This window comes from Weissella viridescens (assembly GCF_001437355.1).
Classification (GTDB): Bacteria; Bacillota; Bacilli; order Lactobacillales; family Lactobacillaceae; genus Weissella; species Weissella viridescens.
On sequence record NZ_JQBM01000001.1, the window covers coordinates 1 to 57,671 of the forward strand.

58 protein-coding genes and 1 other annotated feature (1 of these 59 running past the window's edge) are annotated in these 57,671 nt (G+C 41.1%); of the genes, 53 read left to right on the forward strand and 5 right to left on the reverse strand.

The genetic code is table 11. The features are described 5' to 3' along the window. Nucleotides 1-302 precede the first annotated feature (302 nt). The 30 genes from murI to IV50_RS00150 all read left to right on the forward strand — a co-directional run bounded on the left by murI (nt 303) and on the right by IV50_RS00150 (nt 30,410). Nucleotides 303-1,145 (forward strand): glutamate racemase, encoded by an 843-nt coding sequence (murI, locus tag IV50_RS00005; RefSeq protein WP_057743259.1) that lies wholly within the window; start codon nt 303-305, stop codon nt 1,143-1,145. Nucleotides 1,146-1,149: 4 nt separating this feature from the next. Beyond that, entirely contained in the window at nt 1,150-1,749 is a 600-nt protein-coding gene (locus IV50_RS00010) for an XTP/dITP diphosphatase (RefSeq protein WP_057743262.1), read from the forward strand. Beyond that, nucleotides 1,749-2,267 carry a metallophosphoesterase family protein gene (locus tag IV50_RS00015; RefSeq protein WP_057743264.1) on the forward strand — a complete coding sequence of 173 codons (519 nt, stop codon included), beginning with the start codon at nt 1,749-1,751 and terminating at the stop codon, nt 2,265-2,267. The genes IV50_RS00010 and IV50_RS00015 overlap by 1 nt, the downstream gene beginning before the upstream one ends. A gap of 136 nt (nt 2,268-2,403) precedes the next feature. Then, entirely contained in the window at nt 2,404-3,009 is a 606-nt protein-coding gene (locus IV50_RS00020; protein ID WP_057743269.1) for a GTP pyrophosphokinase, read from the forward strand. Nucleotides 3,010-3,021: 12 nt separating this feature from the next. Further along, entirely contained in the window at nt 3,022-3,837 is an 816-nt protein-coding gene (locus IV50_RS00025) for an NAD kinase (protein ID WP_057743272.1), read from the forward strand. Next, complete coding sequence (locus IV50_RS00030; protein WP_057743275.1) at nt 3,837-4,739, forward strand: RluA family pseudouridine synthase; 903 nt, start codon at nt 3,837-3,839, stop codon at nt 4,737-4,739. The genes IV50_RS00025 and IV50_RS00030 overlap by 1 nt, the downstream gene beginning before the upstream one ends. A 20-nt stretch (nt 4,740-4,759) precedes the next feature. Next, entirely contained in the window at nt 4,760-6,157 is a 1,398-nt protein-coding gene (gene mgtE / locus IV50_RS00035; protein WP_057743278.1) for a magnesium transporter, read from the forward strand. Nucleotides 6,158-6,207: 50 nt separating this feature from the next. Further along, complete coding sequence (locus tag IV50_RS00040) at nt 6,208-7,389, forward strand: multidrug effflux MFS transporter (RefSeq protein WP_057743279.1); 1,182 nt, start codon at nt 6,208-6,210, stop codon at nt 7,387-7,389. 150 nt (nt 7,390-7,539) lie between these two features. Then, the gene (locus tag IV50_RS00045; RefSeq protein WP_057743281.1) at nt 7,540-8,229 is read left to right on the forward strand and encodes a hypothetical protein; all 690 of its coding nucleotides are present in this window, start codon (nt 7,540-7,542) and stop codon (nt 8,227-8,229) included. Nucleotides 8,230-8,247: 18 nt separating this feature from the next. Further along, nucleotides 8,248-9,357, forward strand: a complete 1,110-nt coding sequence (gene nusA / locus IV50_RS00050; RefSeq protein ID WP_057743284.1) for a transcription termination factor NusA — start codon at nt 8,248-8,250, stop codon at nt 9,355-9,357. A 26-nt stretch (nt 9,358-9,383) separates the two neighbouring features. Then, the gene (gene rnpM, locus IV50_RS00055; protein WP_057743286.1) at nt 9,384-9,680 is read left to right on the forward strand and encodes an RNase P modulator RnpM; all 297 of its coding nucleotides are present in this window, start codon (nt 9,384-9,386) and stop codon (nt 9,678-9,680) included. After that, nucleotides 9,673-9,978 carry a YlxQ-related RNA-binding protein gene (locus IV50_RS00060; protein WP_057743290.1) on the forward strand — a complete coding sequence of 102 codons (306 nt, stop codon included), beginning with the start codon at nt 9,673-9,675 and terminating at the stop codon, nt 9,976-9,978. The genes rnpM and IV50_RS00060 overlap by 8 nt, the downstream gene beginning before the upstream one ends. A gap of 11 nt (nt 9,979-9,989) precedes the next feature. Continuing rightward, the gene (infB, locus tag IV50_RS00065) at nt 9,990-12,332 is read left to right on the forward strand and encodes a translation initiation factor IF-2 (RefSeq protein WP_057743293.1); all 2,343 of its coding nucleotides are present in this window, start codon (nt 9,990-9,992) and stop codon (nt 12,330-12,332) included. A 33-nt stretch (nt 12,333-12,365) separates the two neighbouring features. Continuing rightward, nucleotides 12,366-12,722 carry a 30S ribosome-binding factor RbfA gene (gene rbfA / locus IV50_RS00070; protein WP_057743296.1) on the forward strand — a complete coding sequence of 119 codons (357 nt, stop codon included), beginning with the start codon at nt 12,366-12,368 and terminating at the stop codon, nt 12,720-12,722. A 100-nt stretch (nt 12,723-12,822) separates the two neighbouring features. Continuing rightward, the gene (locus tag IV50_RS00075) at nt 12,823-13,344 is read left to right on the forward strand and encodes a GNAT family N-acetyltransferase (RefSeq protein ID WP_057743299.1); all 522 of its coding nucleotides are present in this window, start codon (nt 12,823-12,825) and stop codon (nt 13,342-13,344) included. Nucleotides 13,345-13,358: 14 nt separating this feature from the next. Next, complete coding sequence (truB, locus tag IV50_RS00080; protein WP_057743301.1) at nt 13,359-14,270, forward strand: tRNA pseudouridine(55) synthase TruB; 912 nt, start codon at nt 13,359-13,361, stop codon at nt 14,268-14,270. Nucleotides 14,271-14,296: 26 nt separating this feature from the next. Beyond that, nucleotides 14,297-15,268 (forward strand): riboflavin biosynthesis protein RibF, encoded by a 972-nt coding sequence (gene ribF / locus IV50_RS00085; RefSeq protein WP_057744605.1) that lies wholly within the window; start codon nt 14,297-14,299, stop codon nt 15,266-15,268. Beyond that, on the forward strand, nt 15,258-16,958 hold the full coding sequence (locus tag IV50_RS00090; protein ID WP_057743304.1) for an NFACT RNA binding domain-containing protein: 1,701 nt from the start codon (nt 15,258-15,260) through the stop codon (nt 16,956-16,958). Before ribF ends, IV50_RS00090 begins: the two co-directional genes overlap by 11 nt. A gap of 144 nt (nt 16,959-17,102) precedes the next feature. Continuing rightward, complete coding sequence (locus IV50_RS00095) at nt 17,103-17,525, forward strand: MarR family winged helix-turn-helix transcriptional regulator (protein ID WP_057743307.1); 423 nt, start codon at nt 17,103-17,105, stop codon at nt 17,523-17,525. Between the two features lie 138 nt (nt 17,526-17,663). Then, complete coding sequence (locus IV50_RS00100; RefSeq protein ID WP_057743310.1) at nt 17,664-18,530, forward strand: DegV family protein; 867 nt, start codon at nt 17,664-17,666, stop codon at nt 18,528-18,530. A gap of 66 nt (nt 18,531-18,596) precedes the next feature. After that, entirely contained in the window at nt 18,597-19,442 is an 846-nt protein-coding gene (locus IV50_RS00105) for a DegV family protein (protein ID WP_057743313.1), read from the forward strand. A gap of 96 nt (nt 19,443-19,538) precedes the next feature. Continuing rightward, nucleotides 19,539-20,384, forward strand: a complete 846-nt coding sequence (locus IV50_RS00110) for a DegV family protein (RefSeq protein ID WP_057743315.1) — start codon at nt 19,539-19,541, stop codon at nt 20,382-20,384. 83 nt (nt 20,385-20,467) lie between these two features. Next, nucleotides 20,468-20,689: a YozE family protein gene (locus IV50_RS00115; RefSeq protein ID WP_057743318.1), complete on the forward strand. Its 222-nt coding sequence runs from the start codon at nt 20,468-20,470 to the stop codon at nt 20,687-20,689. 16 nt (nt 20,690-20,705) lie between these two features. Beyond that, entirely contained in the window at nt 20,706-21,578 is an 873-nt protein-coding gene (gene ylqF / locus IV50_RS00120; protein WP_057743321.1) for a ribosome biogenesis GTPase YlqF, read from the forward strand. Then, nucleotides 21,571-22,335: a ribonuclease HII gene (locus IV50_RS00125; protein ID WP_057743324.1), complete on the forward strand. Its 765-nt coding sequence runs from the start codon at nt 21,571-21,573 to the stop codon at nt 22,333-22,335. The genes ylqF and IV50_RS00125 overlap by 8 nt, the downstream gene beginning before the upstream one ends. Before the next feature lie 236 nt (nt 22,336-22,571). Next, nucleotides 22,572-25,253 carry a cation-translocating P-type ATPase gene (locus IV50_RS00130; RefSeq protein ID WP_057743327.1) on the forward strand — a complete coding sequence of 894 codons (2,682 nt, stop codon included), beginning with the start codon at nt 22,572-22,574 and terminating at the stop codon, nt 25,251-25,253. A 292-nt stretch (nt 25,254-25,545) separates the two neighbouring features. Beyond that, nucleotides 25,546-26,259 carry a DNA-processing protein DprA gene (gene dprA, locus IV50_RS00135; RefSeq protein WP_162259493.1) on the forward strand — a complete coding sequence of 238 codons (714 nt, stop codon included), beginning with the start codon at nt 25,546-25,548 and terminating at the stop codon, nt 26,257-26,259. A 151-nt stretch (nt 26,260-26,410) separates the two neighbouring features. Beyond that, the gene (topA, locus tag IV50_RS00140; protein WP_057743332.1) at nt 26,411-28,534 is read left to right on the forward strand and encodes a type I DNA topoisomerase; all 2,124 of its coding nucleotides are present in this window, start codon (nt 26,411-26,413) and stop codon (nt 28,532-28,534) included. 2 nt (nt 28,535-28,536) lie between these two features. Continuing rightward, nucleotides 28,537-29,448 (forward strand): tyrosine recombinase XerC, encoded by a 912-nt coding sequence (xerC, locus tag IV50_RS00145; RefSeq protein WP_057743335.1) that lies wholly within the window; start codon nt 28,537-28,539, stop codon nt 29,446-29,448. An 89-nt stretch (nt 29,449-29,537) separates the two neighbouring features. Then, complete coding sequence (locus tag IV50_RS00150) at nt 29,538-30,410, forward strand: aldose 1-epimerase family protein (protein ID WP_057743338.1); 873 nt, start codon at nt 29,538-29,540, stop codon at nt 30,408-30,410. Nucleotides 30,411-30,507: 97 nt separating this feature from the next. On the opposite strand, the gene plsY is transcribed toward IV50_RS00150, so the two are convergent. Further along, nucleotides 30,508-31,125, reverse strand: a complete 618-nt coding sequence (plsY, locus tag IV50_RS00155) for a glycerol-3-phosphate 1-O-acyltransferase PlsY (protein WP_057743341.1) — start codon at nt 31,123-31,125, stop codon at nt 30,508-30,510. A 218-nt stretch (nt 31,126-31,343) separates the two neighbouring features. Between plsY and parE the strand changes: the two genes are divergently transcribed. The 4 genes from parE to IV50_RS00175 all read left to right on the forward strand — a co-directional run bounded on the left by parE (nt 31,344) and on the right by IV50_RS00175 (nt 37,869). Beyond that, a complete protein-coding gene (gene parE / locus IV50_RS00160) occupies nt 31,344-33,392 on the forward strand; it encodes a DNA topoisomerase IV subunit B (RefSeq protein WP_057743344.1) in 2,049 nt (682 codons plus the stop codon). Next, the gene (gene parC / locus IV50_RS00165; RefSeq protein ID WP_057743347.1) at nt 33,385-35,853 is read left to right on the forward strand and encodes a DNA topoisomerase IV subunit A; all 2,469 of its coding nucleotides are present in this window, start codon (nt 33,385-33,387) and stop codon (nt 35,851-35,853) included. Before parE ends, parC begins: the two co-directional genes overlap by 8 nt. 119 nt (nt 35,854-35,972) lie before the next feature. Continuing rightward, nucleotides 35,973-36,845, forward strand: coding sequence for an ROK family protein (locus tag IV50_RS00170; RefSeq protein ID WP_057743351.1), 873 nt, complete (start codon nt 35,973-35,975; stop codon nt 36,843-36,845). Nucleotides 36,846-36,948: 103 nt separating this feature from the next. Then, nucleotides 36,949-37,869 carry a manganese-dependent inorganic pyrophosphatase gene (locus IV50_RS00175; RefSeq protein ID WP_057743354.1) on the forward strand — a complete coding sequence of 307 codons (921 nt, stop codon included), beginning with the start codon at nt 36,949-36,951 and terminating at the stop codon, nt 37,867-37,869. Nucleotides 37,870-37,905: 36 nt separating this feature from the next. Here IV50_RS00175 and IV50_RS00180 read toward each other — a convergent pair whose 3' ends face one another. Next, the gene (locus IV50_RS00180) at nt 37,906-38,529 is read right to left on the reverse strand and encodes a GntR family transcriptional regulator (RefSeq protein WP_057743356.1); all 624 of its coding nucleotides are present in this window, start codon (nt 38,527-38,529) and stop codon (nt 37,906-37,908) included. Between the two features lie 180 nt (nt 38,530-38,709). On the opposite strand from IV50_RS00180, the gene IV50_RS00185 reads away from it, so the two are divergent. The 4 genes from IV50_RS00185 to msrA all read left to right on the forward strand — a co-directional run bounded on the left by IV50_RS00185 (nt 38,710) and on the right by msrA (nt 43,406). Next, on the forward strand, nt 38,710-39,900 hold the full coding sequence (locus IV50_RS00185; RefSeq protein ID WP_057743359.1) for a quaternary amine ABC transporter ATP-binding protein: 1,191 nt from the start codon (nt 38,710-38,712) through the stop codon (nt 39,898-39,900). Nucleotide 39,901: 1 nt separating this feature from the next. Continuing rightward, nucleotides 39,902-41,632: an ABC transporter permease/substrate binding protein gene (locus tag IV50_RS00190; RefSeq protein WP_057743363.1), complete on the forward strand. Its 1,731-nt coding sequence runs from the start codon at nt 39,902-39,904 to the stop codon at nt 41,630-41,632. A 77-nt stretch (nt 41,633-41,709) separates the two neighbouring features. Beyond that, nucleotides 41,710-41,977, forward strand: a binding site (T-box leader). A 49-nt stretch (nt 41,978-42,026) separates the two neighbouring features. After that, nucleotides 42,027-42,860 carry a MetQ/NlpA family ABC transporter substrate-binding protein gene (locus tag IV50_RS00195; protein ID WP_057743366.1) on the forward strand — a complete coding sequence of 278 codons (834 nt, stop codon included), beginning with the start codon at nt 42,027-42,029 and terminating at the stop codon, nt 42,858-42,860. Between the two features lie 18 nt (nt 42,861-42,878). Then, complete coding sequence (msrA, locus tag IV50_RS00200) at nt 42,879-43,406, forward strand: peptide-methionine (S)-S-oxide reductase MsrA (RefSeq protein WP_057743368.1); 528 nt, start codon at nt 42,879-42,881, stop codon at nt 43,404-43,406. Between the two features lie 87 nt (nt 43,407-43,493). On the opposite strand, the gene IV50_RS00205 is transcribed toward msrA, so the two are convergent. Further along, the gene (locus tag IV50_RS00205) at nt 43,494-43,853 is read right to left on the reverse strand and encodes a hypothetical protein (RefSeq protein WP_057743371.1); all 360 of its coding nucleotides are present in this window, start codon (nt 43,851-43,853) and stop codon (nt 43,494-43,496) included. Nucleotides 43,854-44,063: 210 nt separating this feature from the next. Between IV50_RS00205 and IV50_RS00210 the strand changes: the two genes are divergently transcribed. The 4 genes from IV50_RS00210 to IV50_RS00225 all read left to right on the forward strand — a co-directional run bounded on the left by IV50_RS00210 (nt 44,064) and on the right by IV50_RS00225 (nt 46,748). Continuing rightward, nucleotides 44,064-44,258 (forward strand): hypothetical protein, encoded by a 195-nt coding sequence (locus tag IV50_RS00210; RefSeq protein ID WP_057743373.1) that lies wholly within the window; start codon nt 44,064-44,066, stop codon nt 44,256-44,258. Between the two features lie 145 nt (nt 44,259-44,403). Continuing rightward, nucleotides 44,404-45,048: an NAD(P)H-binding protein gene (locus IV50_RS00215; RefSeq protein WP_057743376.1), complete on the forward strand. Its 645-nt coding sequence runs from the start codon at nt 44,404-44,406 to the stop codon at nt 45,046-45,048. A gap of 163 nt (nt 45,049-45,211) precedes the next feature. Further along, nucleotides 45,212-45,976, forward strand: a complete 765-nt coding sequence (gene pnuC, locus IV50_RS00220; protein ID WP_057743378.1) for a nicotinamide riboside transporter PnuC — start codon at nt 45,212-45,214, stop codon at nt 45,974-45,976. A 79-nt stretch (nt 45,977-46,055) separates the two neighbouring features. Next, the gene (locus IV50_RS00225) at nt 46,056-46,748 is read left to right on the forward strand and encodes a YjjG family noncanonical pyrimidine nucleotidase (protein WP_057743382.1); all 693 of its coding nucleotides are present in this window, start codon (nt 46,056-46,058) and stop codon (nt 46,746-46,748) included. Between the two features lie 38 nt (nt 46,749-46,786). Here the strand turns inward: IV50_RS00225 and rnjA are convergent, their stop codons facing one another. Together rnjA and IV50_RS00235 are read right to left on the reverse strand one after the other, a co-directional pair. Continuing rightward, complete coding sequence (rnjA, locus tag IV50_RS00230) at nt 46,787-48,469, reverse strand: ribonuclease J1 (RefSeq protein ID WP_181405886.1); 1,683 nt, start codon at nt 48,467-48,469, stop codon at nt 46,787-46,789. 3 nt (nt 48,470-48,472) lie between these two features. Next, the gene (locus tag IV50_RS00235) at nt 48,473-48,685 is read right to left on the reverse strand and encodes a DNA-directed RNA polymerase subunit epsilon (RefSeq protein WP_057743385.1); all 213 of its coding nucleotides are present in this window, start codon (nt 48,683-48,685) and stop codon (nt 48,473-48,475) included. A 203-nt stretch (nt 48,686-48,888) separates the two neighbouring features. Here IV50_RS00235 and IV50_RS00240 point away from each other — a divergent pair, with 203 nt between their 5' ends. From IV50_RS00240 to IV50_RS00290, 11 genes are all read left to right on the forward strand, one after another. Continuing rightward, the gene (locus tag IV50_RS00240) at nt 48,889-49,374 is read left to right on the forward strand and encodes a hypothetical protein (protein WP_057743388.1); all 486 of its coding nucleotides are present in this window, start codon (nt 48,889-48,891) and stop codon (nt 49,372-49,374) included. A 50-nt stretch (nt 49,375-49,424) separates the two neighbouring features. Further along, entirely contained in the window at nt 49,425-50,000 is a 576-nt protein-coding gene (gene def, locus IV50_RS00245; RefSeq protein WP_057743391.1) for a peptide deformylase, read from the forward strand. A 13-nt stretch (nt 50,001-50,013) separates the two neighbouring features. Continuing rightward, on the forward strand, nt 50,014-50,331 hold the full coding sequence (locus tag IV50_RS00250) for a UPF0223 family protein (RefSeq protein ID WP_057743394.1): 318 nt from the start codon (nt 50,014-50,016) through the stop codon (nt 50,329-50,331). Between the two features lie 12 nt (nt 50,332-50,343). Then, nucleotides 50,344-51,132, forward strand: a complete 789-nt coding sequence (locus IV50_RS00255; protein ID WP_057743398.1) for an inositol monophosphatase family protein — start codon at nt 50,344-50,346, stop codon at nt 51,130-51,132. A gap of 95 nt (nt 51,133-51,227) precedes the next feature. Further along, nucleotides 51,228-53,072, forward strand: coding sequence for a translational GTPase TypA (typA, locus tag IV50_RS00260; RefSeq protein ID WP_057743401.1), 1,845 nt, complete (start codon nt 51,228-51,230; stop codon nt 53,070-53,072). Between the two features lie 152 nt (nt 53,073-53,224). Then, on the forward strand, nt 53,225-54,448 hold the full coding sequence (locus IV50_RS00265) for an FtsW/RodA/SpoVE family cell cycle protein (RefSeq protein WP_057743403.1): 1,224 nt from the start codon (nt 53,225-53,227) through the stop codon (nt 54,446-54,448). A gap of 8 nt (nt 54,449-54,456) precedes the next feature. After that, nucleotides 54,457-54,774 (forward strand): YlbG family protein, encoded by a 318-nt coding sequence (locus IV50_RS00270; RefSeq protein WP_057743406.1) that lies wholly within the window; start codon nt 54,457-54,459, stop codon nt 54,772-54,774. Further along, the gene (gene rsmD / locus IV50_RS00275; RefSeq protein WP_057743409.1) at nt 54,774-55,325 is read left to right on the forward strand and encodes a 16S rRNA (guanine(966)-N(2))-methyltransferase RsmD; all 552 of its coding nucleotides are present in this window, start codon (nt 54,774-54,776) and stop codon (nt 55,323-55,325) included. Before IV50_RS00270 ends, rsmD begins: the two co-directional genes overlap by 1 nt. Nucleotides 55,326-55,328: 3 nt before the next feature. After that, nucleotides 55,329-55,805, forward strand: coding sequence for a pantetheine-phosphate adenylyltransferase (gene coaD / locus IV50_RS00280; protein ID WP_057743410.1), 477 nt, complete (start codon nt 55,329-55,331; stop codon nt 55,803-55,805). A gap of 6 nt (nt 55,806-55,811) precedes the next feature. Continuing rightward, nucleotides 55,812-56,870 carry a SepM family pheromone-processing serine protease gene (locus IV50_RS00285; protein ID WP_057743412.1) on the forward strand — a complete coding sequence of 353 codons (1,059 nt, stop codon included), beginning with the start codon at nt 55,812-55,814 and terminating at the stop codon, nt 56,868-56,870. 152 nt (nt 56,871-57,022) lie between these two features. Continuing rightward, on the forward strand, nt 57,023-57,671 hold the 5' portion of the coding sequence (locus IV50_RS00290; protein WP_057743415.1) for an MDR family MFS transporter. 701 nt of this gene lie beyond the right edge of the window; only the first 649 of its 1,350 coding nucleotides appear in the window; its start codon is at nt 57,023-57,025; its stop codon lies off the right edge, out of view.

Here is a 57,671-nt window from a genome sequence, read left to right on the forward strand (position 1 = left end):
ACTGATTTAAAAGCGTTCCTTATTCTTATAAGGAACGCTTTTTTAATTGAAAATGGTATAATAGAAGAAAAGCATATTTAGGATGTGAGGGTACGCATGACACACACAAATACACCTATTTGGGGTACATTATTATTTATTCTATTTTTCGTACTCGCAACAATAGGACTCCTTTGGCTATCCAATCGGAGATATAAACAAAAACGTAAGATGGGTAGTTTCATGTATGGCGTAATGGCCATCATTACGCGCTCGCACATGTGGTGCAATTAATTATACAATAGCTAGAAAAGAGGTTACTGATGGATAATCGTGCGATTGGGTACATGGACTCTGGGGTTGGTGGATTAACAGCGGTCAAACAAGCGCTCTATCAATTGCCTAACGAACAAGTGAAGTATGTTGGGGATACCTTACGGATGCCATATGGTCCAAGAAGAACAGAAGAAGTTGCAAAATTTGCACTTCAAATTGGACAGTATTTGAACGAAACTGACGACGGCATTAAATTGTTAGTGATTGCTTGTAATACTGCGACTGCAGCAGGCTTACCATTGCTACAGGAACATTTGCCAATTCCAGTTGTTGGCGTTATCCAACCTGGGGTTGAATCAGCGCTAGATACAACGGAGAATAATGAAGTTGGTGTGATTGCAACCCAAGGAACCGTTGATTCAAACGCTTATTATAATGGTCTAATGGCTGGTAACCCAGGAATTGATGTCCGACAGGTTGCGACACCGGACTTGGTAACGCTTGTCGAATCCAATTTAACGGATGAGGCTGAAAAGCAAGCGGTCGTTACAGATCAATTAGCTGAATTGATTGGAACAGATATCGATACCTTAATTTTGGGATGTACACATTTCCCACTATTGAGTAATGAAATCCAACAGGCTATGGGTGATCAAGTCACATTGGTAAACGCAGGTGCTGAAGCGATTAATTTGGTTGAACAAATATTAGATGATAATGATGCTCGTCACGGTATTTATCCAATGGCTAATCATGAGGATGATCTTTACTTTACGACAGGAGATATCGAACCTTTCCAAAAGATTGCGGAAAGTTGGCTAGAAATTCCTGTTACAGTGAAACATCTTGAAGCAGATGATAATGGACTCAGTTTATCGAAGGAGGACTAGATAATTGAAAAAACTAATTTTTGCATCTAAAAACCCCGGAAAGATTAAAGAGTTTCGTGCGTTCTTAGCCCCGAAAGGGATTGAAGTGCTCTCGCTACTAGATTTAACGGATACACCTGAAATTATTGAAAACGGGACTTCTTTTGAAGAAAATAGCCTGATTAAAGCACAAACCATTATGCAGGCATACGATTTACCAGTAGTTGCAGAAGATGCTGGCTTAGTTGTTGCTGCTTTGAATGGGGAGCCTGGCATCTATTCTGCACGTTATGCTGGTGATCATGATGATGCAGCTAATAATGCTAAATTATTAGAAAAGATGCAAGCGATTCCCGATGATGCACGACAAGCAAAGTTTGTCGCCGTTATCGTTGCCTTAAAGCCAAATGGCAAAAAACTTGTAACTGCTGGTGAAGTGGCTGGAGAGATATTGCGTGCACCACGTGGCGAGGATGGCTTTGGATATGATCCATTATTTTATTATCCAGCTTTTGGTAAAACCTTGGCTGAGCTGACTGTCGCAGAAAAAAATGAAATTTCACACCGTGGCAAAGCGCTGGAGCAATTTGCTGAAGCCTTTAATGATTGGTGGGAGGAAAGCTAATGGAGTACTTAATTGTTTCCGACGCGCATGGGGATCGTGGCATCTTAGAAAAACTTGTTGCTGATTATCGTGGGCGAGTTCAAGCGATGTTTTATGTTGGTGATTCTGAATTAAAGCACGATGATGAAGTATTTGATACGTTATTACCGGTCGTTGGAAATATGGACCGTGATCCGATGTTTCCTGATGATCGTTTATACCAGGAACAACAAGTTTCTATCTACATCGCTCACGGACATTTATACCACACGGAACGTAGTCTTAGTCAATTAGAAGCAGCGGCGCAAGCACAAAATGCGAACGTCGTTTTAACGGGGCATACGCATCAACTTGGGGCGGAAATGATTGATGGAATTCTTTACATTAATCCCGGCTCAATTGCTTTTCCGCGTGGACAATATGCCTATTTAAAGGGAACCTACGCAATTCTTTCAGTGTTACCAGATCGATTTGATGTTCAATTCTATACACGTGATGAACAGCCCGTCGAAGAATTAAAGGCGAGTTTCAAGCGTTAAAAGGTGCCACAGTGATTGTGGTACTTTTTTAATGGATAAGTGCAATAATTTGGTTTCATTAAATCATGGTACAAGCAAGCGGTATCTTTGGTACAATATAAAGAGTGAATTTGAGTTGCTCGGGAGATATTTGATAATGAATGAAAAAGAATGGGCTGTGCGATTACAACCGTACCAACAAACTGTCGATGAATTAAAAGTAAAGTTGCGCGGGATGCGACCAGAATTTAATCTTGCAGGCATTCAGACTCCGGTGGAATTTGTAACTGGACGTGTGAAAACAGTTGATGCGATTGAAGAGAAAATGGTTCGTCGTCATATTGAAGACGATCGGTTAGAAAAAGATATGGAAGATCTTGCTGGCGTGCGTATTATGACCCAGTTTACCGATGATATTTATAAAGTAGTTGACTTATTACGTCAACGTAAAGATATGACGATTTTGGAAGAACGTGATTATGTGACGAATGCCAAGCCTTCAGGTTATCGGTCATATCATATTGTGATTGAATATCCATTGCAATTAATAACCGGTGAACACAAAGTTTTGGCAGAAATTCAAATCCGTACCATGCAAATGAATGTATGGGCGACAATTGAACATGCGATTAATTATAAATACAACGGTGTGTATACTGAAGACATGGAGCAACAGCTAAAACATGCTGCTGATTTATCGAACGAAATTGATGATATTTTCGAACATCTCCATTTAGAGACGAGCGAGACAGACAAAGCATAAGCGAGGCGTATCATGAAAATTGCCATCTATCATAACGATAATGACCATTCAGTTGAAGTTTTAGATGAATTAAAAACAAAAATTTTGGCTAGAGATGATGCTGATATTATATTTGATGATGCCCATCCCGATATTGTTATTTCTGTGGGCGGAGACGGAACCCTTTTATCAGCATTTCATGCCTATGAACAACAACTAGATCATGTACGCTTTATTGGTGTACATACAGGTCATTTGGGTTTCTATGCAGATTGGCAAGATTTCGAGTTAGATGACCTTGTTAATAGTTTGGTACACGATTCTAAAGAATCAGTTGAGTATCCAATTGTCCAAGCAAATTTGTTTTTTACTGACCAAACTCAACGAACAATATTAGCGCTAAATGAAATCGTTATTAAACGTTCATTTGGGACGTTATCTGCCATTGTTGATATTAATGGTGATTATTTTGAACGTTTTCGTGGTGATGGGTTATCCATTGCAACGCCCAGTGGGTCAACAGCGTACAATAAAGCAGTTGGAGGAGCTGTGGTCAGTCCAAGCCTAGAAGCCATGCAACTCACAGAAATTGGATCGATTAATAATCGTGTCTTCCGAACACTAGGGTCACCGGTCATTTTGGGCGCATCTGACGTAATCTCTGTCAAGGCTCCAGATGCGGAAACTGACTCAGTTCAGGTCGCATATGATACGCTCCATTTTGTATCAGAACAGATTGAAAAAATTGAATTTAAAATTGCACCAACTAAAATTAAGTTTGCGAAATACCGCCATATGAATTTCTGGCAACGCATTCAAACGAGTTTTATTGGTCCGGAGGAAAAATAGTGGCATCATTTAGCTGGGTGAATCAAGAAGAAACCCCATTCAAAATTAAAACATTTTTAGCCCAACAAGGGGTTTCACACCGTATGTTTTCAATCATTAAGCGTGGCGGTGGATCTGTTGAAATCAATGGACGGCAGGTACGCACCGTCGACGAAATCCAACCAGGTGAACAAGTGGTCATTTCGTTGCCACCAGAGCAATCTAATGACGTGGTGGAATCATCACATATGCCATTGGACGTGCTTTATGAAGATGAAAACTGGCTAATTGTTAATAAACCGGCTGGCGTGACATCGGTGCCTGGTAAAGCTGACCGTTCAAACACGATGGTCAATCGCGTGAAGGGTTATTTAGAGGATGCAGGGTCACAAGACTTAGTACCACATGTGGTGACCCGATTAGATCGTTTCACTTCGGGTGTCGCATTACTGGCTAAACATCGGTTTGCTCACGGCTTATTAGATAAGCAACTGCAAACACATGCAGTTGATAAGCGTTACTTTGCTGTTGTTGACGGCGACTTACCAGATGATCATGGTGTGATTGAAGGACCAATTGGACGTGTTGACGGTGATTTTATTCGTCGTGAAGTGCGTGAAGATGGTCGTGCTTCCACGACAGAATATTGGGTTGAACATCGTTTTGGCAACATGACGTTGGTCCGTGTTCGCTTACATACTGGACGTACACACCAAATCCGCGTGCATTTTAGTCATATTGGACATCCACTGGTTGGTGATGAAATATACGGCGGGCCAATGGATCGCGGCATCGAACGTCAAGCCTTGCATGCCTATGCGCTGACTTTTTATGATCCATTCGACCAGCAAGACCGTAAAACGACTAGTGCTTTACCTGAAGACATGGTTAAGCTCTTGGATGGATACCAGGTCGAAATTTAAGGTAAAGAGGGAGTGTTTGTATGGCAAATGAAAATAATAATGCTGAAGAAGTCGTTGAAGATCTACGTGATGAAATCAGTGAACAAGCTCAGGCCCTTGTGAATGATTTGGAGCATGGTGATAAAGAAGCCTTTCTTGATGGCTTTGCAGATTTGCACGGCTATGATCGTGGTCAATTTTATCTGAATTTACCTTCACAATTACGTCAGCAAGTTATTGACTGGTTGACGCCAAGTGAAATGGCTGAAGTCTTTGATGAAATGCCAGTAGATGATGACACTAAACCAGATGAATTATTAAAAGAAATGTCACCGCAATATGCTGCGGAAATGTTGGATCAAATGTATACCGATAATTCTGTAGACATGCTTGAGGAATTAAGTGGGCATGATTTGCGGATGTACTTATCTTTGATGCCAGAGCAGGATGCTAAATCAATTCGTGAGTTATTGAATTACGATGACGAGACTGCTGGTTCGCTGATGAGTCACGATTATATCGCGATTAGTGAAAACGATACGATTCCAGAGGCAATGCAGGCGGTTAAAGTTGCCGCTAAAGAAGCGGAACAAATTACATATATTTATGTCTTAAATGCTGATGAAAAGTTGGTAGGTGTCGTTTCGTTGCGTTCATTGATGTTGGCTGACGATTCCTTGGAATTGAAGGACATTATGGACACAAACCTGATTGCGGTCGGTCCAGATGAAGACCAAGAAGAAGTTGCCCATATCATGGCGGATTATAATTTTTCTTCGTTACCAGTTGTTGAAAATGATAAATTATTGGGAATTATCATGGTCGATGATATTGTTGATGTTATTGGCGATGAAGCAACGGAAGATTATTCGCGTTTGGCCGGGGTTGATGTCGAGAGTGGGGATGATAATCCACTCAAAGCCGCCTTTAAACGATTACCATGGTTAATTGGATTGATTTTCTTGGGAATGGGAACCGCTTCTGTGATTGATGGTTTTAACGGGTTGGTTGCTACAGCACCAATTCTTGCCGTATTTATCTCGTTGATTACTGGAACGGCCGGTAATGCTGGAACGCAATCTCTTGCGGTGGCTGTGCGTAAGCTAGCTTTTAAATCAACAACGAATGTATGGAAGATGCTTTTGAATGAAATTTTAATTGGATGTGTTATTGGTATCGTTGCTGGTCTGACAATTTTTACGGTTGTTACCGTTTGGAAGCATAATGTGCTTTTGGGGCTAGCGGTTGGTTTAGCTATGGGAATTGCAATTCTTGTCGCGAACGTTGCTGGTGCCTTTATTCCACTGATTATGGATGCAATCCATGTTGATCCAGCTGTTGCGTCAGGACCTTTCATTTCAACTTTGTCGGATTTAACATCTGTTTTAATTTACTTTAATATCGCTGGCTTGTTCATCCATCTATTTGGAGCGATTTAGCCAAGCAAAAATAGGCTTATGAATAAGCCTTTTTTATTTGGGAGAATGATATGCAAAAAAACAATATGACCAGATTACAAATTATGATTTTGGGCGTCTTGAGTGCCTTTGGTCCACTAGCTTTGGATTTATATTTACCAGGACTACCTGTTTTACAACGAGAACTTCCCACAACAGCGACGATGACGCAACTCTCAATTACGGCAGCCATGTTTGGCTTAGCGATTGGACAAGTTGTCGTGGGACCGCTTTCTGATAGACTTGGTCGTAAGATGCCATTGATTTATGGAATTGCTGCTTTTACGATTTCTTCGTTTGGTATTGCGATGAGTGATAACATTGGCATGATTATTGTTTTACGTCTGATACAAGGTCTAGGTGGAGCGACAGGAATTGTTTTATCGCTGGCCATGATTACGGATTCGTTTGATGGCATTCAATTAACCCGCAATGTTGCCATTAATCAAACGATTAACGGTATTTTCCCGATTTTGGCACCGGTACTTGGAGGTGTTTTAATTGCGTTAGCAGACTGGAGAAGTGCGTTTTGGTTATTAGGCGGGTTAGGGTTAATTATCGTATTATTAATTATTTTTAAATTACCTGAGACGAATTTAGACCGACAAAATGGTTCGCTCAAGGAAACATTTGGCCGATTTAAAAGTATTCTTGAAAATCGTTATTTTATGGCCATGACGTTGATTCAAGGCTTTATGATGAGCGCGCTATTTGCGTATATTGCTGGATCGTCTTTTGTGTTACAAGATTTATATGGCTTATCAGTACCAGCCTTTTCGGGGGTGTATGCCTTAAACGGATTTGGTATTTTATTAGGAGCAAGTCTTTCAGGAAAGTTAGCTGAAAAATATTCAGCCTGGCAGATTCTGAAATGGTTTATGATGTTCTCTATGGTTGGTGGGTTGCTCTTGATTGTGTCACTCTTTTTGCCAAAATCAATTTGGTTAACCATTTTGGCTTTCTTCTTGATTGTGGCACCTGTCGGTGGTATTAACAGTATGACAACAGCACTTGCCATGGCCCGTGAACATCAAGATGCCGGTACTGCTTCGGGCATTCTTGGATTGACGCGTTTTGCCATGGGCGGTATCATGTCACCATTGGTCGGTTTAGGTGGAACGACCACAATGGTGCCACTGGTAATAGTGATTGTGGTCGTACAACTATTAGGTGCCGGCATTTACGCGGTAATGCAGCATAAGCAACCGGCGTAAAGTGTTGCAATCTAGTCACTTTAATGCTATGATTAACTTTGTTGATTAATAAACTCTTAGCTGAGTGGCCAGGGCGAAATGCCCCGGCCGCTCATTTTTTTGGAATTTATTTTAAAAAATAGAAAACCTTAGACTGAAGGGAGGTTTAAAATGCCAGAAGTGATTGATAAGGTAGCAGCAGTGCTTACTGATGCTTTAACTGAACAAGGGTTTGACCTGTGGGATGTCCGGTACGAGAAACAAGATGCTGATATGGTTTTGCGTGTCTTAGTCGATCGTCTAGACGGCGACATTAATATGGATGATTTAGTGATGTTAACTGAATTAATTAGTGATCGTGTTGATGAAATCCAACCAGATCCATTCCCAGAGGCCTACCTCTTGGATGTTTCATCACCCGGTGCAGAACGCGACCTAAAGCGGCCACGTGATTTTGATTGGGCCGTTAACAAAACGGTTGAGTTAGAATTGAAGACGCCAATGGATGGTGAAATGACGTTAACTGGGACACTTGTTTCAGCAACAGATGAGGCAATTACACTTGAGGTCGTTGGAAAAAAAGGAAAACGAACACAAGTAACGATTCCAATGGACCAACTTAAGCGTGCTCATTTGTCAATTGATCAAGATCGTATTTTAATGACGGATGATGATTTTGCTTGGGCAATTGAAAAATTGGTTCAAGTATCGACATACCGGAAAATTGATGGTCAAAAAGATTTTGTAGGTGAGTTAACTGAGGAGACACCTGAAGTGTTGGTGCTTGCTGATGAAGATGGTCAGACAATTGAAATCCCAAGAGATGTGGTCGCAAAAGCGCGCCATACAAATACGTTCTAGATAAGTGGAGAAAGAAAAATGAGTAAGGAATTGGTGACAGCCCTTAATGCCCTTGAAGAAGAGAAAAACATTAAGGCGGATGTATTAGTAGAAGCCATTGAAGAAGCCTTGAAGAAGGCGTATGAAAAAAATTACGATGATGCAGATAATGTTGAAGTGACTTTTGATCAAAAAAAGGGAAACATCAAGGTTTATTCTGTTAAAACGGTCGTTGAAGACGTCGAAGATGCAAATAAAGAAGTTAGCTTGTCTGATGCTTTGAGTAAAAACAAGGATTATGAACTTGGTGATGAAATTAAGTTTGAAGTAACCCCTTCAGACTTCGGGCGCCTAGCAGCGCAAACAGCTAAGCAAATCATCATGCAAAAGGTTCGTGAAGCTGAACGTGGTAACATCTACGATAACTTCATTACTTATAAGGATGAAATTATCACTGGTGAAGTTGAACGCGAGGATTCACGTTTCCTTTATGTGATTTTGCCTGGTCAACAAGAAGCAGCGATGAAGCCCGAAGATCAAATGCCAAATGAAAAATACCAAATGGGTGATCATATTAAGGTACTTGTTTCTGATGTTAAAAATGAAGCTAAAGGACCACAAGTCTTTGTGTCTCGTACACATCCTGACTTAGTTAAGCGTTTATTTGAATCTGAAGTACCTGAAGTTTACGATGGTACAGTTGAAATCAAATCAATTGCGCGTGAAGCTGGTGATCGTTCTAAGATTGCTGTCTACTCACACAACGAAAACCTAGATGCTGTTGGAACAATGGTTGGTCAACGTGGTGCCCGTGTTCAAGCAATTGTGAACGAATTATCTGGTGAAAACATGGATATCGTTGAATGGACTGAAGACCCAGTTGAATTCATTAAGAATGCCTTGAACCCAGCTGAAGTTGTTGATGTGATTTTTGATCCTGAAAATGAACGTGCTGTAACAGTTTTGGTACCTGATTATCAATTATCATTGGCAATTGGTAAGCGTGGTCAAAATGCACGTTTGGCAGCGCGCTTAACGAACTTCAAGATTGACATTAAGCCTGAAAGTGAACGTGATGCTGTGATGGCTGAACTAGAGAATCCAACGCCAGCGGTTGAAGAAGTCGTTGATGCTTTTGAAGAAGAGTAAGTTGGTAGCATAAGGAGGAACGTGCAATGCGGCAACGTAAAATTCCAATGCGAAAAGATATCGTAACCGGTGAAATGGTCCCAAAGCCTGACCTAGTTCGAATTGTGAAGACGCCGGAGGGTGAAGTTGAACTAGACCCGACGAGCCGAGCAAATGGGCGTGGCGCATACATCAAATTAGATGTTGACGTTGCCCAACAGGCCAAAAAAAAGCGGACTTTTGATCGTGCATTTGGTGTTAAGTTACCAGATGATTTTTATGATGAATTGATTGCATACGTCGACCATCAAGCAGCTCGACGGGAGCTATTTGGCGATGAATAACGACCAAAAAATATTGAATTTATTAGGACTAGCACGGCGGGCTGGAAAGCTTGAAGCTGGTGAAGATATGGCCTTAAAGGCGATTCGGAACGGTAAGGCTTCATTGGTGTTTTTCGCCAGTGACGGTGGTCCAAGTACTTTAAAAAAGTTTACAGACAAAACCACAAGTTATGATGTACCCATGTGTACACGCTTTTCAAAGGCGCAATTAGCTGATGCAACGGGGATGCCCCGGACAGTGTTAGCCGTAGCCAATCGTGGTTTTGCAAAGAAAATGCGACAATACTTAGAACAATAGGAGGATGGCACATGACCAAGCGAATTTATGAGTTGGCAAAGGAATTAAATGTTTCATCAAAGGACTTAGTATCAGCGGCTGAATCAGCTGGTTTCGATGTTAAGAACCACATGTCAACAATTAATGACAATCAAGAAAAAGATTTGAAGCAACGTGTTCAAAAGAACCCATCAAATCAAAAAGCGGCCAAGACGGATGCTAAGCCTGCAGCAGCTAAGGCACAAGCTAAATCTACAGCGCCTGCAAAAAAGGCTGAAGCAAAGCCGGAAGCAAAGCAAAGCAATGGTGGTCAAGCACAACGTCACGAGACGAAGAAGCCTGCTGCTAACAACACGCAAAGCCATTCAAACGGTGGCCAACGTTCACAAAACAACAATAGCCAACGTCCACAAGGTGGCCAAGGTCAAAACCGTGGCGGACAAGGTCAAAATCGTGGTGGTCAAGGCCAAAACCGCGGCGGACAAGGTCAAAACCGTAATGGTGGTTGGAATAACAACAATCGTGGTGGTAAGAAGGGCAAGCGTGGTCAAAACCGTAATAACCAACGTAATAATGAGCCACGTCCAGCAGCTCCACAACGTAAGGAACAACCATTACCAGAAGTCTTGAACTATACAGTTGGTATGAACGTTCAAGATATCGCAAAGTTAATTCACCGTGATGCAACTGAAATTATTAAGAAGTTGTTTATGCTTGGCGTTATGGTTAACCAAAACCAAAGTTTGGATGGCGATACCATCGAATTGCTTGCAACTGATTACGGTATTGAAGCTAAAGAGAAGGTTGAAGTCGATCATTCTGATATCGATAAGATCTTCGAAGAAGAAGCAAACAATGATGAAAACCTACAACCACGTGCACCTGTTGTCACAATCATGGGACACGTTGACCACGGTAAGACAACATTGTTGGACTACCTACGTAACACGCACGTGACTGACGGTGAAGCTGGTGGAATCACACAACACATCGGTGCTTATCAAGTTAAGACTGAAGATGATCGTGAAATTACATTCTTGGATACACCTGGACACGCGGCCTTTACTGAAATGCGTGCACGTGGTGCCAATGTGACTGATATTACCATCTTAGTTGTTGCAGCTGATGATGGCGTTATGCCACAAACGGTTGAAGCAATCCATCACGCGAAAGCTGCTGGAACACCAATTATCGTTGCAGTTAATAAAATTGATAAGCCAGGAGCAAATCCTGACAATGTTATCAATCAATTGATGCAATACGAATTGATCCCTGAAGAATTTGGTGGAGATACAATCTTTGTTAAGATTTCTGCCAAGTACGGTGAGAACATCGATGAATTGCTTGAAATGGTCCTTTTGACAGCTGATGTTATGGACTTGAAGGCCAACCCTGATCAACGTGCTGCTGGATCAGTCGTTGAAGCGCGTTTGGATAAGGGACGTGGACCCGTTGCAACAGTGCTTGTTCAACAAGGAACGATGCACATTGGAGATCCAATCGTTGTGGGTAACACATATGGTCGTGTTCGTACAATGACAAACGATCGTGGTCGTCGTATTAAGGCTGCCATTCCGTCAACACCAGTTGAAATTACTGGGTTGAATGAAGTGCCATCTGCAGGAGACCGTTTTGTGGTCTTTGAAGATGAAAAGACGGCACGTGCCGCGGGTGAGGAACGTTCAAAGCGTGCTTTGCTTGAAGATCGTAACCGTAATAATGTTGTTTCAGTTAACGACTTGTTCAACAAGATGGCTGAAGAAAACATGAAGTCTGTGCCTGTTATTATTAAGGCTGACGTGCAAGGTTCTGTCGAAGCATTGGCTGGCTCACTTCAAAAGATTGATGTTGACGGTGTTAAGGTTGGTATTATTCACACAGCCGTAGGTGCGATTAATGAATCTGACGTAACACTTGCTGAAGCTTCTGGTGCGATTATCATTGGGTTCAATGTACGTCCAACACCTCAAGCAAAGGCTCAAGCTGATGCGGCCGATGTCGATATTCGTCTACACAATGTTATTTATAACGTAATTGATGAAATTGAAGCAGCCATGAAGGGTCAACTCGATCCTGAATACAAGGAAGAAATTGTCGGTACTGCTGACGTTCGTGAATTGTTCAAGGTTTCTAAGGTTGGAACAATCGTTGGTGGTATGGTAACTTCTGGTAAGATTACAAGTGAATCATCAGTTCGTTTGATTCGTGATGGTATTGTTATCTTCGAAGGTAGGCTTAACTCACTTCGTCGTTATAAGGACGACGTTAAGGAAGTTAAGAATGGTTACGACTTCGGTTTGACGATTGAAAACTACAACGATGAAAAGATTGGTGATGTGATTGAAGCCTACGAAATGGTTGAAATCAAGCGTTAATCTAACTGATAACATCCATAGAGGAGGTCAATGATGGGACAACAAAATTTCCGTGTTGGTCGTTTAGAACAGGAGATTCAACGCGAAGTTAATGACATTTTGTTAAAGCGCGTCCGCGATCCTCGTGTTCAAGGTGTGACTGTAACAGGTGTTGAAGTGACCGGTGATTTGCAACAAGCGACAATTTATTACAGCCTATTATCAGATTTAGCATCTGTTAATAAAAAGGCTGCTGAAGGATTGGATGCAGCAACTGGTTTAATTCGCAAGGAGTTGGGTAGTCGTTTAACGATTTACAAAACGCCAGAATTAATCTTCAAGAAAGATGACTCAATTCAATATGGAAATCATATTGATGAATTGATTCGTCAACTAGACCAACAAGATTAAATGTAAAAGGTTCGGTTAATTCCGAACCTTTTTTGTATGCGCTCATGAATTTTGATACAATTGAAAGAACTAGAAAAACGTTTAAAAAAGGGAATAAGACATGCAATTACGTCCATTAGAAAAAAGAGATTTACCATACATTTATAAGCAAGAAAACGCACGTCGGGTTATGGCCCTTTGGTTTGAAGAACCCTATACATCATTTGATGAACTAGAAATCCTGTATGACAAGCACGTTTTAGATCAAGCTGAACGTCGCTTTGTAATTGATGTGAATGATGAATTCGCTGGCGTTGTTGAATTAGTTTATATTGACAACTTGCATCGAAACACAGAAATTCAAATTATCGTTGAAGAAAAATTTCAAGGGCAGGGATTAGCACAAGAAGCCATGCGTGCTGGTTTGGAATATGCCTTTAATGTGATTAACATGCATAAGGTTTATTTGTATGTTGATGTCGAAAATACAGCTGCTGTACACATTTACAAGAAAATTGGGTTTGAAATGGAAGGAACCCTTAAAGAACAATTTTATGCAAACGGCCGATACCATGATAGCTATATGATGGGGATGGTTTGGAGCAGTTTTAAAGAAATTGAAGCAAAAGCGAAAGAACAATAGTTGAGGTACGCATGATGGAAGGAATTCTCCCAATATACAAAGAAACTGGCATGACGTCCCATGATGTTGTCTTTAAATTAAGAAAAATCTTACATACTAAAAAAGTCGGACATGCAGGAACGCTTGACCCAAGTGTTGACGGTGTATTACCAATCGCCATTGGTAAAGCGACAAAAAGTATTGAATTCTTACAGGATGCCGGTAAAGTTTACACAGGAACGATTACGCTGGGCTTTTCAACAACTACTGAGGATCTTGATGGCGAAGTTGTGGAAGAAGTGACACAATTAGACCCTTTATCAGTTGAGATGATTGACCAGGGGCTAGCAAAACTTGAAGGTGATATTATCCAAATTCCGCCCATGTTTTCAGCGGTAAAAGTGAATGGGCGTCGTCTATATGACTATGCACGTGCCGGTGAAACTGTTGAGCGCCCAAAGCGTGATGCAACTATTTATGAATTCAAGCGAACGAGCGAACCAATCTTTGATGCAATGACGCAGACACAAACGTTTGCTTTTAAGGCAGTGGTATCAAAAGGGACTTACATTCGAACGCTAGCTGTTGATTTTGGGAAACAATTTGCATTGCCATCTGTCATGAGCCAGTTGACTCGTCAATCAGCTGGAGGGTTTACGCTGGCAGAAAGTCACTCTTTAGCGGATGTTGCTACGGAAATGGAAAAAACGGGAAATATCGATGATTGGTTACTCCCGATTGATCGCGCGGTTGCACAATACCCAAGTGTGGCTTTACCGGATGATATTTGGCAGTTCGTCAAGAACGGTGTCGGATTACCTGCGGATTTATATCCCAAAAAATCAGAAAGAATTGTTATTACACATAATCGTGAAGTGAAATCAGTTTTTGAATGGTCTGATCGCAAGCAACAGTATCGACCATATCGGACGTTTAAAAATGAATAAGTAAAGAAGCAAGGATGGTTAAGCGCATGGAAGTATATCAGTTACATCATCCATTTGATGAAAAATTAGTTGACCAAACGCCAAAAGTTTTAGCGATGGGTTTTTTTGATGGCATGCATTTGGGTCATCAAGCGGTGATTCAGGAGGCGCGTAAAATTGCAGACCATTTAGAATTACCCTTAGCAGTACTCACATATGATCAACATGCTTCAGTCGTCTTTGAAGCGCATGATCAACCATTGCGTTACTTAACACCCTTGAATCGCAAGCTTGATTTATTGCGGGATTTGGGTGTTGATATGACGTATGTGGTAAACTTTACGGCGGCTTTTGCAGCTCAAACACCGCAAGCTTTTGTGGACAAATATATTGTAGGACTTGGGACGCGAGTGGCAGTAGCTGGGTTTGATCATACCTATGGTGCTGACGCAGATTTAGCTGACATGGCCCACTTAAGTGAGTATGCTAGCGGTCGATTTGATGTATTTGAGGTACCAAAAATTGAACGACTTGGGCAAGAAAGTGCTTCAAGCTATTTACGGAAACTGGTTGATTCGGGTGATGTTGACACGTTACAAACATTCTTAGCATGCCCATATCAAACCAGTGGGGTTGTGGTACATGGTGAGGCTCGGGGACGTGAAATGGGTTATCCAACAGCGAATATTGAAACTCCCATTGATCAGCGTTTACCAGGCGTAGGCGTCTATGCGGTTTCACTTAAAATTGGTGATACGTGGTATCCCGGGATGGCGTCCATTGGTTATAATGTAACCTTTGGCGAAAACCGACCTAAAACAGTTGAAATCAATCTATTTGATTTCAGCCAAAATATATATGGTGAAGCGGTACAAGTGCAGTGGCACCATTATGTTCGTGGTGAAGTGAAATTCTCTGGGATGGAGACATTGCAGACACAACTTGCTCATGACGAGGCGACGATTCGCGACTATTTTAATGTAAAAGAGAGTAATGAGGCAGGAATAGATGGCATTTGATGGACTATTTACCCATGCAATGACAAAAGAATTAAACGATACGTTGGCGGGTGGACGGATCATGAAAATCCACCAACCCTATCCAAATGAAGTTTTTCTGGTGGTGCGTAATAATCGAAAGAATTATCCCCTTTTGTTGAGTGCTCACCCCATGTTTGCACGGGCGCAAATTTCACAGATTAAATACAAAAATCCCCAAACGGCACCTAACTTTGCCATGATGCTTCGTAAGCATTTGGAGGGGGCACAGTTGTTGCGCATTGAGCAGGTTGAAAATGACCGTATTATGCGCTTTGTGATTTCTGGAAGAAATGAGTTAGGGGATGAAGACCGTACGGTTTTGATTCTTGAAATGATGGGACGGCATTCTAACTTGTTTTTGGTTGATGAAGCCAGCCAGAAAATCATTGATTTGATTAAACATGTCCCTGCAGATCAAAATCGTGTTCGAACTTTAATGCCAGGTGGGACTTATGTCCAACCACCCAAGCAAGATGTTTTGAATCCGTACCAAAGTCTAGATGGTTTGGCTAACCTAATTCTAGATTATCGTGAACAAAACGAACTAGCTAAGCACATTCAAAGCCACTTCCAAGGTTTTGCTCGTGATTCTGCGCATGAATTGGCAGCAGTCGTTCAAAATGATGGGGACGCCATGGCGCATGCACAATCATGGTTCGATCACTTTAATCAGCCTAATCCCACCTTGGTTGATACACAAAAGGGACTCCAGTATGTCCCATTCCCTTGGCAAACAGTAACTGGGGAGACGACTGAATTTACAACCTTAAGTGAATTGTTAGATGCTTATTATGAAGGAAAGTCTGAACGTGATCGTGTCCAACAACAGGCCGGGGTTGTCCTCCGGGTTATTCATAATGAACTTAAGAAAAATAAAACGAAGATAAAAAAGCAACAAGCTGAGTTAGCCCAAGCTGATCATGCTGATGAGTATAAGGTCAAGGGAGAACTCTTAACGACATATATGCATCAGATTGAGCGGGGGATGACTGAAATTGAATTGCCAAATTATTATGACGATAATAAGCCCATGCAAATACAGTTGTCGAACCAATTAAGTCCTTCACAGAATGCACAACGTTATTTTACCCGTTATAATAAGCTAAAAGCATCTGTGAAATATTTAAATGAACAGATTGCCTTGGCACAGAAGGAAGTTGATTACTTTGAGAATTTGCAAGCTCAAGTTGATATTGCAAGTCCCAAGGATATTGAAGAAATTCGTCAGGAATTAATTCAAGAAGGTTATCTACGTGTGCAAAGTAAGAAAAAGCAAAAAGCACAAGTGAGCCAACCAGAAATTTTCTACGCAAGTGACGGAACGCAAATTGAAGTTGGTAAAAACAATCTTCAGAATGAGCGCCTATCTATGAAGACCGCAAATAAATCAGATATCTGGATGCATACCAAAGATATTCCTGGGTCACACGTTATCATTCATTCGTCTGAGCCAAGTGAACAAACATTAACCGAAGGTGCGCAACTTGCCGCTTACTTCTCGAAGGCACGTGATTCAGCTAACGTCCCAGTGGATTATTTACCGGTTCGTCGTTTACGTAAGCCCAACGGATCAAAACCAGGTTTTGTCATATTTGAGGGACAAACAACAATGACTGTTACGCCATCATATACAACTGTTCAGAAATTACGAAAAAAACCTGAAGCTTAAATTATGAGTCGTTCGAGAGAACGGCTCTTTTAATTTATTAAAAATTAATTAGGAACCAATCGCGTTTGTTCTGATGAACGTTGGATATGATACGCTTGCGTTAGCAAATGTGGCATGAATTTGATAAGTTATAGGAGCTTTGGTATGAAAACGATTTTAAAATCTTTGCAGGATGCGAATAAAATCTATCAGATGAAATTATTGAAATTGTCAAAAAAAAATAATGTAACCCTGGCCGAATGGCATTTACTAGACGCACTCGCGCAGGGTGCCGACACACAGGATAAATTAGCCCAGGTGATGCAGCTAGATCCTTCGACGCTATCACGACAACTTAAGGCTCTAGGTAAGAAGGAATATGTGGAAAGTGTCGCCATCAATCGAGATAACCGGCAGCGCAAATATTCGCTATCAGAAACGGGACAGACTGTTTTAAAAACATTGACGCAACAAGCACAAGTATATCGTAAGCATGTTTTTTCTGTTTGGTCGGAAGATGAACAAAGAATGATGACGATTTTATTGAATCGTTTAGAAAATTCACTGAATACAAATGACATTGTTTAAAAGCAGCCAAATTCGGCTGCTTTTTTTGTGATAAAACTATGAGGACGTTATTTGTCGTTTAGTTTGCTATATATTTATAAGTCGAAATTATGATAGAATATGAAAGGTTTTTAGAAACGATTGAAAAGGAGGTGGCTTATGACGGTCGCCATTGTAACTGATTCAACTGCGTACCTAACGGCAGATGAAATTAAAAATTTAAAAATTGAAGTTGTGCCAATTCCGGTCATTATTGACGGCACGACATATCAGGAAGGCATCGATCTTAAACGGGAATCGTTTTATGATCTTTTGGCGCAAGCCGAACACTTTCCAACGACATCACAGCCTGCAGTTGGCGAATGGTTAACGTTGTTTGAACGTCTGAAGCAAGCAGGCTATGATGAAGCCCTTGTGATTAACCTTTCATCGACTATCTCAGGTGCTGGTCAGACTGTGGCAGGATTAGCCACGTCTATTTCTGATTTTAAAGTGCATGCTTATGATTCTAAGTTAACTGTTAGGATAATGGGACAGTTAGTCCTTAAAGCGGCTCAGATGGCGCAAGAAGGGGCAAGTGTTGAAACGATTACCCATACGCTTGACGCCTTACGCGAAACGATTGATGAATATTTTGTTGTTGATGATTTGCAAAACTTATCACGAGGTGGACGCTTATCTAATGCTTCAGCATTAGTTGGGACAATGTTAAAGGTGAAACCAATTTTAACATTTGATCCAGAAACAAATTATATCGTGCCTTTTGAAAAGGTTCGTTCAATGAAAAAAGCGTTAGCACGCACCGAACAACTATTTGAAAATGCGATTGCTGAAGTTGATTACCCAATCCATGCGATTGTGATTTATTCAAATAATGCTGAACAAGCAGAAAAATGGATGGGTGAATTGCAAACACGTTTTCTAGAAGTGACATTTGAGTTATCTTATTTTGGACCTGTAATCGGAACGCATTTGGGCGCAGGTTCATTGGCTTTAGGATGGATACGTGAACCAGATTCCGTATAAAGCTACGCCAGTTTTAAAAAATTGTGCCATAATGGTAGTGTAGTTTTTTAAAAGTGAGGAAAAGAAATGTCAAATGTAAAAATTGTAACTGATTCATCAGCTATTCTAAGTGATGAAGAAGTTGAAGCCTATAACGTGACAGTCATTCCAATGAGTTTAATGATTGATGGTGAGCTCTATCAAGACGGTATCACAATCGGACGGAATGAATTTCTTGATAAAATGAAAGCAGCGAAAGCTTTACCAACGACTTCACAACCACCAATTGGTGAATTTACTAAAGTGTATGAACAGCTTGTTTCAGATGGTTCGAGCGTCATTTCGATCCATATGTCAGCTGGTTTGTCAGGAACAGTGAATGCTGCCAAACAAGCGGCTGAAATAGTTGATGGTGATATAACGGTTATTGACACAACCTTCATTGATCGTGCCGAAGCTTTTCAAGTTCTTGCTGCAGCTGAACTCGCGCAACAAGGTGCCACTACAGATGATATTCTAAGGCAAATTGCTTTAACTCGAGAGAAATCCGTATCGCATATTTTTGTTGCTGAAATGGATAACCTTGTTAAAGGTGGACGTATTTCAAAGACGGCCGGAGCCGTGGCTAATCTCTTAAACATTCACGCTGGTATTCATATTGAAGATGGCGGTTTTAAGATTGATGTAAAGGCTCGTGGCGTTAAGGCAATTAAAAAATATATGCATAAACTAATTACAGAAATGCAGTCAATTCCAGAAGGGATGCACCGAATTGACGTTTCACACGCTGGTGTTCCTGAAAAGGCACAAGCATTAGCTGAGACACTACAAACGGCATTTCCAGATGTTACGGTGCATACGTTTGAAACATCACCAAATTCTGCAACACATGCTGGGGCAGGCGCCTTAGCAATTGCTTATGAGACAAAATAAAAGATGATAAATTTACGCGTTATCCAGCTTTCAATTGCCAGGTTTTGTTTAGATATGGCATAACAAAAGAAAACACTGCAGACTGTGAGGAGAAATATGGCTCAGGTAAAAATTGTGACTGATTCTACGGCCTTGATTAGCCCAGAGGAAGTCGAAAAATACGGCATTACGGTAATTCCATTGAGTGTGATGATTGATGGAACGGTGTATCAAGATGGTGTCACCATTGGACGTGAAGAATTCGTTGAGAAGATGGCGGAGGCAAAAAATTTGCCTAGCACGTCACAACCACCTTTGGGCGTGTTCACTGAAGCATATGAGCGTTTAGCTAAAGATGGTTCTGAGATTATCTCTATTCATCTAACTAAGGGCTTGTCAGGGACAGTTGATGCAGCGCAACAAGCAGCAATGTTGGTAAATGCTGATGTCACAGTTCTTGATTCGGACTTTATTGATCGTGCTGAAGGGTTCCAAGCCTTGGCTGCCGCACAGCTTGCTCAAACTGGTGCTTCAAAAGAAGAAATCTTAGCTAAAATCAAAGAGGTTCATGATAAGACTCAACTTTATTTAACAGTTGCTGAATTAGATAATTTAGTTAAGGGTGGTCGACTTTCAAAGACAGCTGGCTTTGTTGCTGGTTTGATGAATATTCAAGTTGGTGCCCATGTTGTTAAGGGAGATATTGAAGTTGAAGTTAAGGGTCGTGGTGCAAAAGCGATTAAAAAGTACATCAATGGAATTATCGAACAAATGCAAGCTGAACCAACCGGTATTAAATATATCAACTTTGCCCATGTTGGTATTCAAGAAAAAATTGAAGAACTGGCGAAGGAAGTTCAAGAAATCTTCCCAGATGCTGGTATTCAAGTATTTGAAACCTCACCAACTGTGGCAACACATGCTGGTCCAGGGGCATTAGGCATTAGTTACGAAGTTAATTAAGCAAATATCTAGCAATTAACATCCAGTTAATTGCTTTTTTTGTGCTAAAATGGATTAACTATAAAATAAAAGTGAGGGTCATTATGCGACGACCATTCTATACTTGGTTGATGACGCAACGTAACCTCGTTGCCGCCAATGAAGTTCAAACATTTGCAAATGGGGCCTTTTATGACCAGCAATTTCCAAAGCAGAGCAGTGATTTTGATGAAATCTCACGTTATTTGGAAGAAAATGCAAATTATTTACATACTGTAACCACATTTGATGAAGCTTGGTCTCAATATTTAGCTTCAGAAATGTAATTGAAAGGAGTGCTCAATGGCACAAATAATCCAATGGTATCCCGGACATATGGCGAAAGCCTTCCGGTTGATGCGCGAAAATATGAAACACGTCGATATCGTGTTTGAATTGGTAGATGCGCGAATCCCTGCATCTTCACGCAATCCTGAATTAGATGAGGTGCTGGGACAAAAGCCACGTTTATTGGTCCTAACAAAAACTGATTTAGCGGACCCAGCTCGAACAAAGGAATGGGTACAATACTTTAAGGACCAAGGCTTAGCGGTTGTGGCATTAGATACACGTGGACATAAAACGCCACAAATCATGACTAAAGCGGCACGTGAGGTGCTAGCTGATAAGTGGGCTAATTTAGCAGAAAAGGGTGTTAAAGACAAGGCAATTCGAGCCCTTGTTGCCGGAATTCCAAACGTTGGTAAGTCGACGTTATTGAATCATTTGGTCACAAAAAATGTTGCAATTACAGGTGACCGTCCGGGGGTAACAAAAAAATTACAGTGGTTGAAGACACCAACTAATTTAGAACTTTTGGATACACCGGGTGTGCTGTGGCCTAAGTTTGAGGATAAGCGTGTGGGTGAACATTTAGCCATGACGGGAGCCATCAAGGATCAATTGATTAATAACGATGATGTTGTCCTAGGCATGCTAAAATTTATGCGTGATTATAATCCAAAGGCCATCACAGAGCGCTACCATTTGCCAGAAGATAGTTTTGATACCATGACTGATGTTGAAATTTTGTTATTAATTACACAAAAACTTGGTTTCAAAGATGATTACGATCGTGCTGCAGAAAGAATGCTAATTGACTTACGTCGCGGTAAGCTTGGCCAGTATACGTTAGAAGTTCCCGCTGATCATATTGGAGAAGTCGTAGATGACTGATTCTAGGCAAACAATTGCTCAAATCAAGGCAGCGCTTCAAGAAACACCTTCAAATGAATCCGTGCAAATGTGGCGACAAGATGCGCGGACGGGTGTTCAAAAATTGATTGCTCAGTATGATAAACGGCAAGAAAAATATGCTGAAATGTCGAAAGCTTTTAACCAACGCCTAAGTTTTGAGCAAACAGCCTGGGCGCAGGGCCAACGATTGGCTGGTGTTGATGAAGTCGGGCGTGGACCTTTAGCGGGCCCGGTTGTAGCAGCAGCTGTAGTGATTGATGAAACGTTTGACTTGTTAGCAGTGCATGATTCAAAACAATTAACTGAAAAGAAGCGATTAGCATTAGATGCACAAATTAAAGCAGAGGTTGTCGATTATGCATTTGGCGTGATTGATGCGCAAACGATTGACGAAGTTAATATTTATGAAGCCAGTCGTATTGCGATGAAGCAAGCAATCGAGCAATTAACAGTATCCATTGATGGTCTAGTGATTGATGCGATGACGGTCGATTTACCGTTACCTCAGGAAAAATTGATTAAGGGGGATGATCGCAGTATCAGTATTGGTGCTGCTTCCATTCTTGCCAAGAATTATCGTGATCAGCTAATGGTCCAATATGATCAGGAGTATCCTGGATATGGATTTGCGCATAATGCTGGTTATGGAACAAAAGAGCATTTAAATGGCCTTAAAACGCTGGGAGCCTCACCGATTCATCGAAAAACTTTTGCGCCCGTTAAAAGTTATGTTTAATTGCATGTTGGTGACGTCCCTGTTAAAAAGATAGAAATGAAATTGGATTTTTTGTTTAAAGCGATAGGGGGCTCTTAAAAGACTTGAGTCTTACATCAGGGTAAGTTAAAATTAGATGTGAACAAAATAAACAGAGACTTCTTGAGTCAAAGACGCAAGGATAAAAATCAAATCCACTATTGATGTTGTCATCAATGGTGGATTGTTTTTTTATCAAAAGTCGGATTGGATAGGATATGCGAAAAGAAGATGTACCGCTGTACCAACAGTCAGTCGAATCCATTGAAACCGAATTTCAAACGAATTTGAGTAATGGTCTGGATACTGATGATGTTGAGCAACGTTTAGAAAAGTATGGAGATAATGCTTTAACTGGTAAAAAAAATACATCGCTCTGGCAGAAGTTTTTGAACCAATTTAAAGATCTCATGATTGGTGTGCTAATTGCGGCCGCAATAATTTCGGCACTGGTCGGAGAAGTACCAGATGCATTGATTATTATGGCAGTGGTTATATTAAATGCCATCTTTGGGGTATTTCAAGAATCGAAAGCCGAAGAAGCTATTGACTCATTGCAAAAAATGTCAGCACCCAATGCCAATGTTCGCCGTGATGGAAATATCATTTCTGTGCCTGCAGCCAAGTTGGTGCCTGGAGACGTTGTCTTGCTTGAAGCGGGAGATGTGATCCCAGCTGATATGCGCCTAACTATGGCTGCTAATCTACAGATTGAAGAATCTGCATTGACTGGTGAATCTGTACCGGTGAATAAGCAGGCAGCTCAACTACAAGCTGATGACTTGCCATTGGGCGATCGTACGAATTTAGCTTATATGAATTCAAATGTAACTCATGGCCGCGGTGAAGGTATTGTTACTGGAACAGGGATGCATACTGAAGTTGGAAAAATTGCTGGTATGTTAGACAATGCGCAAACGACTCGGACACCTTTGCAAGATAGCTTGGCGCAATTAGGTAAGACGCTAACAGTACTTATTCTAATCATTGCAGTCATTGTCTTTGTTGTCGGAATTTTCCGGTCACCTGAAACAGGTGGTAATCGGATTGTGGATATGTTATTAACTGCTATTTCATTGGCAGTTGCGGCGATTCCGGAAGGATTACCTGCCATTGTAACAATTACGCTTGCGCTAGGGACAACACGCTTAGCAAAGCGGCATGCCTTAATGCGTAAATTACCTGCTGTTGAAACATTGGGTGCCACACAAATTATTGGTTCTGATAAAACCGGGACATTGACACAGAATAAAATGACCGTTGAAAAATACTATTCCGATGGTCAGTTACACGACGCAAATACGCCTTTAGCTGGATCGGCCAAAATGTTGGCGACGGTTATGGCCTTAAATAATGACACCCAAATCACTGCAGACGGTGATAAGCTGGGTGATCCAACCGAAACGGCTTTGATTACATTTGATGAATCACAAGGTGAGGATGTTGCCAAAATTCTGAGTGACTACCCCCGCCTTGACGAAATCCCATTTGATTCTGAACGTAAATTAATGTCAACGCGCCACGATATGCAGGGTAAGCATGTGATTACGGTCAAGGGTGCTCCTGATGAGTTGATTGCACGGGCAACGAGTCAATTAATTGATGGCACAATCGTCGAACTAACTGATGTAGATAAACAAAATATTTTAAAGACTAATGAGGATTTAGCAAAGCAAGCCTTACGTGTGCTAGCTTTTGCTATTCGCGAATATGAAACAGTTCCTGAGGCGCTAACATCAGAAAATACGGAATCAAACCTCACATTTGTTGGTTTGGTTGGGATGATTGATCCAGAACGTGAAGGTGTTGCACAAGCTGTAGCCGAAGCGCATGACGCTGGTATCAGAACGCTGATGATTACTGGAGATCATAAGGTTACAGCTGAGGCAATAGCGCGTCGTTTAGGTATTTTAGATGATTCACAAGGACCTGAGGCGATTATTACTGGGGCTGAGTTAGATGATTTGTCTGATGACGACTATCAAAAAAAGGTTGCCCAGTATTCCGTTTATGCACGAGTGGCACCAGAACATAAAGTTCGCATTGTTAAAGCTTGGCAAAATGAAAACAAGGTTGTAGCGATGACCGGAGATGGTGTGAATGATGCCCCAGCTTTGAAAACAGCAGATATTGGAATTGCCATGGGGATTACAGGGACCGAGGTGTCTAAAGGGGCCTCAGATATGGTTTTGGCCGATGACAATTTTGCAACCATCGTGCATGCCGTCGATGAAGGTCGAAAAGTCTTTTCTAACATTCAAAAGGCTATCCAGTATTTACTTTCAGCAAATCTTGGAGAAGTATTAGCCTTGTTTATGATGACTGTACTTGGCTGGAGCATTTTAGCACCGGTTCATATTTTGTGGATTAATTTGGTAACTGACACTTTGCCTGCTATTGCACTTGGTGTTGAGCCGGGTGAGCCGGGAATCATGAAGCAAAAGCCGCGTGGACGCTCAACTAATTTCATGTCTGGTGGTCTTGGTTCTTCAATTATTTACCAAGGATTACTTGAAGGTGGATTAACCCTATTCGTCTATTGGATTGGATTAACGTTCCCAATGCATACTGGTAGTGCAGCGATCCATGCTGATGCGCTAACTATGGCATTTGTTACACTGGGAATGATTCAATTATTCCATGCCTTTAATTCAAAGAGTATTTATCAATCACTCTTTACGATTAAACCATTCAGTAATAAAGCGTTTAATATTAGTATCCTAATTTCAGCTGTGATGATGGCTGGTACAATCTTGATTCCTGGTTTGAATGATGTATTCCATGTGACAAGTTTGGACTGGCACCAGTGGTTGACGGTGCTAGTGGCTTCATTCTCAATTATTCCAATTGTAGAAGTGGTGAAGTTCTTCCAACGTCGACGTTTGGCAAAACAACAATAGCATTGATTAAGCATCCCATATTGGGGTGCTTTTTTGCTTATTGTCACTGCTGAATTAAAATGAAGATGCGATAGGTTGCCACTATTCCGTAAAGATTGATTAAAAAAATGGGTCAAGTGTCGTCTCTATTTATGTAAGAGGGAGGGCAAATATGCAACGTGAGTTTCTGTTATGGTTGATGTTATTACCAGTGTCATTGATGCAACGCCACAAAATTTGGCAATGGGCGGTGGCGCACCAAAGATTTTCTTGTCGATTGGCATTTCTTGATGAATGTTCATTCACTTTAGAAATGCGCTATAAATTACAGCAATGGTATACCCATTCAAATTGGGTTGAGCAGTTGGGCTTACTACGGTTCAAACCGTATCTGACCATTATGGATCCTAGTTACCCGCAACAACTTAAAAATATAGCCCAACCACCGCTAGTGTTATTTTATAATGGCGATTTAAATTTGATAGAAACTAAAACAGTTGCAATTGTTGGCAGTCGCCACATCAAGGATGCTACACGAGCAATCTTGAAGGCCTGGATACCTGAACTAGTTAGACAAGGTTTTACAGTAATATCCGGAAATGCAGCTGGGGTCGATAGTGTGACGCATCGCTTAGTCTTAGGACAACGGGGTCATACGATTGCCGTAGTGGGCACTGGCCTTGAGTGTTGCTATCCCAAAGAACATCGCGCACTGCAGAATCGTATTAGTGAAGTTGGATTGGTATTGTCTGAATACTTGCCTTGGGTTGGTCCAAAAAAGTGGCATTTTCCAGAACGAAATCGGATTATCGTTGGGTTAACTCAAGATATTTTTATTTGCCAAGCGGCAAAAAAATCAGGAACTATGGTAACCGCTGAAATCGCTTTGGATGAAAATCGTAACATATGGATTATACCGGGGGACGTGTTAGACGCAGCATATGCAGGAAGCTTTGAATTAGTCCAAGAAGGGGCGCAAATTTTAACCTCTGTGACAGATTTTACGGAGGTAAACCAACGACAATAGGGTCTGTATTACCCAGAATTTAGGCAGAACAAGGCGTTTTAAAACGGTGAACGCAATTAAATCTGACACTTGTACCTTTGCAATACGTGCTTTCTGGTGTATAGTTTAGCTGAATGAAATTAATCTATATATGAAGAAAGCGAGCGCGCAAATGGTAGAAGCAACCAAAACAAAAAAGACAACCAAGCGTGCAACTACAAAAAAAACAACTAAACGTAAAAAAAATCTTGTTATTGTGGAGTCACCTTCTAAAGCAAAAACAATTGAAAAGTATTTAGGAAGTAATTATAAAGTAGTTGCAAGTATCGGACATATCCGTGATTTACCAAAATCACAGATGGGTGTCGATATTGAACATGACTATACACCAAAATATATTAATATTCGTGGAAAAGGCGACATTATTAAAGGTCTTAAAAAAGAGGCCAAAGCTGCCAATCATGTTTATCTGGCATCCGACCCGGATCGTGAAGGGGAAGCGATTGCTTGGCATTTATCAAATATCCTAGACTTAGATATGGATGCTGGCGAAAATCGAGTGGTCTTTAATGAAATTACCAAGGATGCCGTTAAAGACGCATTTAAAAAGCCACGTAAAATTGACATGAATCTAGTTGATGCGCAACAAGCGCGACGCGTACTTGACCGACTTGTAGGGTACTCAATTTCACCAATTTTGTGGAAAAAGGTAAAACCGGGCTTGTCAGCAGGTCGTGTTCAAACAATTGCGTTGGGGCTTGTCATCGATCGTGAGCATGAAATCCAGGCCTTTCAACCGGAAGAATACTGGACCCTTGATACACAATTCAAAAAGAATCGTTCGAAATTCAAGGCTGATTTCTGGGGCTTAGCTGGTAAAAAAATGGATTTGCCAGACAATGAAGCGGTCCAAGATATTATCAAGCGGTTGGACCAAAATGGCGACTTTGAGATTGTTAAAGTTGAAGCCAAAGAGCGTCGTCGGAACCCACAGCCACCATTTACAACGTCAACTATGCAACAGGCAGCCAATAATCAACTGAACTTCCGAGCTCGAAAAACGATGATGGCTGCGCAACAATTGTATGAAGGTATTAATTTGGGCGGTAAAGAAGGATCGGTCGGATTAATTACCTACATGCGTACCGATTCGACACGAATTTCTAGTATCGCTAAAAATGATGCAGCGCACTTTATTCATTCAGAATATGGTGAAGAATATGCAGCTTCTAAACCAGTTCAAGGAAAGCCACAGGAAGGGGCCCAAGATGCCCACGAGGCTGTGCGACCAACTTCAGTTTATCGCACACCTGCTTCAGTTAAAGACAAGTTAACGAACGATCAATTTAAGTTATATCAATTGATTTGGTCACGATTTGTCGCATCACAAATGACACCAGAAGTATTGGATACGATGGCGGTAACGATTGAACAAAATGACGTCCAATTCCGTGCTAATGGTTCAAAGACGAAGTTCCAAGGGTTTACCAAAGCGTATCCGTCTGCCCGTGAAAAGGACAATAAACTTCCTGAATTAGCGGTTGGGGATGTTGTAACGATGGAACAACTTTCACCAGATCAACACTTTACGCAACCGCCTGCTCGTTATACTGAAGCAGCTTTGGTTAAAGCGTTAGAAGAAAATGGTGTGGGGCGTCCCTCAACTTACGCTGCAACCATTGAAACCATTCAAAAACGGGCTTATGTGAAGCGTGATGCTAAGAAGTTTGTGCCAACAGAGATTGGTGAACTCGTTCAAGGAACGATGGATGAATTTTTCCCAGATATTACAAACGTGAAATTCACAGCCCGAGTAGAAAATGAACTTGATGAAGTTGAAGAGGGCGACAAAAATTGGGTGACTGTTGTTGATGACTTCTATAAGCCATTCTCAAAGGAACTTGCTACTGCTGAAACTGAGATGGACAAAGTGGTGCTTAAAGACGAGCTGGCTGGTGAAAATTGTCCCGTCTGTGGCGCACCAATTTTGATTAAACTTGGTCGTTATGGAAAGTTTAAGGCTTGTTCTCGTTTCCCAGATTGTCGTTATACAGAAACAATTGTTGAGCAAATCGGTTTGACTTGTCCAAAATGTAAGACCGGCGAAGTCGTTGAACGTAAGACCCGTCGTGGACGAACTTTCTATGGATGTTCACGATATCCTGATTGTGACTTCGTGACATGGGATAAGCCCACGAAAGACACACTGCCGGATGGAACGACACCCAAAAAAGATGATCAAGCCACTGAGGCAAAGTCTGAGACCACAGACAATGCAGAAACGGCAAAGGCATAGTGATGTTTGATTATATTGAGCGCTTTTTAGACTACTTAAAAGTTGAGCGTCAGTATTCAGACGACACGCAACGGGCGTATAAGTCTGATATTTATGAGTTTGTTCAATTTTTAGGTGAAACCAATGACCAAGATGAAACAGTTGATTTAACGGCGGTTACTGCGTTAGACGTGCGGGTGTTTTTATCGCATCTATACGAACGAGGTGATAGTACCCGGACGATTGCCCGAAAAGTGAGCTCCTTACGCTCGTTCTACGAATTTTTGGAGCGCAATGACGCAATCGATCATAACCCTTTTGAAGGGGTCCAATTAAAAAAAGCGGGGCAACATTTGCCACGCTATTTTTATGAAAAAGAATTGAATCGTCTTTTCGAGGTTGCTCAGGCAGATCAAACGGCTCTCGGACAACGTAACTTATTAATTTTAGAGTTATTGTACGGGACAGGTATGCGAGTTTCTGAGCTTGCTGGGCTTGAATTATCGATGATTGATCAGCGGGCTAAAATTATTACGGTCACAGGTAAGGGAAATAAAACGCGCATTGTACCGTATGGACAGTATGCGCAAAAAGCACTTGAACACTATCTTAGTGATGGTCGATTACAATTAATGCAAGCAGATAGCAACCCGAATCATTTGCTCTTCAACCAGCGCGGAAAACCTTTGGCAACTGGTGGCATCGAATATGTGCTGAAAAAGTTGGGTAAGCAAGCTGGTCTAACCCAGAATATTTCCGCGCACATGTTCCGACATACGTATGCAACTGATTTATTGAACAATGGCGCCGATTTAAGGACTGTGCAGCAACTGCTCGGGCATAGTAGCTTGAGTACGACACAAATTTATACGCATGTAACAACACAATCGCTACAAGAAAATTATCGTAAATTTTTCCCACGCGCGAATGAGTGAAAAACTGCACGAAATTGGACTAGACAATTGTTGAATACTTGATAGAATAAAGAATAAGATATCGAAATAAATGCAGTTGGAGGTTGGCCATGGCAGTTTTGTTAGATAATGGCAGTTTGGCAGTTGAAATTTCAACACAAGGAGCAGAGCTCACAAGTGTTAAAAATAAGGAAAGTGGTTATGAGTACTTGTGGGAGGGTGATCCAACGATTTGGGGTCGCCACGCACCTAACTTGTTTCCAATTGTTGGACGCTTAAAGGGAGATCGCTATAAGTATCGTGATAAGACTTATTTTATGACGCAACACGGTTTTGCGCGTGATAATGCTTTTGAATTAGTTGAACATACTGAGACAACAGCGCGACTACGCTTAGTCGATTCACCTGAAACGCGTTCCATTTATCCATTTCGTTTTCAATTTGACGTTGTGTATCGTTTAACGGATCAAGATACATTAGGAATTGCTTATGCGGTCACAAACACAGACACACATGATATTTATTTCTCAGTTGGCGGACATCCAGCCTTTAAGGTGCCATTGGCTGAATTTAATGAATACTATATAAACGTCGACCCACAGCGTATCTATCCAACAGCGCAATTAGTTGGTCCATATCTTGATAATAATATTGAGGACAGTTACGATGCACGGGAACCACTCCAACTGGATCGTAACGACTATCGTGATGATGCTAAGATTCTACGAACAGATGGTAACCCAACAACATTGGTTTTATCTAAGAAGACAGCCTCACATGGGGTAACCATGCATGTTCAAAATGCCAAGTATGTTGGTATTTGGACGCCTTATGCGAAGGGCGCACCATTTATTTGTATGGAACCATGGTGGGGCATCGCGGATACAGTGGATGCGGATAGTAATATTGAGCATAAGTATGCCATCAATCGTTTGGCTCCAGCACAAACCTTTACAGGCTCATATTCAATTAGCTTCTTTTAAAATAGTTATGCAAAATCATTAGCCATTCTGAATGACTAATGATTTTTTTAATGAACATAAAAAACGCATATCTTTTGATATGCGTTTTGCTTTCAATTTATTTAGCCCAATAAACTAGACCGAAAGGAATCAAATTTTCCTGCCCATTTTTAATGCGTTTAAGATTACCACGATGGCGATATATCACAAAAATCGTTAGGATCAGGGCAACAATGAAGAGTGCCCAGTCTTGGTAAAGGAGTGCAGCAATCGTGACGGAAATGAAACCAGCCATTGAACCAACTGAAACCATACTTGTCAAGAAGACTGCGATACCAAAGGCCAGCATGGCGATACCAACCATTGGAAGGCTGTAAACCATAAGGACGCCGAGCGAAGTTGCCACGGCTTTGCCACCTTTGAAGCCAATCCAGACTGAGTATGTGTGACCAATGATTGCCCCGACACCAACTGCGAAATACCAGTAGTCAGCTGGGATAGGTCCCCACAGACAAGCCATCAAAGCTCCGGCCGATCCCTTAAGCACATCTAAGCATAAGACGATGATACCTGCAGGTAAGCCTAAATTACGAAGGGTATTGGTTGTCCCGATACCACCTGAACCAAGCTTTAGTAGATTCTTATGGAAGAAGACTTTTCCGATAATATATCCAAATGGGATAGACCCAATTAAGTATGCCAATCCCAAACTAATTAAATAGTGCATTAATGTCATGCGAAACCTCTTTTTGTATAATGACGGAATAATTGCGTGCAAGTTTTATTTTAGCACGCTTATACACGTTTGGAAAAAAATTTAGTTTGAGAATTTATTAATTCACTTGCCAATCATCAAGAAGTTAGGCTAATATGAAGAACGAATGTGCGAATTCGCACACTTAATAACACATTTAAGTTAGTTAAAAATAATGTAAGAAGAAAGAGGAAACATCCATGGCAAAGCAAAATACGTATTCGGATGATTCCATAACGGTCCTTGAGGGGTTAGAAGCTGTTCGAAAGCGACCAGGAATGTATATCGGCTCAACAGATGGAAAAGGGCTACACCATCTCGTATATGAAATCTTTGATAATGCCGTCGACGAAGCATTAGCAGGATTTGGTGACGAAATTGATGTGACCATTCATGCTGACAATGCGATTACTGTTGTCGATCATGGACGTGGTATGCCTGTTGGTATGCATGCATCCGGTAAACCAACACCAGAAGTCATTTTGACAGTTTTGCACGCAGGTGGAAAATTTGGTCAAGGTGGTTATAAGACGTCTGGTGGCTTACACGGGGTGGGGTCTTCAGTCGTGAATGCCCTCTCATCATGGTTGACCGTTACCATTGTTCGGGATGGTAAAAAGTACCAAGAAAAGTTTGTGGATGGGGGCCACCCAGATGGCACTTTGGACGATTTGGGTAAAACCAAGGAACCGTCAGGAACGACGGTGACGTTTAAGCCAGACCCAACCATTTTTTCAACCACGATTTACAACTTTGATACGTTAGCTGAACGTCTGCGTGAATCTGCCTTTTTGTTGCCAGATGTGAAGGTGACTTTGACTGATGAACGTCCAGGCCAAGAACGTACCGAAGTATATCACTACCCTGAAGGGATTCAAGCTTTCGTCAAATACTTGAATGAAGATAAGGATGTCCTTGGGGATGTCATGTATTTTGATGGGACTGAGCAAGGGGTTGAGGTTGAAGTAGCTGCCCAATATAACGACGGTTACTCTGAAACCATGATGTCATTCGTCAACAACGTACGTACGCCCGGTGGGGGAACTCATGAAGCGGGATTACGTGCAGCCTGGACGAAAGCTTTTAATGAATATGCCCGCAAGGTGAATTTACTAAAGGATAAAGACAAAAATTTGGAAGGTTCTGATGTGCGTGAAGGGTTATCAGCAGTTATTTCTTTACGTATTCCTGAAGACCTTTTGCAGTTTGAAGGGCAAACAAAAGATAAACTAGGCACACCTGAAGCACGTTCAATTGTGGATAATGTTATTTCTGAACAACTTGGGTTCTATCTGATGGAGAACGGTGAATTCTCACAGGGGTTAATTCGAAAGGCATTACGTGCCCGTGAAGCCCGTGAAGCTGCGCGAAAAGCCCGTGAGGAATCACGAAATGGTAAGAAACGTGGTAAGAAAGAACAACTATTGTCTGGAAAACTAACGCCGGCCCAATCAAAAAACGCTAAGAAAAATGAATTGTTCTTAGTCGAGGGTGATTCTGCCGGAGGTTCTGCCAAACAAGGTCGTGACCGTAAGTTCCAAGCAATCTTACCGCTCCGTGGAAAAGTATTGAATACGGAAAAGGCCAAGTTAGCTGATATTATGAAGAACGAAGAAATTTCAACGATTATTTATACGATTGGGGCTGGAGTTGGCGCAGACTTTAATATTGATGATATTAATTATGATAAAGTCATTATTATGACCGACGCGGATGATGACGGTGCGCATATTCAAATTTTGTTGTTGACCTTCTTCTACAAGTACATGCGTCCTTTGATTGAAGCAGGCAAGGTTTACATCGCCTTACCACCTTTGTATATGTTGCGTAAGAAAAATGGTAAAAAAGAGACGGATATTGAATATGCTTGGACTGATGCGGAATTAGCAGAACGTCAGGCTGAAATGGGCCGTGGCTATACTTTGCAACGATTTAAAGGGCTTGGTGAAATGAACGCCGAACAGTTATGGGCGACAACCATGGATCCAGAACTAAGAACAATGATTCGGGTTAAAATTGACGATGCTATGGTTGCTGAAAAGCGCGTGACAACGTTGATGGGTGATAAGGTTGAACCACGTCGAAAGTGGATTGAATCCAATGTGGCGTTCAATTTAAGCGATGAAAATGATACCTTGCTTGATGAAGCCAAAGAAGAAAGTCAGCCAAGTAATGCGGAACAAACTGCCTTAGATTTTGTGCCGCCAGTTATTGAAACTTGGCAAGATCAGGAGGAACGTGATGTCTGAAGCAGGAAACATTCAAGAAATCAGTCTTGAGACAGTGATGGGTGACCGATTTGGTCGATACTCAAAATCAATCATTCAAGAACGTGCCTTGCCTGATATTCGTGATGGTCTAAAACCCGTCCAACGTCGTATCCTATTTGCGATGTTCAAAGATGGGAATACCTATGATAAGGCCTTTCGTAAGTCGGCCAAGTCCGTTGGTAACGTGATGGGTAATTTCCACCCGCACGGGGACTCATCAATCTATGAAGCCTTGGTTCGCATGTCACAAGATTGGAAACTACGGGCACCATTAATTGAGATGCACGGGAACAACGGATCAATTGATAATGATCCGCCAGCTGCAATGCGTTATACCGAGGCACGTTTGTCTAAACTAGCAGGGGAAATGCTGCGTGATTTAGATAAAGATACGGTTGAAATGGTTTTGAATTTCGATGATACCGAATACGAACCAACGGTACTACCCGCCCATTTCCCGAACCTCCTAGTAAATGGTTCAACCGGAATTTCAGCGGGATATGCCACAGAAATTCCCCCACATAACTTAGGGGAAGTCATCGATGCTTTGGTTTATCTTTTAGCGCATCCTAAAGCCACACTGGATGAATTGATGGACTTTGTTAAAGGTCCGGATTTTCCTACTGGTGGGATTGTTCAAGGAATTGATGGGATTCGCTCAGCTTATGAAGATGGACGTGGTCGCATCGTTGTCCGTGCGAAAACTGAAATTAAACCGTTAAAAGCAGGGAAGTCACAGATTGAAATTTCTGAGATTCCGTACGAAGTCAATAAAGCTGCCCTTGTAAAGAAAATCGATGAAATTCGATTGAACAAAGACGTTGCAGGTATTGCTGAAGTTCGTGATGAATCTGATCATGATGGTTTGTCAATTGTGATTGAATTAGGCAAAGATGCCAATGCTCAAGGAATTTTGGCATATCTTTTCAAGAAAACAGATTTGCAAATTACGTATAATTTCAATATGGTTGCCATCCATAACCAGCGTCCAGAGCGAATCGGTTTAAAAACGGCTTTGTCAGCCTTTTTGGAGCACCAAATTGAAATTATCACAAAAAGAACCGAGTTTGATTTAGCCAAGGCACAGGATCGGCAGCATATTGTTGCTGGTTTGATTAAAGCCATGTCTATTTTAGATCAAGTTATCGCGACAATCCGTGCTTCAGAAGATCGGAAGAGTGCTAAACAAAACCTGATGGATCAATATGATTTTTCAGAGGCACAAGCCGAGGCAATCGTTACGATGCAATTGTATCGTTTGACGAACACCGACGTGACACAATTACAAAAGGAATTTGATGATCTCAATCAAAAAATTGCACAATACAATCTAATCCTGTCTGATCCAAAAGAATTGCGAAAAGTCTTACGCAATGAATTGAAAGCGATTCGTAAAGAATATGCAACTGATCGAATGACAGATATTGAAGATGAAGTGCAAGAACTTAAGATTGATCAAACCGTAACGGTGGTTGATGAAGATGTCATGCTTTTGGTATCTAAGTCAGGTTATGTTAAGCGTTCTTCAATTCGTTCATATACAGCATCAGGGGATGAGAATGGGTTGCGCGAGGATGATGAGATTGTGTTTGTTGATCGAGTGAACACTTTGCAGCACGTCTTTATGTTTACTGATCGGGGTAACGTGGTTTATCGTCCAGTGCATGAAATTGCTGAAGTCCGTTGGAAGGAAGCTGGTGAACACCTTTCACAGACGATTACTGGTCTCAATCCGGATGAATTAATTATTGCGGTGAAGGTTGTACAAGATGTTGATCAACTCGATGGTGAATGGGTGGTCGCAACATCGGATGGGCTCATTAAGCGGACGAAGTTTAATGACTTGGCGCCTAAATCAACGTATCGCAAGAAGCCAACACCATTTATTAAGTTAAAATCAGACAGTGCTTATGTCGTTGATACAATGTGGTTCGACGAAACAAAAGTGGCGCAATATGAAGTTGTATTGACTTCATACCAAGCCAATGGACTACGTTATGCGTTGGATGAGGTACCAGTGTCTGGCGCCCGTACTGCTGGTGTTAAAGCAATGGCGTTGAGTAGTGAAGAGGATATGATTACCGGTTTGGCACTTAACGACACCCAGCAACCGATTGCAATTGCACTCATGACCAATCGTGGGGCCTTTAAGTGGATGAGTATCGACGAACTACCAACAACAAGTCGGGCACGAAAGGGTGTTGCGGTTATGCGTGAACTTAAGCGTGATTCTCACCGAGTGGTCGCAATGCTAGGACTGGATGCTAAACAACCGAGTCCCGTCACTGTGTTGACTAGTTCGGACAAGGTATTTGATATTAATCCGCTGGATCATCCGAAGAGTCAGCGTTATAGCAATGGTAGTTTTGTGATTGATACCCAAAAGGATGGGGTCCCTGTCGCAATGCATAAATACCAAGTACAAGTTGTCACAAGTTAATGGAAAAAGCCAAGACTCTGGTCTTGGCTTTTTTTGTTTGCAAATATATATGTTATACGCTATACTGAAAGAGAAGAAAGCGCTTTCACAACACGGCGCATATTAGGGGGATTTGAAATATGTCATTACTAGGTGCAATTGAAGCAGGTGGTACAAAGTTTGTCGTTGCAGTAGCGGATGTAGCTGATCCAGAGCAAGTTTTACATCGTGAAAGTTTTCCAACAGAAGATGGGACACGGACACTTGAAAAGGTAATTACTTTCTTTGATCAATTTACTGATATTGCTGCCATCGGGATTGCAGCTTTCGGTCCGATTGATGTAAAACCCAACAGTCCGACCTATGGATATGTTTTAGATACTCCCAAGCGTGGTTGGTCAGGATTTGATTTCTTAGGGACAATGAAAGCATGGCGTGACATTCCATACTACTGGACGACTGACGTTAATGGTGCGGGTTGGGCCGAGTACAAGACTGGTGCTGCCAAAGATGTGGAAAACGTGGTCTATTTGACGATTGGTACTGGCGTGGGGGCTGGAATCATCACAAATGGTGAATTGTTGACTGGATATTCTCATCCAGAAGCAGGTCACATTATGATGCAAAAGCACCCTGATGACGTCTATGAAGGATTATGTCCTTTCCATGGTAATCGTTGTTTGGAAGGGTTAACTGCAGGTCCAGCTATCGAAGCGCGTTGGGGGATGTCAGCTAAAGAGATTCCAGATGATCACCCAGCATGGCAAATGGAGGCATTTTATCTCGCACAAGCAGCGATGACGTTTACGGCTACTTTGCGACCAGACATGATTGTTTTCGGCGGTGGTGTCCCACATCGTGAAGTTTTGTTGCCAATGGTTCGTGAATCCTTTGCTGAGCAAATGAATAATTACTTGGCTGTTCCAGACTTAGACACCTATATTCAACCTGTTAAGAATGGGGACAACGCTGGTATTTTAGGTTGTTTCTACCTAGCAAAAACGTTAATTTAAAGCAGTTGATACCCGATTATTTGTCGATTCGCTGGGTGCGAAATGACTAATAATGAGGTATACTTGTTTATTGAAATACTTTAATTGAATTGGAGAATGATACATGACTAAGAAACAAGTTTTTGGACACAAAAATCCAGATACAGATACAGTTGCTTCAGCAATGGCAGCCGCCTACTTGCTAAACCAAGCCTACGGTGAGGAAGCACAAGCGATGGCACAAGGGGAACCCAATGCAGAAACAAAGTTTGCATTGGATCACTTTGGCTTAGACGCATTGCCAATTGCAACTGCTGCGGACACTGATGAAGTCGTTTTAGTTGACCACAACGAAGCTGGACAATCAATTGATAACTTTGCAGATGTTACCGTTGCCGGTGTCTATGACCACCACAAGCTTGATTTTAAGTCAAATGCACCACTTTGGTTTACAAATAAGCCTTTGGGTTCAGTTTCAACCATTTTGTATTACGAATTCCAAAATGAAAACGTTGAGATTCCGACAGCATTGGCCGGGATGATGGCATCAGCAATCATCTCTGATACATTGCTTTTGAAGAGCCCAACAACAACTAAGCAAGACCAACCTGCATTGGAAGCCTTAGCAAAGATTGCTGGCATTGATGACATCAACGCCTATGGACTTGAGTTGCTTAAGGCTGGAACAGATTTATCATCACGTTCAGCTAAAGATTTGATTGATGGCGATGCTAAGTCATTCGAAATGGGTGGTAACACAATCCGTATTGGACAAGTTAACACCGTGGATGTTGATGATGTGTTTGCACGTCGCGATGAAATTGAAGCTGCAATGAATGAAGAGATTGCACAAGATGGTTATGATACCTTTATCTTGGTTGTCACAAACATTTTAGATTCTGATTCAGATATTCTTGTTTTGGGAGATAACCAAGACAAGGTGGCCAAGGCTTTTGATATCGAATTGAAGGATGGACGTGGTTCATTGCCTGGCGTGGTTTCACGTAAGAAGCAAGTTGTGCCTCCGTTGACAGAAGCATTCTAAAGAAACAAAAAAGACTACCCAACTGGGTAGTCTTTTTTAGTGGTTAAACAAGAATTGTGAAACTTTGGCAACTGAGTCTTCAGGGCCAACAAAGTAAATCGTATCGCCTTTTTCAAAGGTCATATAGGGGCCAGGTGAAATAATCAGTTTGTCGTCGTGATCAATTCCAACGAGCGTGACGCCAGTTTGATGCCAGAAATTCAAGTCATGGAGTGATAATCCATATTTATCTGAGTCTTCGTTTAGAGGCAGTTCAAACGGTAAGAGCGGTCCTGCTTGCTGATAGTTTTGTGTTTTTTCAAGAAATGTTTTGAGTAGATTAGAAAGTCGATCTAATTCTTGTTGTTGGACTGCGATCGTATCAACCATATCGTTTTTAATCGTTTTCAAATTAGAACTAGCTTGTTCCACTTCAATAAAATCAATTGCTTTTTCTTGCGAGATGATGGTAGCGCCTGTGCCATGTTGCGATTGAACAATACCCATGTCTGCTAGCACGTTAATGGCGCGATGGGCCGTTTCGGCAGAAACGCCGTACTTAGTGGCTAATTTCGAACGGGCATGAATCTTGTCACCAACTTTAATTTGGTTGTGTGCGATGTTTTCAGCGATATCAAGGGCAATTTGCCGGTAACGGGGTTGTTTTGTTGCTGTGGTCATGTTCGAGCTCCCGAGTCATATGAATTCTTCTAATGATTTGATTATATGATTAAAAAATTTAAATGTAAATGGTTAAAAGCCTATTCTGGTGCATAATTGACTTACTGCCAACTCTATGGTTTAATATAAGTTGTCACTACGCCTGTGTCACTTAAAAAAGTGAAGTAGTAGGAGGAAATTATGGCTAAGGTAAAGTTAGAGCACTTGACCAAAATTTTCGGTAAGCATGTTAAACAAGTAACAGAGATGATGCAAGAACATGCACCAAAAACCGATATTTTGGAAAAAACTGGTGCAACGGTTGGTGTTTATGATGCCAACTTAGAAGTTAATGAAGGTGAAATCTTCGTTATCATGGGACTTTCTGGTTCAGGAAAGTCAACTTTGATTCGTTTGCTTAACCGTTTGATTGAACCAACGACTGGTTCAATTTATTTGGACGGTGAAGATATCTCAAAGATGGATAAGAAGCAACTTCGTGATGTTCGTCGTAAGAAGATGAGCATGGTGTTCCAAAATTTTGGTTTGTTCCCGCAACGAACTGTTTTGGAAAATACGGAGTATGGGCTTGAAGTTCAGGGTATGCCTAAGGCGGAGCGTCGTGAAAAAGCTGAAAAGGCTTTGAAGAACGCAAATCTTTTGGCATTTAAGGACCAATATCCAAGTCAGTTGTCTGGTGGAATGCAACAACGTGTTGGTTTGGCACGTGCGTTAGCTAATAATCCTGAAATCTTATTGATGGATGAAGCTTTCTCAGCGTTAGACCCATTGATTCGTCGCGACATGCAAGACGAATTGATTGAATTGCAAGCCAAGCAAGGGCAAACCATTATTTTCATTTCGCACGATCTTAACGAAGCTTTGCGTATCGGTGATCGAATTGCCATTATGAAGGATGGGGAAATTGTACAAATCGGAACGGGTGAGGATATCTTGACGCACCCAGCTAATGATTATGTACGTGCCTTTACTGAAGATATTGATCGTTCTAAGGTTTTGACGGCCGAAAACATCATGGTGCCACCAATTACCACGAACATTGATAATGATGGTCCAAACGTTGCATTGAAGAAAATGCGTGCTGAAGAAGTTAGTGGTTTGGTTGCGGTTGATCGTGATCGTCACGTTAAGGGCTTCTTGACGGCTGAAAATGCTGTTAAGGCTCGTGAAAACGGTTCAGCATTGGATGCAGCACTGACCCAGATGACAACAGTGCATAAAGACACGTTACTTTCAGATGTCGTGTCTGTCATCTATGATTCACCAGCACCATTAGCTGTTGTTGATGACGACAACCGCTTGGTAGGTGTACTTATCCGTGGCCGTGTTCTTGAAGCACTTGCTGATACAACAGACATGGAGGTAGAGTAGAATGTTCGCAGTTGCCAAAATCCCATTAGCTGGATGGGTGCAATCACTTGTTGATTGGATGACTAAAAACTGGGCTGGATTCTTCAATGCAATCCAAACTGGTGGTCAACATGCTATGGATGCGTTAACGAACGTCTTTACTGCGGTGCCACCGCTACTATTGATTGTTGCCTTGACCATCTATGCCATTATTGTAAGTGGTAAGAAGTGGGGATTCCCATTAATTACCTTCCTTGGTTTATTACTTTTGTGGAACCAAGGATTGTGGAATGATTTGATGCAGACGACCACTTTGGTTCTGGTATCAAGTGTGATTTCAATTTTGATTGGTATTCCGCTTGGAATTTGGATGTCAAAGTCTGATCGTGTTGCTAAGGTTGTACAACCAATTCTTGACTTTATGCAAACAATGCCTGGATTCGTTTACTTGATTCCAGCGGTTGCATTCTTCGGAATTGGTGTTGTGCCTGGTGTCTTTGCATCATTGATTTTCTCATTACCACCAACTGTTCGTTTTACGAACTTGGGAATTCGTCAAGTGCCAAAGGAAATGGAAGAAGCCGCAGATTCATACGGTTCAACACCATGGCAAAAGTTGGTTAAGGTCGAATTACCAATCTCAAAGCCAAGCATTTTAGCTGGTGTGAACCAAACAATTATGTTGGCTTTGTCAATGGTTGTGATTGCTTCAATGGTTGGAGCACCTGGTCTTGGACAAGGTGTCCTATCTGCTTTGCAACACGCCGATGTTGGTAATGGATTTGTTAACGGTCTTGGTTTGGTTATTTTGGCCATCATCATTGATCGCTTTACTGAATACCTTAACGTTGACCCTATCCAAAAACTTGCAAACAAGCCTACGGGTCGTTTCAAGAATTGGAAGAAGTGGGTTGGTTGGATTACCACAATTGCTTTGATTGGTGGAACTGGTTTCGCCGCTGTGCAAGCTCACCAAAAAGAACAAGCAAGTGTTAACATTGTTTATGTTGAATGGGACTCAGAAGTTGCTTCAACAAATGTGTTAGCAGAAGCGATGCGTGATCATGGTTACAATGTTAAGATTACACCTTTGGATAATGCGGTTATGTGGCAATCAGTTGCCCAAGGTCAAGCCGATGCATCAATTTCAGCTTGGTTACCAAATACCCACAAGGCGCAATATGACAAGTATCATAAGCAAATTGATTTCTTGGGAGCTAACTTGAAGGGCGCACGTCTTGGTTTAGTTGTTCCTAAGTATATGACAAATGTTAATAGTATTACTGACCTTGATGGACAAGCCAATAAGACAATTACAGGAATTGAACCAGGTGCCGGTGTTACCGCAGCTGCTGAAAAGACTGTTAAGGATTATACCAACTTAAACGGTTGGAAGGTGCAAACGTCATCAACTGGGGCCATGACAACTGCTTTGCAAAAAGCATATAGTGCTAAGAAGCCAATTATTATTACTGGATGGTCACCACATTGGATGTTCCAAAAGTATGATTTGAAGTACCTAAAGGATCCTAAGGGAACAATGGGTAGTTCAGAAAATATTACCACGATGGCTCGTAAGGGTCTTAAGCAAGATAAGCCTGATGTATACCGTGTTTTGAAGAAGTTCCAATGGGACAAGGATGACATGGAAAAGGTTATGCTTGATATTCAAGCGGGAAAGACGCCGCAACAAGCTGCTGATAAGTGGATTAAAGAGAATCCAAAGAAGGTTGATGCTTGGTTCGCTAAGTAAAACTGACTTAAAAGAACAAGAAAATTATTTCTTGTTCTTTTTTTATTGACTTTAGATTGGAATTAGATTAAAATATGATAAACAAAGTGATCGAAAGAGTAGCAATTTAATTTTGTTCAGAGAGATGTTGGTCGGTGTGAAACATTCTAAATTAATGGTGAAAATGGTTCGTGATTGGCATTGATGAGTGGCAAGACTATAAATCAATGACGGAGTCGTCAACGTTAACTGACTAGGTGTATTGATAAGGCCTCATTTCGCTGCGTTAATACATAGTAAGGTCGAGTTAGGTGACTGACTCGATGAAATTTAGAATGGTAACACGGTCTATTAGCCGCTTCTATAATTTATGAGACATAAATTATAGGGGCTTTTTTTTATGGAGGAGTATGATATGAATAAAGGTGTTAAGTGGGTTATTGGTATTGGATTAGTTGCAGTTGTCGCAGGTGGATTTTATGCCATTAAGCAACATGATAAGGTCGAATCAAAAACTGTTACAGTCGGAATTGTTGGTGATTCTGACCGTGAGTTATGGGAATATGTGAAAAAGGATGCCAAAAAGGACTATAATGTCGATGTGAAATTAAAGACATTTACCGACTATGTCCAACCTAATAAGGCCTTGGCGGACGGTGATATTGACTTGAATGCGTTCCAAACGGTGAATTATTTTGAAACACAGAATAAAAACTATAATGGTAAGTTGTTGGATATTGGAAAAACGTATGTGACACCTATTCGACTATATTCAGATAAGTTTAAAAAGCTAGGTGATTTACCTAAGGGTGCGACGATTTCAATCCCAAATGATCCATCGAATGCCCAACGCGCACTTGATTTGTTAGAAAAGGCGGGGTTGTTAAAATATAACCATAGTGTTAAACTTCCAGGTGCGAAGGATGTTACTGATAATCCAAAGAACATTAAGATTAAAGAAGTGCAATCTGATCAATCTGTCAGCACCCTTAAGAGTGTGGATGCAGCTGTGATCAACACAAACTATGCCCTTGATGCAAAGCTTAACGTGGATAAGGCGCTTTACGTCGAATCCGTTGATCAAGCACATAAAGGCTACTTTAATTTAATTGCGACACGCAAGGGTTCAGAAAACAAGCAAGCATATCAGGATGTCGTGAAGGCTTACCAAACTGAAAAGACAGTTAAGCATATGAAGGATTTGTATGGTAATGCTGAACAACCAGCATGGGGTAAGTACGCAGAGTAATTGGAGGAGAGTGAAATTATGGCAGAAGATACAGCAATTTTCGCAGGTGGATGTTTCTGGTGTATGGTTCGTCCATTTGATACATTACCAGGTATTAAAAAAGTCGTTTCAGGATATACTGGAGGTCATACGGATCATCCAACTTACGAGCAAGTTTGCTCACATACAACGGGGCACACTGAGGCGGTTGAAATCACCTTTGATCCAGATGTTATTTCATACGAAGAGCTTGTTAATATCTATTGGCAAGTTACTGACCCAACTGATGCAGGTGGTCAATTCCAAGATCGTGGAGATTCATATCGTCCCGTGATTTTCGTTAATTCGCCAGAACAACGTAAGATTGCGGAAGCTTCGAAAGCTGAGTTACAAGCATCTGATCGTTTTAATGGTAAGAAGATTGTGACGCAAATTGAGGATGCTAAGCCGTTTTGGCCAGCAGAAGATTATCATCAAGATTTTTACAAAAAGAATCCATTGCGTGATGCCATTCAAGAGGCACCTCGTAAGCGTTTCGAACAAGAACACTGGTCTGACAAGGCTTAAAGCTGATACAACAACGTTTATTGATGGAATAAGCGTTGTTTTTTTGTACAAAAAAACGTCTATCTAGTTAAGATAGACGAATTATTTTTAATAAGATTGGTTGGCAGCAATTGCGCCAAGAATACCAACAAAAATTAAAGTGACAATAATTGAGGCAATGACAATGATAAACATCCAAAGTCCGGCACGGTTCCAAGTATCTTGGATTTGCTTAAATGTTGCAATATCTTCAGGTGTGTTTTGGAAACCGCTCTTCTTCCAAGCCCAACCATTTCCTAAGGCTCCACAGAAGATGGCCCAGATGAAACCGAAAACAGGGATTGGTAGTAGAACAAGCAAAGGTAAGTATGACTTGTTTCCAAGTCCCCAGAACATGTTGAACATGAAGGCTCCCCAATTCCAACCTTTAACTGCTTCAGGGACTTCGTTAATTGAATTGTTTTCCATAATAATCAATACTCCTAAAATAAAATTGATAAAACTAAAATATACTTTATATATTACTATATCGAAATGAGAAACACCATTATTTTTTTGCTGAAATGAATATTTTTGGTATTAGCATGCAGGTGTGCAGGTTGCCAAGATTTTGCATGATTGCAGAATCCGTTGTACAATAGTGGAAACCAATCCGACTGATTGGGAAGGAGTAAGCCCATGCATTTGAGTATTCAAACCGTTTATATCGTTGTCATTGGTGCAAATATGCTTTTTTTAATATTATGCGGACTGGGTATCTATCGTGGTGCGCGCGATCACGACCGTTATTTAGTGATTGTTTACTTACTCCTCACGTTGGGTATTTTAATTGCTGTAAAATTAACTTTACAAGCAACCGGTCTTTTAAACTAAGTTTGAGGCATTTGAGCGGAATAGTAAGCTTTTTGAGTTAGAAGTGACGAAGTACGATTGGTCTTAAACTTGAATGCTAAGAACAAGCAGGCAACTCGTCTTTAAAAGCGACAACTGGATAAGACAGATTAGATGGAGGAACATTATGACAAATATTGCAATTTTAGCTGCTGCTGGACGAATTGGTAAACTTGTAAGAGCCAATTTAATTAATCAAACGGATGCGAACGTTACGCTTGTAGCGCGTTCAGCTGAACAACGTTTAAAGATTCATGATGATGATCGTGAGACATTTGTTTCGACGGATTTGACTGATACAAAGCTAGTTTCGGATGCACTTAAGGGGCAAGACATTGTTGTTTTAGCTGTAGCACCACATGCTGAATTGGCGGAAGAAATTATTACAGCGATGCATGAAGCTGGCGTATCGCGTTTAATTGTGACTGGCGTTTTAGGTGTAGATGATGAAGTTCCCGGTGCTTTCGGCGAATGGAACGAATCTATGATTGGTGGAGAACTACCAGCTCTGAAAGCCGGATATAAGACTTTGATGAATAGTGATTTAAACGTCACTTATCTACGTATGACGTGGTTGTATGATGATGCAACAGAACTAAGCTTTGTGATCACAAAACCTGGTGAACCATTGCCAGGGGTGCAAGTGACACGTGAGGCCGTGAGTGCCTTCATTACTGAGCAAATTGCAGATGGTGCACAAGCATATCAAAATGAATCAATTGGGATTTATGAACCAGGTTCAGAAAAGTTCTCAAAGCCAACATTTTATTAAATCGATTTAGTAGAATCACCTGAACGCATAGGAATGGTGCTTCTACTTTTTTTGTGAGAAAAAAACGACTTATTCTTAAAAAAGCATCATGCAAAAACGTTTTAATAAGCGTAAACTAGCTAATAGTGTTTTTATCATAAATGGGAAGATGAGGGTTATATGCATGACAGAATCTGGACAGACACATTGGTTGAGTTGGGCCAACATTAAGCAAAATGTACATGACATTTTTACGTGGCAGTACTATCGTGAAGGTTTTTCAGGATGGTCAAAGAAGTCGTATATTTGGTTATTAGTTGGTTTGTCGGTAATTATCGGGACAGGATTTATGCATGGTTTTTCAACCATGACATTAATTTCGGTACTGGGGGGTGCCATCGGTTTCACATGTACTTTAGCAATTACAAATAATAAACGATTGAATGGGGTATTAGGATTTGTTTCAGCCATTCTAATCTCATATGTAGCTTGGCATGCAAATAATAACGCGGATATTTTTATGCAAGTGGGGTACGTCCTTGCATTAGATATTCCAGTTATTCTATTTGGAAGTGCTTGGAATGCGCGTAAGATCCGCAAGATGGATCGAACTGGCTGGTTAATTTTGTTGGGTACGTTTATCGTGATGTATTCATTCCTATTTTGGATTGATACGCAAGTCTTTATTTCACCACGTCCATTCATTGATGCGTTTTCCGCTGCAATCGGCTTCACCGGTGCGGCACTAATGCTTGGTAAATATTCTTCGCAATATGTGATGTGGTCAATTCAAGGAATTACTTCCGTGTTATTGTGGTTTATCACAGCGCAACAAGGTGACGCCAATTGGGTCTTATTCGCAACTTACTTGTTGTACCTTGGAAATGATGTGCTGGGTCTGTTCTTCAGTCCATGGCGAATGTTTAATAAGTCTAAACAAAGTTCATAAGATTAATCAAAAAGGCAGACCTGAAATGGTCTGCCTTTTGTGTTATCATGCAAGGTAATGGAAAAAGTGAGGAAGAATGATGCGATATCAATATTTAATTTTTGATTTGGATGATACTTTATTAGATTTTAAGGGTGGCGAAATTGCGGGATTAAAAAATGTCTTCGCAAAACAAGGCTTTGACACGGTGCTTCAAGAAAAAGCATTCAATGAGTATACACGAATTAATTGGGAACTGTGGTCTGCGTTCGAGAAGGGCGAAATTTCCAAACAAACAATTCATCAAACGCGATTCGATAAGCTGCTTGTATCTCTAGGGGTGGCAGGCGATGGTAGTGCATTTGAACGCCAATATCGTGAAGAACTTAATCATAATTATCGAATCATAGATGGGGCGGAAGCGTTTTTAGCGCATTTAAAGCAATCAGGGTATCATTTAATCGCCGGGACCAATGGTGAAGCGCAAACCCAACATCTTCGATTAGAACATACTGGTTTCGACAGCTATTTTGAACAAGTTTATATTTCAGATGAAATGGGTGTGGCGAAACCAGATCCAGGTTTTTACACACAAATTTTTAACGAAAATCCTGAAATGACTAAAAACAACACGGTGATGATTGGTGATGGACTGGCATCGGATATCCAAGGTGGGACTAATTTTGGAATCGATACCATTTGGGTCAACTTTACACAAACCCCAGCTCCAGAAACGCCACAGCCAACAGCGACAGTACAGACTTATAAAGAATTAATACAACAGCTATCCTAATAAAAAAACTCAAAGTCAATATGACTTTGAGCTTTTTTTTATACCATAATGAAAATTGGTAAAATGAGTGGGCGACGTTTTGTCTTATCGTATAAGAAACGTTGCAAGTGAGATACCACGGCATTTCGAATGCTGTGTTCACTGGCATTTGGTTCACGCATTGCCATTAAAATGGTATGGAAAATTTCTTTACGACCTTCATTAATCAAATCTTCTGACTCACGCATGTAGATAAAGCCACGTGATAGAATATCTGGTCCGGCTGTAATTTCTTTATTATTCAAATCAATTGTTGCAACAACAACAACTAGTCCATCTTCTGAAAGCAGCTTTCGATCGCGCAGAACAGCAGCTCCGACATCACCGATACCATTTCCATCAACATAAGTATCCTCAGCAGGGAAGTGGTCCGCGATACGAGCAGAGTCTTCAGTTAGAGCAAGGACGTCACCATTGTCGAGAATGAAAGTGTTATCTTTAGGAACACCGATATCATGTGCTAAACCTTCATGGACCTTAAGCATACGATATTCACCGTGGACGGGCATGAAGTACTTTGGCTTAATCAATGAAAGCATTAACTTTTGTTCTTCCTGGCCACCGTGACCTGAAGCGTGAATGTTATTGACCTTACCGTGAATAACATTTGCTCCAGCTTCTTCCAATTCATTGATAACACGATCAACTGAGGCTGTGTTTCCAGGAATTGGTGAACTAGAGAAAATGACTGTATCGTTTGGTTGAATCTTAATTTGCTTATGGGTACCATTAGCAATTCGGGCGAGGGCAGCCATCGGTTCACCTTGTGATCCGGTACATAAAATGAGTACTTTTTCAGGTGGCAATTTATTGACTTCGTGCGCATCAATTAACATTTCTTCTGGAATATCGAGATATCCGAGCGCAAGTCCATTAGTTACCGCGCTTTCCATTGAACGTCCGAAAACTGCAATCTTACGTCCGTGTGCTAAGGCAGCTTCTGTTGCCATTTGGACACGAGACATATTTGAGGCGAAAGTTGCAAATATAATGCGACCGTTAATTTCATCGAACAACTTGTCAATTGTCTTTCCAACCCACCGCTCTGATTTTGTAAATTCAGCACGTTCCGCGTTGGTAGAATCAGACATCAATAGTAGGACGCCTTCTGAACCGATACGGGCCATCTTTTGTAGGTTAGGTGGCTGGTTCGTAGTAGGGGTGAAGTCAAACTTAAAGTCACCAGTTTCAACAATTGTACCAACCGGTGTGTGAACAGCAACTCCATAAGTGTCTGGAATTGAGTGGGTCGTACGGAAGAATTCGACACTCAACTTGTCAAAAGTTAGGACGGTATCTTCATCAATCTCATGCAGTTCAGTTGTTTTTAATTGGTTGTGTTCTTCAAGTTTATTTTTAATTAATGCCATTGCAAGAGGACCAGCGTACACTGGAACATTCACGGCATCTAAGAAGAAATGAATCGCCCCAATGTGATCTTCATGCCCATGGGTAATAACTAAGGCTTTAATCTTATCGCGATTTTCCTGGATATATGTGTAGTCAGGAATAACATAGTCAATTCCTAACAACTCATCTTCAGGAAATTTAACACCGGCATCAATGATAACGATCTCGTCACCATATTGAATGCCGTAAGTGTTCTTTCCGATTTCACCTAAGCCACCCAGAGCATAAACCGCTGCTTCATCAGGGTTAATGTTTAGCTCCATATTGCTCATAAATTAAAACTCCGTCAACTTGAAATCGGGACTTTGTTGCTCGTAAGCAAGTGCCTTTTCTGAAAGTTGTTCAATTTGTTCGACATTGTAATCTGTGTTTTTTTCGACTTCGCGACGCGCAGTTGGTTGGTCAGGAACATCTAGGTAAAGTGAGTGAGTATCCTCACGCTTTGGATTACGTTGCTTTGATTCTTGGTAATATACTTTGAAAATCATAAAAAACTCCTTTAATAAATCTATTTTTCCGTATAGTCTTATTTAATATAATATCAGAATTTGGTTGATAAAACTAGTGTCTCCCAATAGCTTGAATTTTTTAAGGGCTAACGCTGTTAAATTTAACCGTCATTTATGATTTTATGGCATACTTAATAGTGAAGTGATGTGTTCTAAAATTGGTAAATGGCGAAGGGGAAGCTATGAAAATCTTTATTATTGGCGCGACCGTAGTTGTGATTTTAATTCTGTTGACGATTTTTCGACGAACTGGTCGAAAACTAACTGAGCAACAAATCATTGAATCGCAACAGTGTGTTAATGCGGCGATGAATTCAGTTGTCAAACACCTAGATCCAAGTTTGGGCATTATTGAAGACAGTAAGCCATTTCGTTCAACATTGGTTGCCAACATATGGGGGCACGAAGTCATGGCATTTGAATTTATTTTGCCAGTTGAACGAAAATTAAATGCCGATGTGTTAAGGCGAAAACTCAACAACGGGCTGCAGGCATATGCTACGAGTCATCAATTAGAATCATATGACCAATCAGAACCAGTCTTTGTGGTGACTGACATCTGGTTTAACCAAGCCGGAACGACATTGCATGTTGATGTTACCCACGTCGTTAATGCAGAAACTGTTGCATATTTACATGATTTAAGACGCCTCAACCAAACCAATTAATGCTATACTATTTTCATAATAAAATTATGACATGGAGGAGTGAATAACCTATGTATCGAATGGACCAAGTTGTGCGGGATGGTGACTCTGTACTTAGAAAGCAAGCGGCAAAAGTTGATTTTCCACTTTCAAGTGAGGACCAACAAGTGACTAAAGATATGATGGAATATCTGATTATCAGTCAAGATGAAAAGGAAAATGAAAAATATGGACTTCGTCCTGGTGTTGGTTTAGCTGCACCACAAGTTGGCGTTTCAAAGCAATATGCCTCAATTTTGATTCGTAACGAAGATGTTGATGGGCATGAGGATGATGAGAAAACTTATTTCTTTAAGGGAACGATTTATAATCCTGTCATTACACGCCAATCAGTTAAGCAGCAAGCCCTAGCCGGCGGTGAGGGATGTTTATCTGTCGATGAAGATCAAGCTGGCTTTGTTGAGCGAGCTTACCGTATTACTGTGAAGTATCAAGATGAAGCTGGCGAGCAACAGGAGATTAAATTACAGGGATACCCAGCCGACGTATTCCAACATGAAATTGACCACCTACACGGAACGCTTTATTACGACCACATTAATAAGAGTGAACCATGGCTTGAGCATGATGGCACTCGCTACATTTAATTAAGGGAAAAACATGGCTGATAAAAATTTTAATTATCCCTTCTTGGAAGGGTGGTCCACTGACGATATTGTTAAAGCGAGTCGTTTATATGATGCTGTTGCAAACGCCTATGAAGTTGGCGTTGAACGTGATGAATTATTAGCTGCATATCGAGACTTCAAGACCGTGGTACCAAGTAAATCAGAAGAAAAACAATTAGATCGTGAGTTTTCACAAGCAAGCGACTATTCCATTTACCGGGTGATGCAAGCGGCGCGTAGTACAGAACGTCCGCGCTTAAAACAAGCGGCGCGTAGTACAGAACGTCCGCGCTTAAAAATGGATGTTTAGAGAGGACCGCTAATGTCACTCACACCAAAACAGTTGGATGCGTGCGTATTAGTCTGGCTGGATGAAGCACGTGAACAAATTCTCAACGCCATGCAAATTCCATTGCAAGTGAGCGAAAAGACGAATGCACGGGATTTGGTGACCAATGTTGATCGGTCAATCGAACAGTTTTACGTCCAAAAGATTCAACATTTAATGCCGAACGCACACATTATTAGCGAAGAGGGTTATGGCGATCATGTCGAGTCCATGGATGGTGATGTATGGTTTATTGATCCGATTGATGGTACGTTAAACTTCGTCGAACAACGGGCAGAATTTGCGACGATGTTGGCGCTATATCACGATGGGGAACCGGTGTGTGCTTGGATTATGGATGTTATCCAGAACGAGGTTATTCATGGTGGACCAACCCTAGGAGTGTTTGAAAATGAGCAACGGCTGTCAAAGTTTGAAAATAGGGGTTTGGCAGCTGGGCTTATAGTTGTTTCAGGGGCACGACTTTTGAGTAATCAAATGTGTCTACCAGAAATTGCGCAGACAGCGTTAGGTTTTCGTGTTTATGGTTCAGCTGGGATTTCATATATGCACGTTCTACAAGGGCGCGCTATCGGTTATATCAGTAAAATGAAACCTTGGGATTATGCGCCAGGGGTTGCCTTAGCTAAAACGTTGGGATTGTCGACAAGTAATATTGACGGCAACGCGCTGAATATGTTAATATCAAATTCAGTAGTAGTTTCAACTCCCAGTGCTCATGAGGAAATCATGAGAATTGAGAAACAAACAAACGGTGTCTAGTCAGGCACAGATATTCATTTATGAATATCGTCCGGTTAAATGATGAGAATGATTTAATCGTGAAATGATGGATAACATTTAAGGAGAATAGAATTTTGGCAAAACGTGAAAACTTACGTAATATTGCAATCATTGCCCACGTTGACCATGGTAAGACAACTTTGGTGAACGAGCTTTTGAAGCAATCAGATACACTTGATGCACGCACTGAACTTGGTGATCGTGCAATGGATACCAACGATATTGAAAAGGAACGTGGAATCACAATCCTTTCAAAGAATACGGCCGTTGAAATTGGTGATAAGAAGATTAACATCTTGGACACACCAGGACACGCGGACTTCGGTGGTGAAGTTGAACGTATCATGGGGATGGTTGATGGTGTGCTTTTGGTTGTTGATGCCTTTGAAGGTACAATGCCACAAACACGTTTTGTGTTGAAGAAGGCCTTTGAACAAAAGTTGACACCAATCGTGGTTGTTAACAAGGTTGACCGTCCAGGTGCTCGTCCTACAGAAGTTGTTGACGAAGTGCTTGACCTATTTATCGAATTAGGTGCTGATGAAGACCAATTGGACTTCCCAGTTGTTTATGCATCAGCTATGAACGGAACTTCTTCTTCAGATCCTGATTTATCAACACAAGAGCACACAATGGATCCTATCTTTAAGGATATCTTTGAATACATTCCAGCTCCTGAAGATACTTCAGACCAACCATTGCAATTCCAAGTTGCTTTGTTGGACTATAACGACTTCTTAGGTCGTATTGGTATCGGACGCGTCTTCAATGGTAAGATTGCCCTTGGGGACAACGTTACTGTTATGAAGCTTGATGGTACAAAGAGTAACTTCCGTGTTACAAAGTTGTTTGGTTACATGGGATTGGATCGTATCGAAATCGATTCTGCCAAGGCTGGTGATTTGATTGCCATTTCAGGTATGGAAGAAATTTCTGTTGGTGAAACAGTTGTTAGTCCAGACAGTCCTGAAGCTTTGCCAGTTCTTCGTATCGACGAACCAACTTTGCAAATGACATTCCGTATTAACAACTCTCCATTTGCTGGTCGCGAAGGTAAGTTTGTTACGGCTCGTCAAATCGAAGACCGTCTACGTCGCGAATTGCATACTGACGTTTCATTGCGTATTGAAGATACAGATGAAGCTGGTGCATGGTTAGTTTCTGGTCGTGGTGAATTGCACCTTTCAATCTTGATTGAAACAATGCGTCGTGAAGGTTACGAACTTCAAGTTTCACGTCCTGAAGTTATCTTCAAGAACATTGATGGTGTTGATTCAGAACCTTATGAAACTGTTCAAATTGACACACCTGACGAATACTCAGGTTCTGTTATCGAATCATTGTCAAACCGTAAGGGTGACATGATCAACATGGAACCTACTGGTACTGGTACCACTCGTTTGGAATTCTCTGTTCCTTCACGTGGTTTGATTGGTTACTCAACTGAATTTATGTCATTGACACGTGGATATGGTATCTATAACCACACATTCTCTGAATACCAACCAATCGTTAAGAACTGGAACCCAGGACGTCGTAACGGAACACTTGTTTCAATCAACCAAGGCCCAACAACTGCATATGCGATTATGGGTGTTGAAGATCGTGGAACAATGTTCGTACATCCTGGTGATGAAGTTTATGAAGGTATGGTTGTGGGAATGAACTCTCGTGATAACGATATCTCTGTTAACGTTACTAAGGCAAAGAACCAAACTAACGTGCGTTCTTCTAACAAGGACCAAACTGCTTCAATCAAGACGCCACGTGATATGACGCTTGAAGAATCACTTGAATTCTTGGCTGAAGACGAATTGGCCGAAGTTACACCAGAACACGTTCGTATTCGTAAGCAAATCTTGAATACAGCAGAACGTGAAAAGGCTGCTAAGCGTCGTAAGACAGCACAACAAGGTTAATTTAAAGTCATTAAAAGTAAAGTATTTACTCAATTTTGAGTAAATGCTTTTTTTTATTTGAAAATTTATGCGAATGCATGAAGCAGACCAGTTGTCGATTATGAAGTATGATAAAATAAGAGTTACGATTAAATATAAAGGAGTGATGCTTTATGCAAGTTAATGATTCAAAGCGTCAGCCAAAACAAATGAATGGATTTCAAGCTTTTTTTCAAGCTATGAGAATTAAATTTAAATACTTAGATCCTTGGATTTTTTGTTCCATTGTTGGGCTAATGATTTTTGGAACTGCGATGGTTTTTACATCAAGTACTAACATGGCGACTGGCTCAGCCACAAGCTTCTTTGTTAAACAAAGTATCTTTGCAATTCTATCAATTGTTATTTTGTTATTTCTTTTTGCAATTGGGATTCCTTGGCAAAAAAGAAGTTATCGACGGGCAGTTAAATATGTGATGATTGGATTAGTTGTTATACTAGCATATACCCGTTTCTTTGGTCCGGTAACGAGTGGTGCTCGTGGCTGGTTATACTTTTTTGGCTTTGGATTTCAGCCAGTTGAATATTTTAAAATTGCGATGATTTTATGGCTAGCCATGAAATTTAGTGACGTTTTAAAATATAAGGCCGGACCAGGACGTCAATTAACACCGATGTTATTAAATTGGCACATTACGTTATTACCAGTCATTGGGATGTTACTAGATTTGACAATGCCCGATGTTGGTGGATTTGGAATTCTTTTAGCAATTGCCGGAGTCATGTTTTTGGCAGCAGGTGTTCCTGCGGTTTGGCTCTGCATAGTTGTTGTGTTAATTATCACAGTTCTTGTGATTATGCCTATTCTAATTCCTTATCTGCAACATCTGAACTTCATGCCATATCAGTTACAACGGTTTGAAGCTTTTGTGAATCCATGGAGTGCCGGAGATAGTGGACACCAACTCATTAACTCATATTATGCAATCAGTAATGGCGGAATATTTGGTCGAGGCTTAGGAAATAGTATTCAAAAGCTTGGCTTTTTACCAGAGCCAAATACCGACTTCATCATGGCTGTTGTGGGCGAAGAGTTGGGAGCTATTTCAATTATCCTCGTTTTGATTGTCATTGGTATCATGGTGTGGCGGATTGTCATGTATGGTACGCGCACGCGAAACATGGAGTTCTGTTTAATCTTATATGGAGCTGCGATGTTCATTATGGTTCAAGTGCTAATTAACTTAGGTGGTGTAACAGGATTGCTACCAATTACAGGTGTGACTTTCCCTTGGATTTCATATGGTGGATCATCACTATTGGCTTGGGGAATTATGATGGGATTTGTTTTGAATATTATTGGTCGGTTACGTTTAGAAGCCGATCGCGAAAGGTAGGATGTGCAATGAGTTTTGAACCAACAAAACGCCGAGCATTGATTGTTTATTTAAAGAATATGCGTCAGGCTCGTCAATTACGTCGATTCGGCATTGTTAATTATATTTCAAATAAAATGAAGTTTGCTTCAGTTTATGTTGATGAGGGTGATGTAGAGACCAAGAAGAAGTTGATTGAACGTTTAGGGTTTGTTGATCATGTTGAACTTTCACATTGGCCAGAAATTGATACAACAGTGGGCGGACAACAAAGCATGGATGAAATTGACTTTGCCGTCGATAGCGATGATGTTTTCGATGATGTGGCGCAAGAAGAGGAATTATAATGCGAATTGTAAGTGGAAAATATGGTGGACGTTCGCTAAAAGCTGTCCCAGGTGACGCAACTCGTCCAACCACAGATAAAGTAAAAGAAGCGATATTTAATATGATTGGTCCATATTTTGATGGTGGACGTTCCCTCGACTTATATGCGGGATCAGGCGGACTATCGATTGAAGGCGTGTCACGAGGAATAGACGAGGCCGTTTTGGTTGATCGTCAATATGCTGCGATTAAAACAATCAATGCTAACATTGCAGTGACCAAAGAACCTGAACATTTTCAGGTCATGAAAACATCAGCTGAAAGTGCGATTTCGCGTTTACAAGGAAGTGCGCCTTTTGATGTATTCTATTTTGATCCGCCATATGCAAAACAAACCATCGTGAATGATGTTGCGCAATTGATTGAACACGGATTGGTTGCTAAAAATGCTGTGTTAGTTGCCGAAACGGACCAAAATGCTGATTTACCAGAAGCTATTTCAGGCTTTAAGCAGGTAAAAGAACGTGATTACGGAATTACGGTGATTACGATTTATGAATACGAAGGTTAAGTCATGACAAAAGCACTATTTCCAGGAAGTTTCGACCCTATTACGAATGGGCATGTTGATATTATTGAACGTGCTGGTAATTTATTTGATGAAATTATTATCGGGGTAGCAAATAACACGAGTAAAACGGGTATGTTTACGTTGGCAGAACGTGAGGCACTCGTTCAAGCAAGTATCGCTTCGAAATCCAATGTGTCAGTCGTCGCTATAACTGGTTTAACAGCAGACTATGCGCAGGCGCATGAGGTTGACACGATTATCCGTGGGCTCCGGAATGCACAAGATTTCAGCTATGAAGAACCAATTGCACAAATGAATGTGACCTTGAGCGGTGTGGAAACCATTTTTATGCCTGCCAAACCACAAAACATGATGCTTTCCAGCTCAATGATTAAAGAAGTGGCAAAAGCTGGAGGAGACATTTCTAACTTTGTGCCAACTCCTGTAGCTGAAGCAATGCAACAGAAATTGATGAGGTAGCTGATAATGTGGGAAAAATTTAAAGTAGCATTTAAAAAGCATCGCACAACAATCCTCTCGACCGTGGCTGTGCTATTTGTTATCGGTCTAGTTGTACCTTTACCACTGTATGCAGAAAAGCCCGGTTCCGCTGAAAATTTAGCTAATTACATTAAGGTGAATAAAAAAGCGCCAAAACTGAATGGTCAGTTCATGTTAACGTCTGTCGCTTTGGTGCCATTAAATGCCATTACGCTAATGATGAATGTTGTTGACCCCGCTGCTGATATTCAAACCAAGGCAGAGGCACTTGGTGGCAATCAGAATATGGCTGATGATCAAAAGGTCAATCAAATCTATATGAAGACGTCTGTTAACGAGGCCAAAGCGAATGCTTACAAAGCGGCCAAAGTTCCGTATCAACGCCAGTTTAATGGTATTTATGTGATGGGGATTCAACCCGATTCTAACTTTAAAAAGAAGTTGGCGGTTGGAGATACGATTGATTCAATTGATCATCAAAAATACGATAGTGCAAAGGCCTTTCAAAAAACAATCCGTAGCCGTAAAGTTGGTTCAAACTTAACGGTAGGGTACCAACGAGATAAAAAACATTATGAAGCAACTGGTAAAACGGTACCATTAGCAGGAACGAAAGATTTATCGGGGATTGGCATCGTGCTAACTGATGATGTCGACGTTAAATCGAAACTTCCGATTACTGCTGATTTAGGTGACTTAGGCGGACCATCAGGTGGATTGATGTTTTCACTTGAAATGTATGATGCCATGTCGCCTGTTGATTTAGCTCGTGGTCGTAAGATTGCTGGGACCGGAACGATTGATAAAGATGGTCATGTCGGTGAAATAGGTGGTATCGATAAGAAGGTAATTGCTGCTAACCGTGCTGGCGTAAAAATTTTCTTGGCACCTTATATCAAACCAAACGATTTAACCAAGAAATATGAAGAAAAAGGGCTAACTAATTACCAATTAGCTAAAAAGACGGCTAAAAAATATGCGCCAGATATGAAAGTAATTCCAATTGAAACTTTTGATCAGGCTGTAACTGAGCTTTCAAAATAAAGTTTGACGAAATGGTGAGAATTTGATATTGTTAATCAAGTTATTTCGTACAGATAGTGTGTCTGAGACGCACCGATAAGAGAGGCGAAATACCACATCAATTTGTGGTATTTCGTCTTTTATTATGTCGAAAATTTTAAAGGAATAGTTAGATGAAAACTAAAGAATGGCATGTTTTGGCTGCTGTGATTGCAGCCGGTTTAATGAGTTTTAGTGGGGTCTTAATTGAGACATCGATGAATGTTACATTCCCACACTTAATGCAAGAGTTTAATACCAATGCGAGTGGTATCCAGTGGGTTACAACAGGATACCTGCTTGCGATTGCTGTTGTCGTACCGGTTACCGCATTTTTATTGAAGAACTATTCTGTTAAAAAATTGTTTATTCTGGCTAATTTATTGTTTTTAGCAGGAGTTATGCTTGATTCTTGGGCACCAACGTTAACCATTTTATTAACGGGACGTATTTTCCAAGGGATTGGAACCGGTATTGCGCTTCCGCTAATGTTTCATATTATTTTGACGAAATCGCCTATGAATAAACGTGGTGTGATGATGGGGATTGGAACAATGACGACTTCAATTGCACCTGCGATTGGGCCGACATACGGTGGAATCTTGTTAAGTAGTCTCGGGTGGCGTAGTATCTTCTGGTTCTTGATTCCACTGATCTTACTTGCATTGGTCATGGGATTAATGAGTATTCCAGATGAGCATGTTACTCGCACAGAGCGATTCAGCTGGGGAGCTTTCTTGACCTTGACCGTCGGATTAAGCACGTTGTTGATTGCGGTTGAAC

Excerpts from the sequence above, each read along its gene's own strand:
- murI (WP_057743259.1), top strand. The coding sequence starts at position 303 with ATGGATAATCGTGCGATTGGGTACATGGACTCTGGGGTTGGTGGATTA.
- IV50_RS00015 (WP_057743264.1), top strand. The coding sequence starts at position 1,749 with ATGGAGTACTTAATTGTTTCCGACGCGCATGGGGATCGTGGCATCTTA.
- IV50_RS00020 (WP_057743269.1), top strand. The coding sequence starts at position 2,404 with ATGAATGAAAAAGAATGGGCTGTGCGATTACAACCGTACCAACAAACT.
- IV50_RS00025 (WP_057743272.1), top strand. The coding sequence starts at position 3,022 with ATGAAAATTGCCATCTATCATAACGATAATGACCATTCAGTTGAAGTT.
- mgtE (WP_057743278.1), top strand. The coding sequence starts at position 4,760 with ATGGCAAATGAAAATAATAATGCTGAAGAAGTCGTTGAAGATCTACGT.
- IV50_RS00040 (WP_057743279.1), top strand. The coding sequence starts at position 6,208 with ATGCAAAAAAACAATATGACCAGATTACAAATTATGATTTTGGGCGTC.
- IV50_RS00045 (WP_057743281.1), top strand. The coding sequence starts at position 7,540 with ATGCCAGAAGTGATTGATAAGGTAGCAGCAGTGCTTACTGATGCTTTA.
- nusA (WP_057743284.1), top strand. The coding sequence starts at position 8,248 with ATGAGTAAGGAATTGGTGACAGCCCTTAATGCCCTTGAAGAAGAGAAA.
- rnpM (WP_057743286.1), top strand. The coding sequence starts at position 9,384 with ATGCGGCAACGTAAAATTCCAATGCGAAAAGATATCGTAACCGGTGAA.
- IV50_RS00060 (WP_057743290.1), top strand. The coding sequence starts at position 9,673 with ATGAATAACGACCAAAAAATATTGAATTTATTAGGACTAGCACGGCGG.
- infB (WP_057743293.1), top strand. The coding sequence starts at position 9,990 with ATGACCAAGCGAATTTATGAGTTGGCAAAGGAATTAAATGTTTCATCA.
- rbfA (WP_057743296.1), top strand. The coding sequence starts at position 12,366 with ATGGGACAACAAAATTTCCGTGTTGGTCGTTTAGAACAGGAGATTCAA.
- IV50_RS00075 (WP_057743299.1), top strand. The coding sequence starts at position 12,823 with ATGCAATTACGTCCATTAGAAAAAAGAGATTTACCATACATTTATAAG.
- truB (WP_057743301.1), top strand. The coding sequence starts at position 13,359 with ATGGAAGGAATTCTCCCAATATACAAAGAAACTGGCATGACGTCCCAT.
- ribF (WP_057744605.1), top strand. The coding sequence starts at position 14,297 with ATGGAAGTATATCAGTTACATCATCCATTTGATGAAAAATTAGTTGAC.
- IV50_RS00090 (WP_057743304.1), top strand. The coding sequence starts at position 15,258 with ATGGCATTTGATGGACTATTTACCCATGCAATGACAAAAGAATTAAAC.
- IV50_RS00095 (WP_057743307.1), top strand. The coding sequence starts at position 17,103 with ATGAAAACGATTTTAAAATCTTTGCAGGATGCGAATAAAATCTATCAG.
- IV50_RS00100 (WP_057743310.1), top strand. The coding sequence starts at position 17,664 with ATGACGGTCGCCATTGTAACTGATTCAACTGCGTACCTAACGGCAGAT.
- IV50_RS00105 (WP_057743313.1), top strand. The coding sequence starts at position 18,597 with ATGTCAAATGTAAAAATTGTAACTGATTCATCAGCTATTCTAAGTGAT.
- IV50_RS00110 (WP_057743315.1), top strand. The coding sequence starts at position 19,539 with ATGGCTCAGGTAAAAATTGTGACTGATTCTACGGCCTTGATTAGCCCA.
- IV50_RS00115 (WP_057743318.1), top strand. The coding sequence starts at position 20,468 with ATGCGACGACCATTCTATACTTGGTTGATGACGCAACGTAACCTCGTT.
- ylqF (WP_057743321.1), top strand. The coding sequence starts at position 20,706 with ATGGCACAAATAATCCAATGGTATCCCGGACATATGGCGAAAGCCTTC.
- IV50_RS00125 (WP_057743324.1), top strand. The coding sequence starts at position 21,571 with ATGACTGATTCTAGGCAAACAATTGCTCAAATCAAGGCAGCGCTTCAA.
- IV50_RS00130 (WP_057743327.1), top strand. The coding sequence starts at position 22,572 with ATGCGAAAAGAAGATGTACCGCTGTACCAACAGTCAGTCGAATCCATT.
- dprA (WP_162259493.1), top strand. The coding sequence starts at position 25,546 with ATGCGCTATAAATTACAGCAATGGTATACCCATTCAAATTGGGTTGAG.
- topA (WP_057743332.1), top strand. The coding sequence starts at position 26,411 with ATGGTAGAAGCAACCAAAACAAAAAAGACAACCAAGCGTGCAACTACA.
- xerC (WP_057743335.1), top strand. The coding sequence starts at position 28,537 with ATGTTTGATTATATTGAGCGCTTTTTAGACTACTTAAAAGTTGAGCGT.
- IV50_RS00150 (WP_057743338.1), top strand. The coding sequence starts at position 29,538 with ATGGCAGTTTTGTTAGATAATGGCAGTTTGGCAGTTGAAATTTCAACA.
- plsY (WP_057743341.1), bottom strand. The coding sequence starts at position 31,125 with ATGACATTAATGCACTATTTAATTAGTTTGGGATTGGCATACTTAATT.
- parE (WP_057743344.1), top strand. The coding sequence starts at position 31,344 with ATGGCAAAGCAAAATACGTATTCGGATGATTCCATAACGGTCCTTGAG.
- parC (WP_057743347.1), top strand. The coding sequence starts at position 33,385 with ATGTCTGAAGCAGGAAACATTCAAGAAATCAGTCTTGAGACAGTGATG.
- IV50_RS00170 (WP_057743351.1), top strand. The coding sequence starts at position 35,973 with ATGTCATTACTAGGTGCAATTGAAGCAGGTGGTACAAAGTTTGTCGTT.
- IV50_RS00175 (WP_057743354.1), top strand. The coding sequence starts at position 36,949 with ATGACTAAGAAACAAGTTTTTGGACACAAAAATCCAGATACAGATACA.
- IV50_RS00180 (WP_057743356.1), bottom strand. The coding sequence starts at position 38,529 with ATGACCACAGCAACAAAACAACCCCGTTACCGGCAAATTGCCCTTGAT.
- IV50_RS00185 (WP_057743359.1), top strand. The coding sequence starts at position 38,710 with ATGGCTAAGGTAAAGTTAGAGCACTTGACCAAAATTTTCGGTAAGCAT.
- IV50_RS00190 (WP_057743363.1), top strand. The coding sequence starts at position 39,902 with ATGTTCGCAGTTGCCAAAATCCCATTAGCTGGATGGGTGCAATCACTT.
- IV50_RS00195 (WP_057743366.1), top strand. The coding sequence starts at position 42,027 with ATGAATAAAGGTGTTAAGTGGGTTATTGGTATTGGATTAGTTGCAGTT.
- msrA (WP_057743368.1), top strand. The coding sequence starts at position 42,879 with ATGGCAGAAGATACAGCAATTTTCGCAGGTGGATGTTTCTGGTGTATG.
- IV50_RS00205 (WP_057743371.1), bottom strand. The coding sequence starts at position 43,853 with ATGGAAAACAATTCAATTAACGAAGTCCCTGAAGCAGTTAAAGGTTGG.
- IV50_RS00210 (WP_057743373.1), top strand. The coding sequence starts at position 44,064 with ATGCATTTGAGTATTCAAACCGTTTATATCGTTGTCATTGGTGCAAAT.
- IV50_RS00215 (WP_057743376.1), top strand. The coding sequence starts at position 44,404 with ATGACAAATATTGCAATTTTAGCTGCTGCTGGACGAATTGGTAAACTT.
- pnuC (WP_057743378.1), top strand. The coding sequence starts at position 45,212 with ATGACAGAATCTGGACAGACACATTGGTTGAGTTGGGCCAACATTAAG.
- IV50_RS00225 (WP_057743382.1), top strand. The coding sequence starts at position 46,056 with ATGCGATATCAATATTTAATTTTTGATTTGGATGATACTTTATTAGAT.
- rnjA (WP_181405886.1), bottom strand. The coding sequence starts at position 48,469 with ATGAGCAATATGGAGCTAAACATTAACCCTGATGAAGCAGCGGTTTAT.
- IV50_RS00235 (WP_057743385.1), bottom strand. The coding sequence starts at position 48,685 with ATGATTTTCAAAGTATATTACCAAGAATCAAAGCAACGTAATCCAAAG.
- IV50_RS00240 (WP_057743388.1), top strand. The coding sequence starts at position 48,889 with ATGAAAATCTTTATTATTGGCGCGACCGTAGTTGTGATTTTAATTCTG.
- def (WP_057743391.1), top strand. The coding sequence starts at position 49,425 with ATGTATCGAATGGACCAAGTTGTGCGGGATGGTGACTCTGTACTTAGA.
- IV50_RS00250 (WP_057743394.1), top strand. The coding sequence starts at position 50,014 with ATGGCTGATAAAAATTTTAATTATCCCTTCTTGGAAGGGTGGTCCACT.
- IV50_RS00255 (WP_057743398.1), top strand. The coding sequence starts at position 50,344 with ATGTCACTCACACCAAAACAGTTGGATGCGTGCGTATTAGTCTGGCTG.
- IV50_RS00265 (WP_057743403.1), top strand. The coding sequence starts at position 53,225 with ATGCAAGTTAATGATTCAAAGCGTCAGCCAAAACAAATGAATGGATTT.
- IV50_RS00270 (WP_057743406.1), top strand. The coding sequence starts at position 54,457 with ATGAGTTTTGAACCAACAAAACGCCGAGCATTGATTGTTTATTTAAAG.
- rsmD (WP_057743409.1), top strand. The coding sequence starts at position 54,774 with ATGCGAATTGTAAGTGGAAAATATGGTGGACGTTCGCTAAAAGCTGTC.
- coaD (WP_057743410.1), top strand. The coding sequence starts at position 55,329 with ATGACAAAAGCACTATTTCCAGGAAGTTTCGACCCTATTACGAATGGG.
- IV50_RS00285 (WP_057743412.1), top strand. The coding sequence starts at position 55,812 with ATGTGGGAAAAATTTAAAGTAGCATTTAAAAAGCATCGCACAACAATC.